The 54,773-nt window shown below is 66.2% G+C and carries 57 protein-coding genes, 1 tRNA gene, 3 pseudogenes and 1 riboswitch (2 of these 62 only partly in view); of the genes and pseudogenes, 25 read left to right on the top strand and 36 right to left on the bottom strand.

The window, feature by feature from the left end; genetic code table 11:
- The 3 genes from PXD02_RS16525 to argC form a co-directional block, all read left to right on the top strand.
- On the top strand, positions 1–442 hold the 3' end of the coding sequence (locus PXD02_RS16525) for a DNA topoisomerase IB (protein WP_275104902.1). 617 nt of this gene lie to the left of the window's left edge; 442 of the gene's 1,059 nt are visible here — the last part of the coding sequence; its start codon lies beyond the left edge, outside the window; the stop codon is at positions 440–442.
- Positions 439–768 carry a DUF779 domain-containing protein gene (locus PXD02_RS16520; protein WP_275104901.1) on the top strand — a complete coding sequence of 110 codons (330 nt, stop codon included), beginning with the start codon at positions 439–441 and terminating at the stop codon, positions 766–768. Before PXD02_RS16525 ends, PXD02_RS16520 begins: the two co-directional genes overlap by 4 nt.
- A gap of 65 nt (positions 769–833) precedes the next feature.
- Positions 834–1,745: an N-acetyl-gamma-glutamyl-phosphate reductase gene (gene argC, locus PXD02_RS16515; RefSeq protein ID WP_275104900.1), complete on the top strand. Its 912-nt coding sequence runs from the start codon at positions 834–836 to the stop codon at positions 1,743–1,745.
- 10 nt (positions 1,746–1,755) lie between these two features.
- Here argC and gcvP read toward each other — a convergent pair whose 3' ends face one another.
- The 4 genes from gcvP to PXD02_RS16495 all read right to left on the bottom strand — a co-directional run bounded on the left by gcvP (position 1,756) and on the right by PXD02_RS16495 (position 7,341).
- Positions 1,756–4,590 carry an aminomethyl-transferring glycine dehydrogenase gene (gene gcvP, locus PXD02_RS16510; protein WP_275104899.1) on the bottom strand — a complete coding sequence of 945 codons (2,835 nt, stop codon included), beginning with the start codon at positions 4,588–4,590 and terminating at the stop codon, positions 1,756–1,758.
- An 81-nt stretch (positions 4,591–4,671) separates the two neighbouring features.
- Entirely contained in the window at positions 4,672–5,031 is a 360-nt protein-coding gene (gene gcvH / locus PXD02_RS16505) for a glycine cleavage system protein GcvH (RefSeq protein ID WP_275104898.1), read from the bottom strand.
- Between the two features lie 11 nt (positions 5,032–5,042).
- Positions 5,043–6,167 (bottom strand): glycine cleavage system aminomethyltransferase GcvT, encoded by a 1,125-nt coding sequence (gene gcvT, locus PXD02_RS16500; protein ID WP_275104897.1) that lies wholly within the window; start codon positions 6,165–6,167, stop codon positions 5,043–5,045.
- 159 nt (positions 6,168–6,326) lie between these two features.
- Positions 6,327–6,415, bottom strand: a riboswitch (glycine riboswitch).
- A gap of 146 nt (positions 6,416–6,561) precedes the next feature.
- Positions 6,562–7,341: an SDR family oxidoreductase gene (locus PXD02_RS16495; protein WP_275104896.1), complete on the bottom strand. Its 780-nt coding sequence runs from the start codon at positions 7,339–7,341 to the stop codon at positions 6,562–6,564.
- Between the two features lie 68 nt (positions 7,342–7,409).
- Between PXD02_RS16495 and PXD02_RS16490 the strand changes: the two genes are divergently transcribed.
- Positions 7,410–7,955, top strand: coding sequence for a DsbA family protein (locus PXD02_RS16490; protein WP_275104895.1), 546 nt, complete (start codon positions 7,410–7,412; stop codon positions 7,953–7,955).
- Here the strand turns inward: PXD02_RS16490 and rpe are convergent.
- The 8 genes from rpe to PXD02_RS16450 all read right to left on the bottom strand — a co-directional run bounded on the left by rpe (position 7,947) and on the right by PXD02_RS16450 (position 16,591).
- Positions 7,947–8,645 carry a ribulose-phosphate 3-epimerase gene (gene rpe, locus PXD02_RS16485; protein ID WP_275104894.1) on the bottom strand — a complete coding sequence of 233 codons (699 nt, stop codon included), beginning with the start codon at positions 8,643–8,645 and terminating at the stop codon, positions 7,947–7,949. The genes PXD02_RS16490 and rpe overlap by 9 nt on opposite strands.
- 17 nt (positions 8,646–8,662) lie before the next feature.
- On the bottom strand, positions 8,663–9,631 hold the full coding sequence (gene cbbX, locus PXD02_RS16480) for a CbbX protein (RefSeq protein WP_275104893.1): 969 nt from the start codon (positions 9,629–9,631) through the stop codon (positions 8,663–8,665).
- Between the two features lie 89 nt (positions 9,632–9,720).
- Entirely contained in the window at positions 9,721–10,137 is a 417-nt protein-coding gene (locus PXD02_RS16475; RefSeq protein WP_275104892.1) for a ribulose bisphosphate carboxylase small subunit, read from the bottom strand.
- A 10-nt stretch (positions 10,138–10,147) separates the two neighbouring features.
- On the bottom strand, positions 10,148–11,611 hold the full coding sequence (locus PXD02_RS16470) for a form I ribulose bisphosphate carboxylase large subunit (RefSeq protein ID WP_275104891.1): 1,464 nt from the start codon (positions 11,609–11,611) through the stop codon (positions 10,148–10,150).
- A gap of 14 nt (positions 11,612–11,625) precedes the next feature.
- Complete coding sequence (gene fba, locus PXD02_RS16465; RefSeq protein ID WP_275104890.1) at positions 11,626–12,705, bottom strand: class II fructose-bisphosphate aldolase; 1,080 nt, start codon at positions 12,703–12,705, stop codon at positions 11,626–11,628.
- Positions 12,705–14,693 (bottom strand): transketolase, encoded by a 1,989-nt coding sequence (tkt, locus tag PXD02_RS16460; RefSeq protein ID WP_275106460.1) that lies wholly within the window; start codon positions 14,691–14,693, stop codon positions 12,705–12,707. Before tkt ends, fba begins: the two co-directional genes overlap by 1 nt.
- Positions 14,694–14,715: 22 nt before the next feature.
- Positions 14,716–15,588, bottom strand: coding sequence for a phosphoribulokinase (locus PXD02_RS16455; RefSeq protein WP_275104889.1), 873 nt, complete (start codon positions 15,586–15,588; stop codon positions 14,716–14,718).
- Between the two features lie 7 nt (positions 15,589–15,595).
- Positions 15,596–16,591, bottom strand: coding sequence for a class 1 fructose-bisphosphatase (locus tag PXD02_RS16450; RefSeq protein ID WP_275104888.1), 996 nt, complete (start codon positions 16,589–16,591; stop codon positions 15,596–15,598).
- Positions 16,592–16,686: 95 nt separating this feature from the next.
- Between PXD02_RS16450 and cbbR the strand changes: the two genes are divergently transcribed.
- Positions 16,687–17,607: a LysR family regulator CbbR gene (gene cbbR / locus PXD02_RS16445; protein WP_275104887.1), complete on the top strand. Its 921-nt coding sequence runs from the start codon at positions 16,687–16,689 to the stop codon at positions 17,605–17,607.
- On the opposite strand, the gene PXD02_RS16440 is transcribed toward cbbR, so the two are convergent.
- Together PXD02_RS16440 and fliK are read right to left on the bottom strand one after the other, a co-directional pair.
- Entirely contained in the window at positions 17,604–18,272 is a 669-nt protein-coding gene (locus PXD02_RS16440; protein WP_275104886.1) for a flagellar hook capping FlgD N-terminal domain-containing protein, read from the bottom strand. The two genes, cbbR and PXD02_RS16440, sit on opposite strands and share 4 nt — an antisense overlap.
- Positions 18,273–18,285: 13 nt before the next feature.
- On the bottom strand, positions 18,286–19,161 hold the full coding sequence (fliK, locus tag PXD02_RS16435; RefSeq protein WP_275104885.1) for a flagellar hook-length control protein FliK: 876 nt from the start codon (positions 19,159–19,161) through the stop codon (positions 18,286–18,288).
- 181 nt (positions 19,162–19,342) lie between these two features.
- Between fliK and PXD02_RS16430 the strand changes: the two genes are divergently transcribed.
- From PXD02_RS16430 to PXD02_RS16405, 6 genes are all read left to right on the top strand, one after another.
- On the top strand, positions 19,343–19,507 hold the full coding sequence (locus PXD02_RS16430) for a hypothetical protein (protein WP_275104884.1): 165 nt from the start codon (positions 19,343–19,345) through the stop codon (positions 19,505–19,507).
- The gene (locus PXD02_RS16425) at positions 19,504–19,821 is read left to right on the top strand and encodes a hypothetical protein (protein ID WP_275104883.1); all 318 of its coding nucleotides are present in this window, start codon (positions 19,504–19,506) and stop codon (positions 19,819–19,821) included. The genes PXD02_RS16430 and PXD02_RS16425 overlap by 4 nt, the downstream gene beginning before the upstream one ends.
- 173 nt (positions 19,822–19,994) lie before the next feature.
- The gene (locus PXD02_RS16420) at positions 19,995–20,837 is read left to right on the top strand and encodes a flagellin N-terminal helical domain-containing protein (protein WP_275104882.1); all 843 of its coding nucleotides are present in this window, start codon (positions 19,995–19,997) and stop codon (positions 20,835–20,837) included.
- Between the two features lie 71 nt (positions 20,838–20,908).
- Entirely contained in the window at positions 20,909–21,274 is a 366-nt protein-coding gene (flaF, locus tag PXD02_RS16415) for a flagellar biosynthesis regulator FlaF (protein ID WP_275104881.1), read from the top strand.
- Positions 21,271–21,675 carry a flagellar biosynthesis repressor FlbT gene (flbT, locus tag PXD02_RS16410; RefSeq protein WP_275104880.1) on the top strand — a complete coding sequence of 135 codons (405 nt, stop codon included), beginning with the start codon at positions 21,271–21,273 and terminating at the stop codon, positions 21,673–21,675. The genes flaF and flbT overlap by 4 nt, the downstream gene beginning before the upstream one ends.
- 7 nt (positions 21,676–21,682) lie before the next feature.
- Positions 21,683–22,456: a DUF1217 domain-containing protein gene (locus PXD02_RS16405; RefSeq protein WP_275104879.1), complete on the top strand. Its 774-nt coding sequence runs from the start codon at positions 21,683–21,685 to the stop codon at positions 22,454–22,456.
- A gap of 149 nt (positions 22,457–22,605) precedes the next feature.
- Here PXD02_RS16405 and carB read toward each other — a convergent pair whose 3' ends face one another.
- From carB to dapD, 4 genes are all read right to left on the bottom strand, one after another.
- Complete coding sequence (gene carB, locus PXD02_RS16400) at positions 22,606–25,941, bottom strand: carbamoyl-phosphate synthase large subunit (protein ID WP_275104878.1); 3,336 nt, start codon at positions 25,939–25,941, stop codon at positions 22,606–22,608.
- Positions 25,908–26,117 carry an exopolysaccharide biosynthesis protein gene (locus tag PXD02_RS16395; protein WP_275106459.1) on the bottom strand — a complete coding sequence of 70 codons (210 nt, stop codon included), beginning with the start codon at positions 26,115–26,117 and terminating at the stop codon, positions 25,908–25,910. Before PXD02_RS16395 ends, carB begins: the two co-directional genes overlap by 34 nt.
- Positions 26,118–26,249: 132 nt before the next feature.
- Positions 26,250–26,702 (bottom strand): YaiI/YqxD family protein, encoded by a 453-nt coding sequence (locus PXD02_RS16390; protein WP_275104877.1) that lies wholly within the window; start codon positions 26,700–26,702, stop codon positions 26,250–26,252.
- The gene (gene dapD / locus PXD02_RS16385; RefSeq protein ID WP_275104876.1) at positions 26,699–27,520 is read right to left on the bottom strand and encodes a 2,3,4,5-tetrahydropyridine-2,6-dicarboxylate N-succinyltransferase; all 822 of its coding nucleotides are present in this window, start codon (positions 27,518–27,520) and stop codon (positions 26,699–26,701) included. The genes PXD02_RS16390 and dapD overlap by 4 nt, the downstream gene beginning before the upstream one ends.
- An 80-nt stretch (positions 27,521–27,600) precedes the next feature.
- Between dapD and PXD02_RS16380 the strand changes: the two genes are divergently transcribed.
- Positions 27,601–28,437, top strand: coding sequence for an LOG family protein (locus tag PXD02_RS16380; RefSeq protein ID WP_275104875.1), 837 nt, complete (start codon positions 27,601–27,603; stop codon positions 28,435–28,437).
- A 10-nt stretch (positions 28,438–28,447) separates the two neighbouring features.
- On the opposite strand, the gene PXD02_RS16375 is transcribed toward PXD02_RS16380, so the two are convergent.
- The 3 genes from PXD02_RS16375 to PXD02_RS16365 all read right to left on the bottom strand — a co-directional run bounded on the left by PXD02_RS16375 (position 28,448) and on the right by PXD02_RS16365 (position 30,814).
- Complete coding sequence (locus PXD02_RS16375) at positions 28,448–28,894, bottom strand: invasion associated locus B family protein (protein WP_275104874.1); 447 nt, start codon at positions 28,892–28,894, stop codon at positions 28,448–28,450.
- Between the two features lie 100 nt (positions 28,895–28,994).
- Complete coding sequence (gene rlmN, locus PXD02_RS16370; protein ID WP_275104873.1) at positions 28,995–30,164, bottom strand: dual-specificity RNA methyltransferase RlmN; 1,170 nt, start codon at positions 30,162–30,164, stop codon at positions 28,995–28,997.
- A 125-nt stretch (positions 30,165–30,289) separates the two neighbouring features.
- Positions 30,290–30,814 carry an invasion associated locus B family protein gene (locus tag PXD02_RS16365; protein WP_275104872.1) on the bottom strand — a complete coding sequence of 175 codons (525 nt, stop codon included), beginning with the start codon at positions 30,812–30,814 and terminating at the stop codon, positions 30,290–30,292.
- 150 nt (positions 30,815–30,964) lie between these two features.
- On the opposite strand from PXD02_RS16365, the gene PXD02_RS16360 reads away from it, so the two are divergent.
- A complete protein-coding gene (locus PXD02_RS16360) occupies positions 30,965–31,951 on the top strand; it encodes an asparaginase (RefSeq protein WP_275104871.1) in 987 nt (328 codons plus the stop codon).
- Here PXD02_RS16360 and PXD02_RS16355 read toward each other — a convergent pair.
- On the bottom strand, positions 31,948–32,706 hold the full coding sequence (locus tag PXD02_RS16355; protein ID WP_275104870.1) for a TSUP family transporter: 759 nt from the start codon (positions 32,704–32,706) through the stop codon (positions 31,948–31,950). The two genes, PXD02_RS16360 and PXD02_RS16355, sit on opposite strands and share 4 nt — an antisense overlap.
- 112 nt (positions 32,707–32,818) lie before the next feature.
- Between PXD02_RS16355 and PXD02_RS16350 the strand changes: the two genes are divergently transcribed.
- Positions 32,819–33,820, top strand: coding sequence for an NAD(P)H-dependent flavin oxidoreductase (locus PXD02_RS16350; RefSeq protein ID WP_275104869.1), 1,002 nt, complete (start codon positions 32,819–32,821; stop codon positions 33,818–33,820).
- Here the strand turns inward: PXD02_RS16350 and serB are convergent.
- From serB to PXD02_RS16330, 4 genes are all read right to left on the bottom strand, one after another.
- Positions 33,810–34,688: a phosphoserine phosphatase SerB gene (gene serB / locus PXD02_RS16345; RefSeq protein ID WP_275104867.1), complete on the bottom strand. Its 879-nt coding sequence runs from the start codon at positions 34,686–34,688 to the stop codon at positions 33,810–33,812. The genes PXD02_RS16350 and serB overlap by 11 nt on opposite strands.
- 28 nt (positions 34,689–34,716) lie before the next feature.
- Positions 34,717–35,559, bottom strand: coding sequence for a C40 family peptidase (locus PXD02_RS16340; protein WP_275104866.1), 843 nt, complete (start codon positions 35,557–35,559; stop codon positions 34,717–34,719).
- Positions 35,556–36,929 carry a leucyl aminopeptidase family protein gene (locus PXD02_RS16335; RefSeq protein WP_275104865.1) on the bottom strand — a complete coding sequence of 458 codons (1,374 nt, stop codon included), beginning with the start codon at positions 36,927–36,929 and terminating at the stop codon, positions 35,556–35,558. The genes PXD02_RS16340 and PXD02_RS16335 overlap by 4 nt, the downstream gene beginning before the upstream one ends.
- Before the next feature lie 64 nt (positions 36,930–36,993).
- The gene (locus PXD02_RS16330; protein WP_275104864.1) at positions 36,994–37,371 is read right to left on the bottom strand and encodes a hypothetical protein; all 378 of its coding nucleotides are present in this window, start codon (positions 37,369–37,371) and stop codon (positions 36,994–36,996) included.
- A 140-nt stretch (positions 37,372–37,511) separates the two neighbouring features.
- Between PXD02_RS16330 and PXD02_RS16325 the strand changes: the two genes are divergently transcribed.
- On the top strand, positions 37,512–38,159 hold the full coding sequence (locus tag PXD02_RS16325) for a carbonic anhydrase (protein ID WP_275104863.1): 648 nt from the start codon (positions 37,512–37,514) through the stop codon (positions 38,157–38,159).
- Positions 38,160–38,213: 54 nt separating this feature from the next.
- Here PXD02_RS16325 and PXD02_RS16320 read toward each other — a convergent pair whose 3' ends face one another.
- From PXD02_RS16320 to PXD02_RS16300, 5 genes are all read right to left on the bottom strand, one after another.
- Complete coding sequence (locus tag PXD02_RS16320) at positions 38,214–38,813, bottom strand: DedA family protein (protein WP_275104862.1); 600 nt, start codon at positions 38,811–38,813, stop codon at positions 38,214–38,216.
- Positions 38,814–38,817: 4 nt separating this feature from the next.
- Positions 38,818–39,840 (bottom strand): aspartate-semialdehyde dehydrogenase, encoded by a 1,023-nt coding sequence (locus tag PXD02_RS16315; RefSeq protein WP_275104861.1) that lies wholly within the window; start codon positions 39,838–39,840, stop codon positions 38,818–38,820.
- Between the two features lie 84 nt (positions 39,841–39,924).
- Positions 39,925–40,539 (bottom strand): glycosyltransferase family 29 protein, encoded by a 615-nt coding sequence (locus PXD02_RS16310; RefSeq protein ID WP_275104860.1) that lies wholly within the window; start codon positions 40,537–40,539, stop codon positions 39,925–39,927.
- The gene (locus PXD02_RS16305; protein WP_275104859.1) at positions 40,536–41,585 is read right to left on the bottom strand and encodes a glycosyltransferase family 4 protein; all 1,050 of its coding nucleotides are present in this window, start codon (positions 41,583–41,585) and stop codon (positions 40,536–40,538) included. Before PXD02_RS16305 ends, PXD02_RS16310 begins: the two co-directional genes overlap by 4 nt.
- Entirely contained in the window at positions 41,578–42,768 is a 1,191-nt protein-coding gene (locus PXD02_RS16300; protein ID WP_275104858.1) for an MFS transporter, read from the bottom strand. Before PXD02_RS16300 ends, PXD02_RS16305 begins: the two co-directional genes overlap by 8 nt.
- 200 nt (positions 42,769–42,968) lie before the next feature.
- On the opposite strand from PXD02_RS16300, the gene leuB reads away from it, so the two are divergent.
- The 6 genes and pseudogenes from leuB (at position 42,969) to PXD02_RS16270 (ending at position 48,429) form a co-directional block, all read left to right on the top strand.
- The gene (gene leuB / locus PXD02_RS16295; RefSeq protein ID WP_275104857.1) at positions 42,969–44,093 is read left to right on the top strand and encodes a 3-isopropylmalate dehydrogenase; all 1,125 of its coding nucleotides are present in this window, start codon (positions 42,969–42,971) and stop codon (positions 44,091–44,093) included.
- A pseudogene (locus tag PXD02_RS16935) lies at positions 44,093–45,051 on the top strand (DMT family transporter). Before leuB ends, PXD02_RS16935 begins: the two are co-directional and overlap by 1 nt.
- A gap of 47 nt (positions 45,052–45,098) precedes the next feature.
- Positions 45,099–45,175 (top strand) — tRNA-Pro (locus PXD02_RS16285).
- Positions 45,176–45,539: 364 nt separating this feature from the next.
- Positions 45,540–46,463 (top strand): ABC-three component system protein, encoded by a 924-nt coding sequence (locus PXD02_RS16280; protein WP_275104856.1) that lies wholly within the window; start codon positions 45,540–45,542, stop codon positions 46,461–46,463.
- Complete coding sequence (locus tag PXD02_RS16275) at positions 46,460–46,702, top strand: ABC-three component system middle component 6 (RefSeq protein ID WP_275104855.1); 243 nt, start codon at positions 46,460–46,462, stop codon at positions 46,700–46,702. Before PXD02_RS16280 ends, PXD02_RS16275 begins: the two co-directional genes overlap by 4 nt.
- Before the next feature lie 41 nt (positions 46,703–46,743).
- Positions 46,744–48,429, top strand: a complete 1,686-nt coding sequence (locus tag PXD02_RS16270; protein WP_275104854.1) for a DUF2326 domain-containing protein — start codon at positions 46,744–46,746, stop codon at positions 48,427–48,429.
- Positions 48,430–48,575: 146 nt separating this feature from the next.
- Here the strand turns inward: PXD02_RS16270 and PXD02_RS16265 are convergent, their stop codons facing one another.
- Positions 48,576–49,631: a PDDEXK family nuclease gene (locus tag PXD02_RS16265; protein ID WP_275104853.1), complete on the bottom strand. Its 1,056-nt coding sequence runs from the start codon at positions 49,629–49,631 to the stop codon at positions 48,576–48,578.
- Positions 49,628–50,650, bottom strand: coding sequence for a restriction endonuclease subunit S (locus tag PXD02_RS16260; protein WP_275104852.1), 1,023 nt, complete (start codon positions 50,648–50,650; stop codon positions 49,628–49,630). The genes PXD02_RS16265 and PXD02_RS16260 overlap by 4 nt, the downstream gene beginning before the upstream one ends.
- Positions 50,651–50,785: 135 nt before the next feature.
- Between PXD02_RS16260 and PXD02_RS16255 the strand changes: the two genes are divergently transcribed.
- From PXD02_RS16255 to PXD02_RS16245, 3 genes are all read left to right on the top strand, one after another.
- Positions 50,786–51,912, top strand: a protein-coding gene (locus tag PXD02_RS16255) for an IS3 family transposase (protein ID WP_275103593.1) whose coding sequence is annotated in 2 segments (ribosomal slippage) — positions 50,786–51,050 and positions 51,050–51,912 — 1,128 coding nt in all. Because the reading frame shifts where the segments join, the coding sequence is not laid out codon by codon here.
- A gap of 46 nt (positions 51,913–51,958) precedes the next feature.
- Positions 51,959–52,327 (top strand): hypothetical protein, encoded by a 369-nt coding sequence (locus tag PXD02_RS16250; protein ID WP_275104851.1) that lies wholly within the window; start codon positions 51,959–51,961, stop codon positions 52,325–52,327.
- Position 52,328: 1 nt separating this feature from the next.
- A complete protein-coding gene (locus PXD02_RS16245; RefSeq protein ID WP_275104850.1) occupies positions 52,329–53,045 on the top strand; it encodes a hypothetical protein in 717 nt (238 codons plus the stop codon).
- Between the two features lie 102 nt (positions 53,046–53,147).
- Here the strand turns inward: PXD02_RS16245 and PXD02_RS16240 are convergent, their stop codons facing one another.
- Positions 53,148–53,600 carry a hypothetical protein gene (locus PXD02_RS16240; RefSeq protein ID WP_275104849.1) on the bottom strand — a complete coding sequence of 151 codons (453 nt, stop codon included), beginning with the start codon at positions 53,598–53,600 and terminating at the stop codon, positions 53,148–53,150.
- 38 nt (positions 53,601–53,638) lie between these two features.
- Between PXD02_RS16240 and PXD02_RS16235 the strand changes: the two are divergent.
- Positions 53,639–53,986 (top strand): annotated as a pseudogene (locus PXD02_RS16235) (IS3 family transposase); the annotation flags it as partial.
- Between the two features lie 18 nt (positions 53,987–54,004).
- Here the strand turns inward: PXD02_RS16235 and PXD02_RS16230 are convergent.
- Together PXD02_RS16230 and PXD02_RS16225 are read right to left on the bottom strand one after the other, a co-directional pair.
- A pseudogene (locus PXD02_RS16230) lies at positions 54,005–54,115 on the bottom strand (IS481 family transposase); the annotation flags it as partial.
- 38 nt (positions 54,116–54,153) lie between these two features.
- Positions 54,154–54,773, bottom strand: a protein-coding gene (locus PXD02_RS16225; RefSeq protein WP_473092036.1) for an IS3 family transposase; it runs 531 nt beyond the window's last position. Within the gene, positions 54,154–54,773 belong to an annotated coding region that runs on past the window's edge; the region does not span the whole gene.

The raw sequence follows: 54,773 nt of genomic DNA, 5'->3' as shown, positions 1-54,773 counted from the left end.
CGTGCGCGCCGCTCAGGACATTCCGGGCCAGCACCTGTTCCAGTATCTGGACGAGGACGGCCAGCGCCAGAAGATCACCTCGACCGAGGTGAACGCCTATCTGCGCGAGATTTCAGGCCAGAACGTCACTGCCAAGGACTTCCGCACCTGGACCGGCACCGTGCTGGCCGCCCTGGCCCTGGCCGAATACCAGGCGTTCGACAGCCAGGCGGCGGCCAAGCGCAATATCCGCGAGGTGATCGAACGGGTCGCGGCGCGCCTTGGCAACACGCCCACGATCTGCCGCAAATGCTATGTCCATCCCCAGGTGATCGATTCCTATCTGGCCGACGACTTGAAGCTGGAATTGCGGGACGAAATCGCCGACGATCTGCAACAGACCGGCCTGCGCCCCGAGGAACGCCAGGTGCTGGAATTCCTGAAGCAAAGGTTGAAGACATGAGCAAGGTTTCCGCGACCCCCGCCGCCCTTGACCTGATCGCCGAAATCACCGCCGACCACGGCCCGGTCCTGTTTCACCAGTCCGGCGGCTGCTGCGACGGATCCTCGCCCATGTGCTATCCGCAGGGCGATTTCCGCGTGGGCGAACGCGACGTGAAGCTGGGAGAGATCGGCGGCGCGCCCTTCTACATCTCGGCCAGCCAGGCCGAGGCCTGGGCGCATACCGACCTGATCATCGACGTGGTGCCGGGACGCGGCGGCATGTTCAGCCTGGACAACGGGCGCGAAAAGCGGTTCCTGACCCGCTCGGAAATCTGTTCGATCTGATCGCGCACTGATTGGCAGCGGGGCAGCGGTCCCCTATAACGCCCGCAGCAAACGGGGATCGAACCATGGCATACAGCGTTTTCATCGACGGCGAGGCGGGCACCACGGGCCTGCAAATCCGCGAGCGGCTGGAAACGCGCGACGACATCCGCCTGATCCAGATCGACCCGGCCCGCCGCAAGGACGCCGACGCCCGGCGCGACGCCTTTGAACGGGCCGACGTGGCGATCCTGTGCCTGCCCGACGACGCGGCGCGCGAGGCCGTGGCCTTGGCGGGCGGTCTGGACACGCGGATCATCGACGCCTCGACGGCGCATCGGGTGGCCCCGGAATGGGCCTTCGGCTTTGCCGAACTGAACGCCGCCGCGCGCGACCGCATCGGGGCCGCCCGGCTGGTCAGCAATCCCGGCTGCTATTCCACCGGGGCCATCGCCATTCTGGCGCCCCTGGTCGCGGCGGGCCTGGTCGCCCCGGACGAGGCGCTGTCGATCAATGCCGTCAGCGGCTATACCGGCGGCGGCAAGGCGCTGATCGCGGAATATGACAGCGGCGCGGCGCCCGCGCATTTCGTCTATGGCCTGACCCAGCGGCACAAGCATATCCCGGAAATCATCGCCCATGCGGGCCTGACGCGGCAGCCGGTCTTTGCGCCCTCGGTGGGCAATTTCGCCCAGGGCATGGCGGTGCAGGTGCCGCTGTTCCTGAACGACCGGCGGATGCTGGACAGCCTGACCGGCGCCTTGGCCGACCACTATGCCGGGCAGAGGTTCATCGAGGTCGCGTCCGATCCCGGTTCGCGCATCGTGCCAACGGATCTGAACAACACCAACCGCCTGCGCATCACCGTGCAGGGCGATCCCGACAGCGGCTGCGCGACGGTGGTGGCGGTGCTGGACAACCTGGGCAAGGGCGCCTCCGGCGCGGCGGTCCAGAACCTCAACATCATGCTGGGCGTGGATGAGGGGTTGGGCCTTTAGGCCCGCCCCCCTATTCCGCCGCCTCGGCATAGCTTTCCAGCGGCGGGCAGGTGCAGACCAGGTTGCGGTCGCCATAGGCATTGTCCACCCGGCCCACCGGCGGCCAGTATTTGTCCACCCGGAACGCGCCCGGCGGGAAGCAGCCCTGCTCGCGGCTGTAGGGGCGGTCCCAGTCGGCCACCAGATCCTCGACCGTATGGGGGGCGTGGCGCAGGGGGCTTTGCTGGGCCTCGATGCGGCCTTCGGCCACCTCGGTGATCTCGTCCCGGATCGCCAGCAGGGCGGTGATGAAGCGGTCGATCTCAGCCTTGGTTTCCGATTCCGTGGGTTCCACCATCAGCGTGCCCGCGACCGGCCAGCTCATCGTTGGGGCGTGGAATCCGTTGTCGATCAGCCGCTTGGCGATGTCGTCCACGGTCACGCCATGGTCGGCGAAGGGCCGCGTGTCGATAATGCATTCATGCGCCACCCGGCCCCGGTTGCCCATGAACAGGATCGGATAGGCCCCGGCCAGCCGGGACGCGATATAGTTCGCGTTCAGGATCGCCACCCGCGTGGCCTGCGTCAGCCCCGCCCCGCCCATCATCAGGGAATAGGCCCAGGAAATCAGCAGGATCGACGCGGACCCATAGGGCGCCGCGCTGACCGCGCCTTCCCCCGATTGCGGATCGCCCGGCAGGAAGGGCGCCAGATGCGCCTTGACCCCGATCGGCCCCATGCCCGGTCCGCCGCCGCCATGCGGGATGGCGAAGGTCTTGTGCAGGTTCAGGTGGCTGACATCGCCGCCGATCTCGCCCGGCTTCACCAGACCGACGAGCGCGTTCATGTTGGCCCCGTCGATATAGACCTGCCCGCCATGCCGATGCGTGATGTCGCACACGTCGCGCAAGGTATCCTCGAACACCCCGTGGGTCGAGGGATAGGTGATCATCGCCGCCGCCAGCCTGCCCCCTGCCTTGGCGGCCTTGTCGGCGAAATCCTCCAAGTCGATATCGCCGTTCGGGGCGGATTTCACGACCACGACCTTCATCCCGCACATCTGCGCGGAGGCCGGGTTGGTGCCATGCGCGCTGACCGGGATCAGGCAGATATCGCGATCCTCGCCGCGCGACCGGTGATAGGCCGCGATGGTCAGCAGCCCGGCATATTCCCCCTGCGCGCCGCTGTTCGGCTGCATCGAGAACGCGTCGTAGCCGGTGATCTGGCACAGCTTGTCGGTCAGATCGGCAATGGCCTCGGCATAGCCCGCGGCCTGGTCGGCGGGGGCGAAGGGATGGATCGCGCCGAAGGCCGGCCAGGTGATCGGCATCATCTCGGCCGCGGCGTTCAGTTTCATGGTGCAGGATCCCAGCGGGATCATCGCCCGGTCCAGCGCCAGGTCGCGGTCCGACAACCGGCGCATATAGCGCATCATCTCGGATTCCGCGCGGTTCATGTGGAACACCGGATGGGTCAGATAGTCCGTCTCACGCAGCAGCGCCTCGGGGATCGCCGGGGCCTTCGCGGGCGCGGGGGCGTCGGTGATGCCGAAGGCGTCCAGCAGGCGTGTAATCACATCGGCGTCGGTCGTCTCATCCACGCTGATCCCCACCCGGTCGCGGCCGACGCGGCGCAGGTTGATGCCGCGATGCCGGGCGGCGGCCAGGATGCCGGCTTGGCCCACGCCGACCTTGACGGTGATCGTGTCGAAGAACGCGCCCGGCGCGACCTCGGCCCCCGCCGCGCGCAGGGCCTCGGCCACCGTCACCGCGTGCAGATGCACCCGCTGGGCGATGGCGCGCAGCCCCACCGGCCCGTGGAAGACGGCATAGAAGGACGCCATCACCGCCAGCAGCGCCTGCGCCGTGCAGACGTTGCTGGTGGCCTTTTCGCGCCGGATATGCTGTTCGCGGGTTTGCAGCGCCAGGCGATAGGCCTTGTTGCCCTTGGCGTCGATGCTGACGCCGACGATCCTGCCCGGCATGGCGCGCTTCAGATCGTCGCGGCAGGACATGAAGGCCGCGTGCGGCCCGCCATAGCCCATCGGCACCCCGAAGCGCTGCGCCGATCCGACCGCGATATCGGCCCCCATCGCCCCCGGTTCCTTCAGCAGGCACAGCGCCAGCAGGTCGGTCGCCACCACCGCCAGAGCGCCCGCCGCGTGCAAGGCGTCGATTTCGGGCGTCAGGTCGCGGAGATGGCCATAGGTTCCGGGATACTGGAAGATCGCCCCGAAAACCTGATCGGGCCGAAGATCGTCGATGGACGCCTTGACGATGCGGATGCCCAGCGGCGCGGCCCGCGTCTCGATCACGGCGATGGTCTGCGGGTGCAGGTCATGGGCCACGAAGAAGGCATCCGCCCTGGACTTAGACTGCCGCCGCGCCATGGCCATCGCCTCGGCCGCCGCCGTCGCCTCGTCCAGCAGGGACGCGTTCGCCACCGGCAGCCCGGTCAGATCGGCCACCATGGTCTGGAAATTCAGCAGCGCCTCCAGCCGCCCCTGGGCGATCTCGGGCTGATAGGGGGTATAGGCGGTATACCAGGCCGGATTCTCAAGGATATTCCGCTGGATCGCGGGCGGCGTGACGGTGCCGTAATAGCCCTGACCGATCAGGCTGGTCATCACCGTGTTCTTGGCGGCCACCTGCCGCATCCGCTCCAGCAGCGCGGCCTCGGACAAGGCGGGCCAGTCAAGCGCGCTGTCCTGCCGGATCGCGGCGGGCACCGTCTGGCCGATCAGCGCGTCCAGGCTGTCCGCGCCAACCGCCTTCAGCATCTCGGCCATCTCGGCCGGGGACGGCCCGATATGGCGGCGGTTCGCGAAATCGTCGGGATTATAGTCGGTCGGGATCCAGCGGGTCATGGTCGCCTTCTTTCCAAGATGCGCTTTCATCTTGGCACAAATATCCTCGGGGGTCCGGGGGCAGACAGCCCCCGGGCGACATCAGCCGATCAGCGCCTGATAAGCGGCCTCGTCCATGAAGCCGTCCAGGCTGGTGCCCTGGGCGGGCTTGATGCGAAAGAACCAGGCCGCAAGCGCGTCGTCGTTCACGCTGCCCGGCGCATCGGCCAGGACCGTGTTCACGGCTGTGATCACACCCGCAATCGGCGCGGCGATGTCCGAGGCCGCCTTGACCGATTCGATCACCACCACCTCCTCGCCCGCCTCGACCTCGCGGCCTTCCTCGGGCAGTTCGATGAACACCACGTCGCCCAGTTGCTCGCTGGCATGGGGGGTGATGCCGACGACGATCTCATCGCCCTCGGCGCGCAGCCATTCGTGGTCTTCGGTGTATTTCAGCATCGGGTCGCTCCTCAGCGTTTGTAGGATGGCGTGACGAAGGGCAGGGGCGTGATCGCGGCGGGCAGCCGCTTGCCGCGCAACTCGGCATGGACGGTGGCGCCGTCGGGCAGCGCGGCGGGCAGGCGCGCCATGGCGATGGGACCGCCGACCGAAGGCCCGAACCCGCCCGAGGACACATGGCCTATCGGCTCGCCGCCTGCGGGTTCGGCGAAGATCGCGACCCCTTCGCGGATCGGCGCACGGCCTTCGGGACGCAAGCCGCGCCGTGTCACCGCCGGACCATCCGCCAGTTCGGCCAGCACCGCATCCGCACCCGGAAAGCCGCCCGCCCGCGCCCCGCCCGTCCGGCGGACCTTGGGGATCGACCAGCCAAGCGCCGCCTGCGCGGGGGTCACTCCGCCGTCCATGTCATGGCCGTAAAGCGGCATCCCGGCCTCCAGCCGCAGGCTGTCGCGGGCACCCAGGCCGATGGGCGCCACCTCGGGCTGGTCCAGCAGTCTTTCGGCAAAATCGCGCAGCCGCGCCTCGGGGACCAAGATCTCGAACCCGTCCTCGCCCGTATAGCCCGACCGGGACACCCACAGATCGACCCCGTTCCAGTGGAGGATCCGGCTGTCCATGAAGCGCATCCCGGCCGCCTCGGGCACCAGCCGGGCCAGCACCGCCGCCGCCTGCGGGCCTTGCAGCGCCAGCAGCCCGCGATCCGTGACGGGCGTCACCGTGACCCCCCGAAGCCCGCCCAGATGCGCGATGTCGTGTTCCGCCCGGGCGGCGTTGACCACCAGCAGGAAATGATCGCCCCGGTTGGCGAACATCAGATCGTCCAGGATCCCGCCCGTCTCGCCGGTGAACAGCCCATAACGCTGCCGTCCGGGCGCAAGGCCCAGCACATCCGCCGGAATCAGGCTTTCCAGGGCCAGGGCGGCCGCAGCCATGTCGCCGTCCCGCGATGTGATCACAACCTGCCCCATATGGCTGACATCGAACAGCCCGGCCTGCGCGCGGGTATGCAAGTGTTCGGCCAGAACCCCCGTCGGATACTGGACAGGCATGTCCCAGCCCGCAAAGGGCACCATGCGGGCGCCCAGCGACAGGTGCAGGTCGTGCAGCGGGGTCCGGCGCGGATCGTCGGTCATGCGACCTCCTTCTCAAACAGCCGGGCAGCCGGCATCGGTTGGCGGGCGGTTCGCCCGGTCGATGCCCCCTCTGTCCCTGCCCCGCCCGGTCCGACCGTATCGGGGCGCCTGAGATCGTTATCCCTTCGGCGGGCGCGGCGCGCCACTCTCCAGAGTTTTTGACGGAAAGCGGTCCTTCTGCCTGAGAGTTCGCCGGGGCGGCTGCTCCTTCGGCACTGGCGTGGGCCAGCTTCTCCCGAATTCCGATGGATGAGAGCTAGCCGGGCCGGGGGCGCAAGGCAAGCCTTTTGTCGTAGCCCGGCGGTCCCGGCGCGATTGACGGCACCCTGCCCCCGCCGCAGGGTCGCGCGGCATCGGGCCTGCGCGCCCATCGCCGGGCGACGGTCCAGCCCGGTCAGAGAGTCGCGTTCAGCGCGCCGCCGTCCAGCAGCAGGTTCTGGCCGACGATGAACTTCGCCTGCTGGCTGCACAGGAAGGCGCAGGCCGCGCCGAAATCGCCGGGATCGCCATAGGTGCCGGTCGGGATCCCCGCCTGCCGCTGCGCCCGCGCGGTTTCCATGTCGATGCCCTGCTTTTCCATCACGCCCTTGTCCAGGCTGACGGCGCGGTCGGTCGCATGGATGCCGGGCAGGAGGTTGTTCACGCAGACCCCGTGCCGCGCCACCTGCCGCGACATGCCCGCGACGAATCCGGTCAGCCCGCTGCGCGCGGTGTTCGACAGCCCCAGCACCGATATCGGCGATTTCACCGACTGCGAGGTGATGTTGACGACCCGGCCCCAGCCGCGATCCATCATGCCGGGCACCAGGGCCTGCATCAGCGCGATGGCCGACAGCATGTTGGCGTCGATGGCGCGGATGAAGTCGTCGCGGCTCCAGTCGCGCCAGTCGCCCGGCGGCGGGCCGCCCGCGTTGGTGACCAGGATGTCGGCCTGGCCCACCGCCGCCAGCACCCTGGCGCGGCCTTCGTCCGTGGTGATGTCGGCCGCGACGGGGGTGACGCCGGTGCCGTACTTCGCGGCGATCTCCTCGGCCGTGCGGGCGATGTCGGCCTCGGTCCGGCTGTTGATGACCAGATCCACCCCCGCCTCGGCCAGGGCCTCGGCGCAGCCGCGCCCCAAGCCTTTCGACGCCGCGCAGACCAGCCCGCGTTTTCCCCTGATGCCCAGATCCATTGCCATCTCCTGTTGCTGGCGGCAGGATGCGCGTGCAGGGGCGAATGTCAAACCAAAGGGACCATGCCATGACCAAACGCATCGCCGATCCGCTGGAATGGGGCCGGGGACCGCAGGCTTTCGAGATGTTCCTGGAACCGACCTGCCCGTTTTCGGTCAAGGCGTTCAACAAGCTGGACGCCTTCCTGGACGCGGCGGGACGCGACCGGGTGACGGTGAAGCTGCGGATGCAATCCCAGCCCTGGCATATGTTTTCGCCGGTGGTGACGCGCTGCGTGCTGGCGGCCTCGATGCTGGAGGGCGGGCGCGAGACCGCCCGGCGCGTGTTGCAGGCCGTGGCCGATCACCGCGAGGCCTTCGAGTTCGAGGAACACCGCAAGGGTCCGAACATGGACGCCACCCCCAACCAGATCATCGCCCGGCTGGAGGAGTGCAGCGGCGTGGCCCTGGCCGAAGCCTTCGCCTTTCCCGAGCCTGAGGCCGCGATCAAATGGCACGCGAAATATGCCCGTCAGAACGGCATCCATGTCTCGCCCACCTTCATGGTGAACGGGCTGGTGACGACGCTGGGCAGCGGCGATCCGGTCGAGGATTGGGCCGCGGCGCTAGGCTGACAGCGCCAGCCCGCCGATGGCATCGCGGATCGCGCGGATGTTCTGGCCGTAAACCTGCGGCTGGCCGACCGAGCCGCCCTTGAAGACCGCCGATCCCGCGACCAGCACATCGGCACCGGCCTTGGCGACCAGCGGCGCGGTCTTGGGATCGACGCCGCCATCCACCTGGATATGGATCGGCCGGTCGCCGATCATGCCGCGCAGCCGGGCGATCTTGTCGATCTGGCTGTGGATGAACTTCTGCCCGCCGAAGCCGGGGTTCACGGTCATCACCAGCACCATGTCTGCCAGATCCAGCAGGTATTCCACCGCCTCGACCGGAGTGCCGGGGTTCAGCGCGATGCCCGCCTTTTTCCCGGTGGCGCGGATCGCCTGAAGGGTGCGGTGCGGATGCGGGCCGGCCTCGACATGGGCGGTGATCATGTCGGCCCCCGCCTCGGCATAGGCTTCGAGATAGGGGTCCACCGGCGCGATCATCAGATGCACGTCCATGAAGGTCTTCACATGCGGGCGGAAGGCCTTCACGGCGGGCGGGCCGAAGGTCAGGTTCGGCACGAAATGCCCGTCCATCACGTCGACATGGACCCAGTCGGCGCCCTCGGCCTCGATGGCCTGGATCTCGCGCCCGAAATCGGCGAAATCGGCGGACAGGATCGAGGGCGCGATCTTCATCGAACGGTCAAAGGCCATGGCGATTCCCTTCATGTTCACTCGGCAGCGGCTTGGCCGGTTGCGCCGCCTGCGTCAAGCCGGTCCATGTCGGGCCGGTCCATGTCGGGCCGGTCCACGTCAAGCCCGCCGCGAAAGACGCGGCTGGCGCGGATGTCGGGTTCGGTGATCAGCGACAGGCGGTCGGCGTCGATCGGCCTTTTCGCCTCGGAAAACAGCCGGTTCGCCTGCCGCAGCCGGGCGCGGTCGAGCGCGTTCCTGACCGAGCGGGCGTTGGCGAAATGCGGCTGGCGGCGGCGCCCGGCGATATAGTCCTGCATCGCGGCGCGCGCGCCGTCGTCCAGGCGATAGTTCTGCGAGGCCAGCATCTTTTCCGAGATATGCAGCAGTTCCGGGTCGGTATAGTCCGGAAATTCGATGTGATGGGCGATCCGCGACCGAAAGCCGGGATTCGAGGCGAAGAAGCGGTCCATCCGGTCGGCATAGCCCGCCAGGATGACCACCAGGTCGTCGCGGTTGTTTTCCATCACCTGAAGCAGGATCTCGATCGCCTCCTGCCCGTAATCGCGTTCGTTTTCCGGTCGATAGAGGTAATAGGCCTCGTCGATGAACAGCACGCCGCCCATCGCCTTCTTCAAGACCTCCTTGGTCTTGGGGGCGGTGTGGCCGATATACTGGCCGACCAGATCGTCGCGCGTGACCGTGACCAGGTGGCCCTTGCGCACGTAACCCAGCCGGTGCAGCAGGTCGGCCATCCTCAGCGCCACGGTGGTCTTGCCGGTGCCGGGATTGCCGGTGAAGGACATGTGCAGGGTCGGCGTCTCGACAGCCAGGCCCAGCTTGCGGCGGACCTGATCGACCAGCAGCAGCGCGGCGGTTTCGCGGATGCGGGACTTGACCGGCTCCAGCCCGATCAGCGTCACGTCCAGTTCGCGCAGCACGCCCTTCACGCCGCTGTCCTCGAAGGATGCGGCCAGATCGACATGGGTGGGGCGGGGGTTGTCCATCGGGGCACCTTGCTGAATCCAGGCGGCCTTTTTGCCTTGGCCGAAATATCCTCGGGGGGTCCGGGGGGCGAAGCGCCCCCGGCCTGCGGTCAGTAGCGCGCCCCTTCGGGTTCGCGCACGGCATAGCTTTCGATGGTATAGCGGATGCTGCGGCCCTCGGCTTCCTGGCGGATCAGGCGGAAGCCCGGTTCCGTCGCGGGGCGGTTCACGATGAAGCTCATGCGGATCGATTCCCAGCCGGGGGATGCGTCGAAGGCGATGACGCGGATATATTTGCCGCCATGTTCCTTGCGGCATTCGTTCACCTCGAAGACCACGGCGGCGGCGTCCGGGTTGTCGAACATCGGATGACCCCACATCTCCCAAAAGGTGCTTCGGGGATGGGGATCGTCGGTATATTCGACCGACACCGCCCAGCCGTTGTCGATGGCGTATTGGGCCTGCACGCGGATGTCGTCATCCGACAGATCGGGCAGGAAGCTGAACTGTCCTTGGCGCAGTTTCATGGGGATCTCCTTACGCGGAAACTTCGGGGGTGGGCGCGAAATCGGGCGCGTCGGTCGAGGCATAGTTGAAGGAGACGTCCTTCCAGACATCCAGCGCCTGCTTCAGCGGCGTGCAGGTCCGGGCGGCGCCCTTCAGGATGTCCTCGCCCTCGTTCCAGATGTCGCGGCCGGCGTTGCGGGCGAAGACCATCGCCTCCAGCGCCACGCGGTTGGCGGTCGCGCCCGCCTGGATGCCGTGCGGGTGGCCGATGGTGCCGCCGCCGAATTGCAGCACCACATCCTCGCCCAGATAGGTCAGAAGCTGGTGCATCTGGCCCGCATGGATCCCGCCCGAGGCGACCGGCATCATCTTGTTCAGCGCCACCCAGTCCTGGTCGAAGAAGATGCCGTTTTCCAGCGCCATCGGGTTCCGCTCCTCGCGGAAGATGTCGTAATAGCCCTTGGTGGTGGCCGGATCGCCTTCCAGCTTGCCGACGACCGTGCCGGCGTGCAGGTGATCGACGCCCGCCAGCCGCATCCATTTGGCGATGACGCGGAAGCTGACGCCGTGGCTGCGCTGCCGGGTATAGGTGGAATGCCCCGCCCGGTGCAGGTGCAGGATCATGTCGTTGTCGCGCGCCCATTTGGCCATCGACTGGATCGCGGTATAGCCGATCACCAGGTCGATCATGACGATGACGCTGCCCAGATCCTTGGCGAAATCGGCGCGTTCATACATCTGCTCCATCGTCCCGGCGGTGACGTTCAGATAGGTGCCCTTCACCTCTCCGGTCGCCGCCGAGGCGCGGTTCACGGCCTCCATGCAATACAGGAAGCGGTCGCGCCAATGCATGAAGGGCTGGCTGTTGATGTTCTCGTCGTCCTTGGTGAAATCCAGGCCGCCCTTCAGCGCCTCATAGACGACGCGGCCATAGTTGCGGCCCGACAGGCCCAGCTTGGGCTTGACCGTGGCGCCCAGCAGCGGGCGGCCATAGACGTTCAGCCGTTCGCGTTCCACGACGATGCCGGTCGCCGGGCCCTGGAAGGTTTTGACGTAAGAGACGGGCAGGCGCATGTCCTCCAACCGCAGCGCCTTCAGCGGCTTGAAGCCGAAGACGTTGCCGATGATGGATGCCGTCAGGTTGGCGATGCTGCCCCCTTCGAACAGATCCAGGTCATAGGCGATATAGGCGAAGTATTCGCCCTGGCTGTTCGGCACCGGATCGACGCGATAGGCCTTGGCGCGGTATTTGTCGCAGGCGGTCAGCCGGTCGGTCCAGACCACCGTCCAGGTCGCGGTCGAGCTTTCGCCCGCCACCGCCGCCGCCGCCTCGATGGCGTCCACCCCGTCCTGCGGCGTGATGCGGAACAGCGCGATCACGTCGGTGTCCTTGGGGGTGTAATCGGGTTCCCAATAACCCATCTGCGCGTATTTCAGCACGCCGGCGGAATACCGTTTCTTGGCATCCAGCTTGGGGTTCGACATCTCGTTCATGGTCATTCCTCCTCTCAGGCGGCTTTCGCGCCGGTGATGGCCGGGTCCAACGCCCCCGACGCATAGCGTTTCGCCATCTCGTCCATCGGGATGACGCGGATCGTGCTGGCATGGCCCGCCGTGCCGAAGCGTTCGAACCTGTCGCGGCACAAAGCGGTCAGCTCGGCCATGGCGGGGATCATGAATTTGCGCGGGTCGAATTCGTCGGGCCGGTCGCGGGCGACCTTGCGGAAATGCCCGGTCATCGCCATGCGGCAGTCGGTGTCGATATTGACCTTGCGCACGCCCATGCGGATGCCGCGCTCGATCTCCTCGACCGGGACGCCATAGGTCTGCGGCATCTCTCCGCCCGACTGGTTGATGAGATCCTGAAGGTGCTGGGGCACGCTGCTGGATCCGTGCATCACCAGATGGGTGCCGGGCAGGCGCTGATGGATCGCCTCGATCACATGCATCGCCAGAATGTCGCCGTCGGGCTTGCGGGTGAATTTATAGGCCCCGTGCGAGGTGCCGCAGGCGATCGCCAGCGCGTCGCAGCGGGTGCGCAGCACGAAATCGACGGCCTGGTCCGGGTCGGTCAGAAGCTGGCTGTGATCCAGCTTGCCTTCCGCGCCCGACCCGTCCTCGGCCGCGGCCTCGCCGGTTTCCAGGCTGCCCAGCACGCCCAGCTCGCCCTCGACCGAGGCGCCGACGGCATGGGCGGCCTCGGCCACCTTGGCCGTCACCGCGACGTTGTAATCGTAATCGGCGGGGGTCTTCATGTCTTCCAGAAGCGATCCGTCCATCATCACGCTGGTAAAGCCGTGGCGGATCGCCGACATGCAGGTCGCCAGGTTGTTGCCGTGGTCCTGGTACAGGCAGATCGGGACGCCGGGGTTCATCTCGGCCAGGGCCTCGACCATGCGGCGCAGCATGATGTCGCCCGCATAGGACCGCGCGCCTCGGCTGGCTTGCAGGATCACCGGCGCGTCGACCTCGGCCGCCGCCTTCACGATGGCAAGGCCCTGTTCCATGTTGTTGATGTTGAAGGCGGGCACGCCATAGCCATGTTCGGCGGCGTGATCCAGAAGCTGCCGCAGGGTGATCAGCGCCATCAATTCTCTCCCTTGATAAGCTTGCGGGCCAGTTCGGCGACGGCCTCGGGCGTGATGCCGAAATGGCGGTAAAGGGCGGGGGCGGGGGCGGATGCGCCAAAGCCGGTCATGCCGACGAAGCCGTCCTCGGGGCGCAGGAACAGATCCCAGCCCTGGCGGATCGCGGCCTCGATGCCGATGCGCGGGGCGTCGCACAGCACCCCCTGGCGATAGGCGCGGTCCTGGGCCGCGAACAGTTCGAAACAGGGGGCCGACACCACCGCCGCGTCGATCCGGTCGGCGCGCAGCAGGTCGGCGGCGGCCATGGCGATCTCCACCTCGGACCCGGTGGCGATCAGGGTCACGTCGCGCGGCGCGGGCGTGGCGCGCAGCACATAGGCGCCCCGGCGAGAGCGGTTCTCATCCTCGTCGCGGGTCCGCAGGGCGGGCAGGTTCTGCCGCGACAGCGCCAGGACCGAGGGCGTTGTGGGGCTGGTCAGCGCGATTTCCCAGGCCTCGGCGGTCTCGACCGCATCGGCTGGGCGGAACACCTGAAGGTTGGGGATGGCGCGCAGGCTTGCCAGATGCTCGACCGGCTGGTGGGTCGGGCCATCCTCGCCCAGGCCGATGCTGTCATGGGTCATCACATGGATCACCCGCACCCCCATCAGCGCGCCCAGCCGGATCGCGGGCCGGGAATAGTCGGCAAAGGCCAGGAAGGTGCCGCCATAGGGGATGAACCCGCCATGCAGCGCGATGCCGTTCATCACCGCCGCCATGGCATGTTCGCGAATGCCATAGTTGACATAGCGGCCCGCATGATCGCCCGCCCGGATCCCCTGCATGTCCTTCGTCCGGGTCAGGTTCGATCCGGTCAGGTCGGCGCTTCCGCCGATGGTCTGGGGCAGGGTGGCGTTGATCACCTGCAACGCCATCTCGCTGGCCTTGCGGGTTGCGACCTTGGGACGATCCGCGACAAGCTGGTGGCAATACCCGGCGATGGCGGTCCGCAGCGCCTGGGCATCGGGCGCGGCCTGTGCGTTAAGAAAGGCGGCGCGGTTGGCGGAGGTTTCCAGCCGCGCCGCCCAGTCGGCCCGAGCCTGCGCCCCCCGCGCCGCGATGGCGGCCCAGGCAGAGGTCACGTCCTCGGGCAGGGTAAAGGCGTCGTGCGGCCAGTCCAGATGGGCGCGGGCGGCCGCGATCTCCTCCGCGCCCAGCGGCGCGCCATGGACCTCGTGGCCGCCCTGCTTGTTGGGCGCGCCAAAGCCGATGATGGTCTTGCAGGCGATCATGGACGGGCGGTCGTCGGCCCGCGCGGCCTGGATGGCGGCGGCCACCGCGTCCCGATCATGGCCGTCCACGGCCTGCACATGCCAGCCTGCGGCGGCAAAGCGGCCCTGCTGGTCGGTGCTGGTCGACAGGTCGGTGCCGCCGTCGATGGTGATGCCGTTGTCGTCCCACAGCACGATCAGCCGGCCGAGGCGCAGGTGCCCGGCAAGGTCGATGGCCTCGTGGCTGATCCCCTCCATCAGGCAGCCGTCGCCGGCGATGACATAGGTGTGGTGATCGGCCAGATCCGGCCAGCGGGCATGGGCCATGCGTTCGGCGAGCGCCATGCCGACGGCGGTGGCGATGCCCTGGCCCAGGGGGCCGGTCGTCATCTCGATCCCCTTGGCATGGCCGTATTCGGGATGGCCCGCCGTGCGCGATCCCAACTGCCGGAAGGCGCGGATCTGGTCCATGCCCATGTCGTCATAGCCCAGCAGGTGATGGATGGCATAGACCAGCATCGACCCGTGCCCCGCCGACATCACGAAGCGGTCGCGGTCCGGCCAGGCGGGATCGGCGGGATCCACGCGGATGAAGCGGTTGAACAGCACCGCCGCGACATCGGCCATGCCCATCGGCGCGCCGGGATGGCCGGATTTCGCGGCCTCGACGGCATCCATCGCCAGGGCGCGGATGGCATTGGCCATCTTCGCTTCTTGCGCGGCGTCGATGCGGATCATCTGGTTCATGGCTTGGTCCCCCTTAGGCGCGCTTGGCGTCGTCGATCAGGCGCAGGATCATCGGCGTCAGGATCAACTGCATGGCGAGGTCGGTCTTGGGACCGGGGATGACGATGGAATTGGGCCGCGTCATCCAGGATCCGTCGATCATCTGGGTCAGATAGGGAAAGTCGATGCCGCGCGGATTGCGGAACCGGATCACCACCAGGCTTTCGTCGGGCGTGGGGATCCAGCGGGCGATGAACGGGTTCGAGGTATCGACCACCGGCACCCGCTGGAAATTGATGTCGGTCTGGGTGAATTGCGGGCAGATGCAGTGAACATAGGCGTGCATCCGGCGCAGGATGGTGTCGGTCACGGCCTCGGTCGAATAGCCCCGGCTGGCCTTGTCGCGGTGGATCTTCTGGATCCATTCCAGGTTGATGACCGGCACCACGCCGATCTTCAGGTCGGCATGCCGGGCCAGGTTGACCGTATCGTTGACCACCGCGCCGTGCAGCCCTTCATAGAACAGCAGGTCGGATCCTTCCTCGAACGGCGCCCAGTCGGTGAAGGTGCCGGGCGCGCTGCCCCAGCGTTCGGCCTCGCGGTCGTCATGGACATAGTGGCGCGTCTCGCCCCGGCCGGTCTCGCCATAGATGCGGAAGATCTCCTCAAGCTTTTCCAGCTCGTTGGCGTCGAAGCTGAAATGGCTGAAGGTCTGGTCGCCCGCGGCCTGGCGGCGGGCCAGTTCGTCCTTCATCGCCTGCCGGTCGAAGCGGTGGAAGGCGTCGCCCTCGATGCTGACGGCGCGGATGCCCTCGCGGCGGAAGATCTGGTCGAAGGTCGCCTTGACGGTGGTGGTGCCCGCGCCGGAACTGCCTGTGACCGAGATGATGGGATGCTTCTTGCTCATGGTTTCCTCAGGCGCGGAACAGGCCGCGATGGCCGAACAGGGCCGAGACCTCGGCTTCGGGCAGGTCGTGATAGGCGGCGACGCGGTCGACCTTTTCGGCCGAACCGAAGACCAGCGGCGTGCGGCCGTGCAGGTCGGTGATCTGCGCATCGAGGATCGGCAGCGCGCCGTCGGTCGCCCGCCCGCCCGCCTGCTCGATGACAAAGGCGATGGGCGCGCATTCATACAGCAGCCGCAGCCGGCCCCGATCATAGCCTTTGCGGGCATCGGCTGGATACAGGAAGATGCCGCCCCGCATCAGGATCCGGTGCGCCTCGGCCACCAGCGACGCGATCCAGCGCATGTTGAAATTGCGCTCTCGCGGGCCGTCGATCCCGGCGATGCAGTCGTCGATATAGGCGCGGATCGGGCGCGGCCAGTGGCGGTAATTGGACGCGTTGATGGCGAATTCGAAGAAGCAGTCCGGCAGGGTCGCGCGCGGGCTGGTCAGGTCGAAGCTGTCGGTGTCCGGGTTCAGCGTATAGATCTGCGTGCCGTCGCCGAAACTGGCCACCAGGCAGCAGCGCGGGCCATAGATGATGTATCCCCCGGCGATCAGGTCGCGGGCGGGGCGCAGGAAGCTGGTCTCGGCCTGGTCCTGTCCGGGATAGACGGCGAAGATCGTGCCGATCGAGACATTGGTGTCGATGTTGGACGATCCGTCCAGCGGGTCGATGGCCAGGGCAAAGGCGCCGTTCGGCTGCATGGCGACGGGTTCGGCCTGTTCCTCGCTGGTGAACCAGCGGATGCCCGCGTCGCGCAGCGCGTCGCGGAACAGCGCGTCGGCCTGCACGTCCAGCCGCTTCTGGCCGTCGCCGTCGCTGTTCGTGCCGACCTCGGTCGACAGGCTGCCGTCGCCGCGACGGATCACGCCCGCCAGCGTCGCCCCGCCCCGCGCCAGGGCCAGCATCAGCGGCCGGAAATCCGGCGGAATATGCGTGGTGTCAATGCTGGGCGTCGTCATCGGCCGCTCCCGTGGCGTCTGATCAAGGGCAGATTGACAGGCAGGGGATTTAGAGGAAATTTAATAATCTGGAAAGAAGATTAGATTTTGGTGAAATGAAGCCCGAAGCCATTACCCTGCGTCAGTTGCGCTGCCTGCGCGCCGTCGCCGACAGCGGCAGCCTGACGGCGGCGGCGGGGATGCTGGGCCTGACCACGCCCGCCATCCACAGCCAGTTGCGCGGGCTGGAGGATCTGGCCGGATGCCCCCTGGTCCTGCGCGCGGACCATGGCGCCTTCCGCCCCACGCCCGAGGGCGAGGCGCTGCTGCTGGCGGAATCGCAGATCGCCACCGCCCTGTCCCGCGCGGCCCGAGAGATCGGCGCGTTGCAGCAGGGCCATGTCGGCAATGTGGTGCTGGGCGTGGTCTCGACCGGCAAGTATTTCGCCCCCGGCCTGGTCGCGTGGCTGCTGCGACTTTTGCCCGATATCGAGGTGACGCTGCGGATCGGCAACCGCGACGCGGTGCTGGCGGCGCTGGCGGGCGACGACCTGGATCTGGCGATCATGGGCCGCCCGCCGCGCGAACCGGCGGTGGTCGCCGACCCGGTCGGCCCGCATCCGCACATCATCATCGCCGCCCCCGACCACCCGCTGGCCGATGCCGACCCGGTGATGCCGGGCGATCTGCTGGCCCAGACCTTCCTGTCGCGCGAGGAAGGGTCGGGCACCCGCATCCTGATGACCCGTTTCCTGGACCGCATCGGCGAAGGCGCGACCTGGCGCGCGGTCGAGATGGGCACCAACGAGACGATCAAGCAGGCGGTGATCGCGGGCCTGGGCGTGGCGCTGATTTCCCAGCACACCGTGACCGAGGAGCTGCGGTCGGGCCGCCTGATCGCCCTGCGCGGCATCGGGCTGCCGATCCAGCGAAGCTGGTATCTGCTGCGCCGCGCCGACCGGCGGATGAGCGCCGCGACCGTCCGCATCCGCGACGAGATCCTGGCGATGCGCGGCGGCTTCCTGCCGCAGCTTTAATTCGCCTGGCGCAGCGCCTCGATCCGGCTGGCCAGGGCCGACCCGCCGCCTTCGAAGATCAGTTCGATCCCCTGGCTGCCGACCTCGGCCTCGGCCACGCGGACATAGGCGCCGACCGGATCCTCGGAAATCACCTCGCCCGCGCGGTTGCTTTCGATCACGAAGGAATAGCGGCCGTCGGCCAGCTTTTCGCCGTATTCGTCGCGCCCCAGCCAGTCGATCTGGCCTTCGCCCGGCCCGATTTCCTCTCTCAGAACCTCCTTGCCCGATTCGTTCAGCGTCACCAGGGTCACGCTGTCGGCCCGGCTGTCGGGGTTGACGTCCAGCGTCAGCGGCCTGTCCCCGAACCAGACGGGTTCGGTGGTGCGCACCTCTTTCCCGATCCATTCGGCCAGCTGGCCCAGGCTGCCGCCCGATTGGGTTAGCATCTGTTCCAGCAGCTTGTTCGTCTGCGCCTGCTGTTCGACCCCCGAAAAGGTCGCAAGCTGGACCGCGAAATCGCTGCCCTCCATCGGGTTCAGGGGATCCTGGTTCTGCAACTGCGTGGTCAGCATCCGCAGGAACGTGTCGAAATTCGCCGCCTGCGCGGTCATGGCGTCCGTGGCCTTGGACGGGGATGTCGCGCCGGTGGTTCCGGCCGCCGAGCCGTTGACTGGGGTAACCAAGCGATTCTCCTTTTCAGATGCGGATGTCCAGGCGCGCCGGAATCGCCAGGGGCGTCCAGGCGGCGGGCACGGAAGCGGTTTCGGTCACGTCAAGGCCCTGGCCTGGCGCGTCGGACAATGACTGCCCGCCGCCGGACCCGGTGCCGTCGTTGCCCTGGAATTCGAATGAGGCATCGGCCATCCCGGCATCCCCGAAGCATTCCTGCAAGAAGGCGGCGTTGCGGCGCAACTGGTCCAGAACCTCGGGGCGTTCGGCCCAGACCAGCACATGCAGGCCGTGTTCCGGCCCGGTCATGACCATGCGGATCCGGCCCAGTTCCTCGGGCGCCAGGGCGATCTCGATCCGGTCCTCGCGGGCGCTGACGACGGCCTCGGCCATCTGGCGCACCACTGACGCAACGGGAACGCGGGACGGCGGCAGCGGCTGATCGGGGGCGGCCACCGCGACATCGCGCGCCGCAGCGATGTGCGGCGAGGGCGGTTCGGCGGACAGAAAATCGGCCTGCGGCATGTCGGGCGTCATCTGCACCGCCAGGCCGGGCGCGGCGTCGGCAGCGGCGGGCAGCGCGATTCGCATCCCCGATCCGGGCAAGGCCAGCTCGGGGTCGGAAGGACCCTGCTCCTCTGCGGCCTGCCCGCCTTCCGGCGCGGCCTGGCGCAGGGCGCCGCTGATCCCGGACAAATCCTCGATCAGCATCTGCAACAGATCCTGCGGCGGCTGGCAGACGGCCGCCATGTCCGCAGGCGCCGCATCGGCCAGCAGATCATCGACCGGCGCGCCGTCGATCGCAAAGGCAAACCCGGCTTCTTCCTCGCCCTCGATCGCGGGTTCGGCGACGGCGGTGGTCTGCACCATGGTCATGACCGGTAAAACGAAATTCTCTGCCATATGCCCGATTCCCCACGTGATGCCGCCAGGAATAAGGATAAGTCCTTACGATTTATTTACCGCAACAGGCTAATCATGAAAAATATCCGCAATCAGGAAAAGGCTCATGCAGGTTAACCAAATCTCAACGGCAGTCATGCCCGCGACCGCGCCGCGACCGCCATCGGAACAGCTTGAACAGATGTTTCTTCAGGAAATGCTGAAATATTGCGGTCCGAAATCCAACACCGGCGCATTCGGCGGCGGCATCGGCGAGGATCAGTTTTCTAGCTTCCTGATCCAGGAACAGGCCGCGGCGCTGGCGGACCGCATGGATCTGGGGTTCGGCAAATGGGCGACGCAATGAAACCGAAGCATCGCGACATCCTGCGCGGCATCGAACAGGCCATCATTTCCGGCGATGCGGCCCAGGCCCTGACCCGGATCGAGGCGCTGGCCCGCCGATTCGAACGCGACGGGCTGGACGCCGAATCGAAGGCGCAGATCGAACAGACCCTGCAACACCTGCACCGCCTGGCCGAGGATTCGGCGCGCGGCACCCAGCGGGCCATCGACCAGATCCGGGACATCGTCAAGAACGCGCGCAGCCTGCAAACCTATGACCAGGCCGGTCAGCGCCACAATACGCCGACCAGCGCGGTGCTGGCCCAGCGGTTTTGATTAAAATCTTTCGCGTTTGGGATTTGAGAGGCGGGGGGAAATTCACTATCCATCAATCACCGGCTGCTAGGACTGCGGTCATGCCAAAAGCGGCACAGGGATAAACGCCCAAGGTCAGAAGGCCAATCGTCGAAACAAAGGATGCAAAGCATCCATTATATCTTGAGGATAAGATGTCCAGTATTCTGACCAACAACGGCGCCATCGTTGCACTGCAAACCCTGAAGAACGTGAACTCCAGCCTGAACAAGGCCCAGTCGGAGATTTCGACCGGCAAGTCGATCAACTCGGCCAAGGATAACTCGGCCGTCTGGGCGATTTCCAAGGTGATGGAGGCTGACCAGTCTTCGGCGAAGGCGATCCAAAGTTCGCTGAACGTCGCCGGCGCGACGGTTCAGACTGCTGTTGACGGGGCCGACCTGATCGCGAAAACCCTGACCGAGATGAAGGATCTGGCGTCCCGGGCTGGAACTGACGGTTACGAATTCGCCAAGGTCCAAGCCGATATCGCGGCAAAGACAGCAGTGATTACCGCGACGATTGCGGGCACGCAGATGAACGGCGTCAACCTGCTGAAGACAAACGGTGTGAACGCCGGCGCGACCTATACGGTCTTGTCGTCGCTCGACCGCAGCAACACGGGTGTGACTGCTGGCAACATTGCAGTTGCTTCCGTTGACTTTGAAGCAACCTTGCTTGCCGGAACGAATGCCCTGACGGCCATCACTGATCGTGCTTCCGCAGAGGCGGCAGTGCTTGCGCTTGAGGCGAACTTGCAGACCGCGCTGAATGGCTCTGCGGCTCTGGGTGCCAAGGCAAAGCAAATCGAGGAACAGTCGAACTTCATCGGCAAGCTGGCTGACTCCTTGAAGGCCGGTGTTGGTTCGCTGGTCGACGCCGACATGGAGGAAGCCTCGGCCCGCCTGCAAGCCCTGCAAACGCAGCAGCAGCTGGGCATCCAGGCGCTGTCGATCGCCAACCAGGCGCCCTCGGCGATCCTGTCGCTGTTCCGCTGACCCCAAGACCCGGCGGGGCGCCCATGGGGTGCCCCACTTCTGCTGAACCCTTAAGATCAGGATGATCAACCTTGAACGCGGTTCCGTATTTTTCCGCCAACGGATATGGCAGCAGCATCGTCCGCACCGCGCGTGACGCCGAATACGATGTCTTCTCTCGCGTGACCCGCATGTTGCGCCAGGCAGAGGACAATGGGCAGGGCCCCGATCGGATCGCCTCCGTGGACAAGAATAACCAGTTGTGGACGATCCTTGCCAGCGATCTGGCCGATCCCGGCAATGCGCTGCCGGATCATGTCCGGGCCGGGCTGCTGTCGCTGGCAGGCTTTGCCCTGCGTCACGGCCATCGGGCGTTGTCGGGCAGGGTCGGCCTTGCCCCGCTGATCGACATCAACATGGCCATGATGCGCGGCCTGCGCCAGGAGGCCCCGGCATGAGCGGCCTTGTCCTGAAACTCGCCCCCAACGAACGCGTGCTGATCAACGGCGCGGTCATCGAAAACGGCGACCGCCGGTCCAAGATCGCCATCCGCACGCCCAATGCGAATGTCCTGCGGCTGAAGGATGCGATCCATCCCGACCGGGCCAACACCCCGGTCGGCCGCGCCTGCTATATCGCCCAGCTGATCCTGTCGGGCGATGCCGAACCCGCCGAAGGAAAACGCCAGCTTCTTCTGGCCATCGCCCAGCTTGCCCTGGTGTTCGAGGACGAGGCCAGCCAGGCAGCCCTGCATGAGGCCCGCGCCAGCATCGAGGAAGGCGCGGCCTATCCCGCCCTGCGGCGGCTGCGCGATCTTCTGCCGCAGGAAGAACAGCTTATTCAAGCCCGCCGCCAATGAGGATGCCATGGCCATCGCCATCAATGTCGGACTAAGCGGCCTGGCCGGATGGCGCGTCCTGCAACGCATGGAATCGCGCCAGGTCGAGGCTACGGCCAAGGATCCCGTGGTCCAGCGCGCCACCGCCTATCTTCGGGAAAACCTGACGGCCACCACCACGGCCGAGGATCTGGTTAGCGATTACAAGATGCTGCAGGTGGCGTTGGGCGCCTTTGGCCTTGACGAGGATATGGCCAACAAGGCCTTCATCCGCAAGGTTCTGGAATCCGATCTGGGGGACAGCGCGTCCCTCGCCAATCGGCTGGGCGACAAGCGTTACCTGAAACTGGCCCAGGCCTTCGGCAAGCGCGGCGACGCCGCCGCGACGGGCGAGGCGCTGAGCCAGACCTATGTCCAGCGGCAATTCGAAAAGCGCGTGGGCGAGGGGGACCAAAGCTATCGCCTGGCCCTGAACGCCCGGAACGAGGTCAAGTCCTTCGCCTCGCGCACCTCCAGCGACAAGACGCTGTGGTATGAAGTCCTGGGCAACAAACAGCTTCGGACCGTTTTCCAAGGCGCATTCGGGATGAGCAAGTCGATCGCCAACCTGCCGGTCGACCGGCAGTTGGAGGAGTTCATGTCGGCGTCGGAACGCGTCCTGGGCAGCAGCAGTTTTTCCAAGATCGCCACCGACGAGACCATCGACAAGCTGACCACGCGCTATCTTGCCCTGTCGCAGATCCAGACGACGACGACCAGCAACCGCTATACCGCCGCGCTGTCCCTGTTGTCGGGGGCATGATCCGGGCGCGTGGCGTGCCTGTCCGCAGCGCCGGATGAACGAACCTATCCTTGGCCCGGCGGTTCAAGGACGGTTGCGAACGTCCGTGCTGTTGAAGCAGGACGGCCAGCGATCCGAGAGCGCCGACTGTCCTGTTGCCAGCGCGGGCTTCAGGCTTGCAGGCTTCTGACGCCGACCTCGCCTTCCTCGCGCGACTTGATGGCGGCGACCGCGGCGATGCTGCCCGCGGCGGTGGTGAAATAGGGGATCTTGTCGTACAGTGCGACGGCCCGGATCTCACGGGAATCGGCGATGGCCTGGGCGCCCTCGGTCGTGTTCAGGACCATGGCGATCTCGCCGTTCTTCAGGCGGTCGACGATATTGGGACGGCCTTCATAGACCTTGTTGACGCGGGCGGTTTCGACCCCGGATGCGGCCAGGAAATCGGCGGTGCCGCTGGTCGCGATCAGCTGGAAACCCATCGTTGTCAGGTCGCGGGCCGCATCGGCCAGGGCCTCGGACTTGTCGGCATCCTTGACCGACAGGAACACCCGTCCCTCGAAAGGCAGGTTCGACCCCGCGCCCATCTGCGCCTTCAGGAAGGCGCGGGCGAAGTTGCGATCCCAACCCATCACCTCTCCGGTCGAGCGCATTTCCGGCCCAAGCAGCGTGTCGACGCCGGGGAAGCGGGCGAAGGGCAGAACGGCCTCTTTCACCGAGAACCAGGGCGTGATCGGATCGGCCAGGGTCATCGGATCAGCAAAGGGCAGGTCGTCCTCGGGTCCGACGCCGGCCGGGTAGGGCGCGCGCATCGGGAAGTGGGACATCGGTTCGCCGGCCATCAGCCTTGCGGCGATCGAGGCGATGGCGCTGTCGGTGGCCTTGGCGACGAAGGGCACGGTGCGGCTGGCGCGCGGGTTCACCTCCAGCACATAGATCGTGCCGTCCTTCAGCGCGAATTGCACGTTCATCAGCCCCTTGACCCGCAGCGCGCGGGCCATGGCGACGGTCTGGCGTTTCAGTTCCTCGATGGTCGCGGCGTCCAGCGTGTGCGGCGGCAGGCAGCAGGCCGAATCGCCGGAATGGACGCCCGCTTCCTCGATATGTTCCATGATCCCGGCGACATGGACGGTTTCGCCGTCCGACAGGGCGTCCACATCGACCTCGATCGCGCCGGACAGGTAGCTGTCCAGCAGCACCGGGTTCTTGCCCGAGACGCTGACCGCCTCGGTGATGTAGCGGCGCAGATGGTCCATGTCGCGCACGATCTCCATCGCGCGGCCGCCCAGGACATAGGAGGGGCGGATGACCAGCGGAAAGCCGATGCGTTCGGCGATCCGGATGGCCTCGGCATCGGAACGGGCGATGCCGTTGACGGGCTGGCGCAGGTCCAACTCGTTCAGCAGCTTCTGGAAGCGCTCACGATCCTCGGCCAGGTCGATGGCGTCCGGCGTGGTGCCCAGGATCGGGATGCCCTCGGCCTCGAGCGCGTTGGCCAGTTTCAGCGGCGTCTGGCCGCCGAACTGCACGATCACGCCGTGCAGGGTGCCGTTTTCCTGCTCGACCCGCAGGATTTCCAGCACATGCTCCAGTGTCAGGGGTTCGAAATACAGCCGGTCCGAGGTGTCATAGTCGGTCGAGACCGTTTCCGGGTTGCAGTTGACCATGATCGTCTCATAGCCCGCATCGGTCAGGGCGAAGCAGGCGTGGCAGCAGCAGTAATCGAACTCGATCCCCTGGCCGATCCGGTTCGGGCCGCCGCCCAGGATGACGACCTTCTTCGCGCCGGTGGGGCGGGATTCGCATTCCACGTCGCCCATCGCCGGGGCTTCGTAGGTCGAGTACATATAGGGGGTCTGGGCCTCGAATTCGGCGGCGCAGGTGTCGATGCGCTTGAAGACGGGCAGGACGCCCGCGCCGCGGCGGGCGCGGCGGATCTGGTCCTCGTCCCGGCCGGTCAGGTGGGCCAGGCGGGCATCGGTGAAGCCCATCATCTTCAGCGCGCGCAATCCTTCGGCGTCCTGGGGCAGGCCCGCGTCGCGAAGGGCGTTTTCGGCATCGACGATGTCGCGCAGCCGGGCCAGGAACCAGGGGTCGAAGCTGGTCACGCGGCCGATTTCGTCGTCCGACAGGCCCAGGCGCATCGCCTGGGCGATGACGCGCAGCCGGTCGGGCGTGGCCCTGGACAGGGCGGCGATGATCGCGGCCTTGCCCTGGTCCGCGCCCTCGATGGCGATCTCGTCCAGGCCGGTCAGGCCGTTCTCCATCGAGGCAAGCGCCTTTTGCAGCGATTCGGGAAAGCTGCGGCCGATGGCCATGACCTCGCCCACGGATTTCATGGCGGTGGTCAGTTCGGGCTGGGAACCGGGGAATTTCTCGAAGGCGAAGCGCGGGATTTTCGTGACCACATAGTCGATGGACGGCTCGAAGGAGGCGGGCGTGACCTTGGTGATGTCGTTGTCCAGCTCGTCCAGCGTATAGCCGACCGCCAGTTTCGCCGCGATCTTGGCGATCGGGAAGCCCGTCGCCTTGGACGCAAGCGCCGAGGACCGTGACACGCGCGGGTTCATCTCGATCACCACCATGCGGCCATCGGCGGGGTTGATCGCCCATTGCACGTTCGACCCGCCGGTTTCCACGCCGATCTCGCGCAGCACGGCGATCGAGCCGTTGCGCATGATCTGGTATTCCCGGTCGGTCAGGGTCAGCGCCGGGGCGACGGTGATGGAATCGCCGGTATGGACGCCCATCGGGTCGACGTTCTCGATGGCGCAGACGATGATGGCGTTGTCGTTGCGATCCCGCACGACCTCCATCTCGAATTCCTTCCAGCCCAGCAGGCTTTCGTCGACCAGCACCTGCGCGACCGGGGATGCGTCCAGGCCCGACCGGACGATCCGTTCGTAATCGTCGCGGTTATAGGCGACGCCGCCGCCGGTTCCGCCCAGGGTGAAGGCGGGGCGGATGATGGCGGGCAGGCCGATCTCCTCCAGCGCGTCCATGGCCTGGGCCACGCCCGCGCTGATGTCGTATTTTCCGTTCGCGCCCTTCGGCGCGGCGACGATGGTGGCCCTGGGGTTTTCCAGCCCGATCCGGTCCATCGCCTCGCGGAACAGCTTGCGGTCCTCGGCCATTTCGATGGCGGCCCGCTGCGCGCCGATCAGTTCCACGCCATAGCGGTTCAGCACGCCCATGTCCGCCAGGGCCAGGGCGGTGTTCAGCCCGGTCTGCCCGCCCATCGTCGGCAGCAGCGCATCGGGGCGTTCCTTGGCGATGATCTTTTCGACGATTTCGGGGGTGATCGGCTCGATATAGGTGGCGTCGGCCATTTCCGGGTCGGTCATGATCGTCGCGGGGTTCGAGTTGACCAGGATCACCCGATAGCCTTCCTCGCGCAGCGCCTTGCAGGCCTGGGCGCCGGAATAGTCGAATTCGCAGGCCTGGCCGATGACGATGGGGCCTGCGCCGATGATCAGGATCGACTTGATATCGGTTCTTTTCGGCATGGCGGTCCCCTGGGGCTGGCGGCTGATAAATCGTCCGGGGTTATAGCCATGCACGGTCGGACCGCAAGGCCCAGCACCGTGAACAGCCCGTCGCGCGCCAGCATCCCGAAGGCCAGCAGCCTGACCGTTGCCCCCAGCAGCGACGAGGTGAAGGGCACCCGTTCCAGGAACGGCATCGCCCGCCCGCAGACCAGGCACGGCGCCTGGGTCAGCCTGCGCACCAGCCAGGCCAGCCGGGCCGGGTGATGCGGTCGATCCAGCGGGCCGGGCGGGGTGCGATTGGAACGCACGGCCAGCGGGAAGGTTGGTCAGCCGCGCAGCGCGGCGCCCAGTTCGCGGTCCAGCACTTGCAGGAACCGCGCCCGGTCGGCCTTGCCGAAGCTGGCCCCGCCGCCCTGCATGAAGGGGTTCGAGGCCCGCAGATCCGCCATCAGGTCGCGGGCCGCCAGGCGCGGGCCGATATTGGAAAGGCTCAGCACCTCGCCGTCATGGGTGACGACGCGCGCCCCGGCCTTGAGGCAGCGGTCGGCCAGCGGCAGGTCGCCCGTCACCACCACATCGCCCGGCCCGCATTGATCGGCGATCCATTTGTCGGCCTCGTCCGGGCCTTCGGCGACGATCTTCAGCGTGACAAGCGGATTGGCCGGGGGCCGCAGCCCGCCATTGCAGACCAGCACCATCGGCACCCGCAGCCGCGTCACCACGCGCTCGGCCTCGGGCTTGACCGGGCAGGCATCGGCGTCGATGTAAAGCTTGGTCAATCCCGCAGCAATTCGTTGATCGAGGTCTTGGACCGCGTCTGCGCGTCCACCCGCTTGACGATCACCGCGCAATACAGGTTCACGCCGTTCTTCGACGGCAGCGACCCGGCGACGACGACCGATCCGGCCGGAACCTCGCCATACATCACCTGACCCGTTTCGCGGTCGACGATCTTGGTGGACTGGCCGATGAACACCCCCATGCCCAGGACCGAGCCTTCGCGGACGATGCAGCCCTCGACCACTTCCGAACGCGCGCCGATGAAGCAATTGTCCTCGATGATGGTGGGGCCGGCTTGCAGCGGCTCCAGCACGCCGCCGATGCCGACGCCGCCGGACAGGTGGACGTTCTGGCCGATCTGCGCGCAGGATCCGACCGTGGCCCAGGTATCGACCATCGTGCCCTCGCCCACGCGGGCGCCCAGGTTGACGAAGGACGGCATCAGCACCGCGCCCGGCGCGATATAGGCGCTGCGCCGCACGATGGCCCCCGGCACGGCGCGGAACCCGGCCGCGCGCCACTGGTTGTCGCCCCAGCCCGCGAATTTCGACGGCACCTTGTCCCACCAGTTGCCGCCCTGCGGGCCGCCCGACATCTGTTCCATGTCGTTCAGGCGGAAGGACAGCAGCACGGCCTTTTTCGCCCACTGGTTCACATGCCAGTCATCGCCGCGTTTTTCGGCCACCCGCAGGGCGCCGCTGTCCAGCTGGGCCAGCGTCTCCTCGACCGCCTCGCGCACGATGCCGGTGGTGGCGCTGTCGATCTCGGCGCGGGCTTCCCACGCGGCCTCGATGGCGGTTTCAAGGGCTTGGGTCATCGGCCTCTCCTGCGGCGGGTGGAAACTGTCACCTGTGGGCTATAAGCCTGGGGCAAGGCCCGTGCAATCCGAGGATCCGAATGAACGACGCTGCCAAGACCACCGAGGACCGCGCCCACCCCTTTCCGCACAGCGACGAGGATGCGGTCCGCGCCGAACTGATCCCCGACACGCCGCAGACGCGTTCGCCCGCCTATCAGCTGGCCTTCACCGACCGCGATTTCCTGCTGCGAGAGGAGTTGCGTCCCGTCCGCCTGCAACTGGAACTGCTGAAACCGCAGATGCTGCTGGACGAGGCCGGGGTGGAATCGACCGTGGTGATGTTCGGCGGCGCCCGGATCCCCTCGCCCGAAAACGCGGCCCTGGCGCGCACGCCGACGCTGGCAAGGCTGTCGGCCTATTACGAGGAGGCGCGGCTTTTCGCCCAGGAAATGACCCGCCGCAGCCTGGAGACCGGCGGGCGCGACTTCGTCATCGCCACCGGCGGCGGCCCCGGCGTGATGGAGGCGGGCAATCTGGGCGCGTATCAGGCGGGCGGCAAGTCCATCGGCCTGGGCATCGTGCTGCCCCATGAACAGGCCCCAAACATCTATGTGACGCCGGAACTGTGCTTCAACTTCCACTATTTCGCGATCCGCAAGATGCATTTCCTGATGCGCGCGCGGGCGATCACCATCTTCCCCGGCGGCTTCGGCACCCTGGACGAAACCTTCGAGGCCCTGACCCTGATCCAGACCGGCCGCATGGCCCGCGTCCCCTTCCTGATGTTCGGACGGGAGTTCTGGGAGGGGATCATCAACTGGAAGGGCCTGGCCGAGGCTGGGACGATCTCGGACGAGGATCTGGGGCTGATCCATTATGTCGAGACGGCCGAGGAGGCGGTGGCGGTGATTGATGGGTGGGGGAAGCCAGCTTGACCCCTGTTGATCAAAGTCCGTCGCAGATCGGGTTCTGTTCTTTCAGGCGGCCCAGTGCCGCGGAGGAGCCAGCCAGGCTGAACCGCGTCATCGGTTGCGCCCCCAAGGTGATCTCCAGCGAGGAACCGGACCGCAAGGCAGTGACAATGGCCTCTATCTCGGCCACGGTGAATGGCTTGCCAAGATGGAGCGCCGCCTGATCGCAGCCATGATCCTGGCAAGTCACGGGCAGAAACAGAGGCGGACGCTGATCGACACGCAGTTGCAGAATCGCATGTTCGATGCCGCTGACATTGGCGGGCCGCAAGTCGGGTCTCAGGGAAAGCCCCACAAAGCCGCCGTTCCCGCATCCGAGCTCCAGCCGGTGACCCTGCATATTTCGTACATAGACGCCGCCCGTGTCGTCCGATGCTTCGGGGGCGCGATACACCCAATCAGCAAGGGCAGGGGTCGCCACAAGCACTCCGACGGCGAAAAGTAAGGATCTCAACATGATTACCTCGCACAAGACACGCTTAGGAAAGCTTATCAGAAAGACCGGATGAAATCGACCGGCCTCACCCCACCTCAGCCGCAATCTCCGCCCGCGACTTCCGCCCCCGCTCGGTCGCCGACTTCAACTGACCACAGGCCGCCATGATGTCCTCGCCCCTCGGCGTGCGGATCGGGCTGGCGTAACCGGCCTTGTAGATGATGTCGGCAAAAGCGTGGATGCGGTTGTTGCTCGACCGTTTATAGGGCGCGCCGGGCCATTCGTTGAAGGGGATCAGGTTGATCTTGGCCGGGATCCCCCGGATCAATTCCACCAGCCGATGCGCATCCGCATCGCTGTCGTTCACCCCGGCCAGCATCACGTATTCAAAGGTGATCCGCTCGCTGTTGGACAGGCGCGGATAATCGCGCAGCGCGTCGAGCAGCGTGGCGATGTTCCAGCGCTTGTTGATCGGCACCAGGACGTTGCGCACCTCGTCGGTGGTGGCGTGGAAGCTGACGGCCAACTGGCAGCCGATCTCGGCGGCGGTGCGGGCGATCTCGGGGACCACGCCGCTGGTGGACAGGGTGATGCGGCGGCGCGACAGGGACAGCCCCTCGTTGTCCATGCAGACCTTCATCGCGTCGCGCACGGCGTCGAAATTATACAGCGGCTCGCCCATCCCCATCAGCACGATATTGCTGACCAGCCGCGTCTCATCCTTGGGGGCGCCGGGAACGGGCCATTCGCCCAGATCGTCGCGCGCCAGCATCAACTGGCCGACGATTTCCCCGGCGGTCAGGTTGCGCACCAGCTTCTGCGTGCCGGTATGGCAGAAGGAACAGGTCAGCGTGCAGCCGACCTGACTGGACACGCACAGCGTGCCGCGCCCTTCCTCGGGGATATAGACGGTCTCGACCTCATGGCCCCCGGCGATGCGGACCAGATACTTGCGGGTGCCGTCCTCGCTGATCTGGCGGGTGACGATCTCGGGCAGGGCGATCTCGAACTTTTCGGCCAGTAGGGCGCGGTAATCCTTGGCCAGGTTCGACATCTGCGCGAAATCGCGCACGCCCCAGTGATAGATCCACTGCCAGACCTGGCCCACGCGCATTCTGGCCTGTTTCTCGGGCGTGCCCGCCGCAATCAGCGCATCGCGCAACTGGGTCCGCGTCAGCCCGACGATATTCACCCGGCCACTGTCCGGCAGCTTGCGGGGAAGGGTCAGGACATCCTGCGTGATGGGCGCGTTCATGGGGACTACCGGTGCTTGCGAAGACCCGCAGATAAGCGAATCGAGGCCGAAAATCAACCGGCCCCGCCCTTTCACTTTGGCTTAAATATCCCACAGGGGGTCCGGGGGACGTGAAGTCCCCCGGCTTACTGACAGCGCGACCGCGCCGTATTGGTCGCCGCCGTGATCCCGGCCAGGCTGAACGTGTCCTTGGTCACCGTGCCGCGCGAAGACCGCCCGGTGATGACCGCGTTCGTGCCGCCGCGCAGGGCGCCGATCAGCTTTTCATCCTCGGACGCGCTGCCGGTCCAGGCGCTTTCGCCCTCGGTGAACAGGTTGAACTTGGCGCCGCCGACATCGACCTCGACCGTGCTGTCGGGGGCGAAGGGATAGCCGCCGCTGAAGCTGACCTCGCCGTTCTGGCCGGGGCGATAGGCCACATACAGCCGGATATCGCCGCGCGTCACCTCGCGCGGGGCGCCGTTCGCGTCGGTGTTCTGGGTTGCCTTGGGCGGCGAGACCGCCCAGCATTCCTTGGGATTTTCCGCCGCGAAGACGGTCCAGTCGCCTTCGGTCGCGACGACATTGGTGGATTCCTGCGCCCCTGCGGTCCCCAGGCCCGCGATCAGGGCAAGGGCTGCGGTCATGCCGCGCAGCGTGGTCTTGGTCATGCTCTGGCCTCCTGCCATAGTTTTCGCCGCATCAGGGGGGTTTTTCCCGATTGCCGTGGTCTTTTCAACCATCTGCGGTCACGATAGCCAAAATCACCGCGCGAGAAAGAGCGCAAGGCAGGAAATCGCGCAATTGTCAGGGGAGAAGCCATGCGACCCGCGGAACTGATCCAGTTGTGGCGCGGCGGCCAGCGCGAAAGCCTGCATTGCGGCCATGCCGTCATCTGCGACGGCAAGGGCGTGGTCGAGGTCTGGGGCTGTCCCGGCGAAATCGTCTTTCCCCGGTCGTCCTGCAAGATGATCCAGGCGCTGCCCCTGATCGAGAGCGGCGCGGCGGATGCGGCGGGGCTGACCGACCGGCACCTGGCGCTGGCCTGCGCCAGCCACAGCGGCGCGCGGCTGCATGTGGACGCGGTGGGCCAATGGCTGGATGGCCTGGGCCTGGCCGAATCCGACCTGCGCTGCGGCTGCCACATGCCGCGCGACGCCGAGGAAAACCGCCGCCTGACCTGCGGCGGCGAATCCCCCTGCCAGCTGCACAACAACTGTTCGGGCAAGCACGCGGGTTTCCTGACGCTGAACCGGCATCTGGGCGGCGGGCCTGATTATGTGGACCCCGGCCATCCCGTCCAGCAGGCCGTGAAGGCCGCCTTCGAGGAGGTGACCAAAGAGGTCAGCCCCGGCCATGGCATCGACGGCTGTTCGGCCCCGAACTGGTCCTGTTCGCTGGCGGGGCTGGGCCGGGCGATGGCGGCTTTCGCCGATCCGGCCGACGATCGGCGGGGCCGGGCGATGCGGCGGCTGGTGGATGCGATGCGCACCCATCCCGAACTGGTCCCGGGCGAGGGGCGCGCCTGCACGATCCTGATGCGCGCGATGGGCGGCCGCGTCGCCGCCAAGACCGGGGCCGAGGCGGTGTTCGTGGCGATCCTGCCCGATCAGGGCCTGGGCGTGGCCTTGAAGATCAGCGATGGCGGCACCCGCGCGGCCGAGGCCGCGATCACCGCCCTGCTGGTCCATCTGGGTGTGCTGGACAAAGCCGATCCCGCGGTCGGCCGCTTCCTGACCGACCCGATCCGCAACTGGCGCGGCATCCCCACCGGAGAGATGCGGACGGCGCCGGGCTTTCCCGCCTAGATCATCTGCCAGATCAGCCGCAGCGCCAGCGCGGTCGAGGTGGCGACCAGCAACGGCTTGATCAGCCGCGCGCCGATCCGGCTGGCCAGCCGCGACCCCAGCATCGCGCCCGCGATCTGCGCCACGCCCATCACGATCCCCACCAGCCACAGCGGTTGGCCCACCAGGGCGAAGGCCGCAAGCCCGCCCAGGTTCGACGCGAAGTTCAGCAGCTTGGTATGCGCGGTGGCCTTCAGCACACCATAGCCCGCCAGGGTGACGAAGGCGATCATGTAGAACGATCCCGCCCCCGGTCCCAGAACGCCGTCATAGAACCCGACCAGCGGCACCGCCGTCAGCGCAAAGGCCGCGGGCGCGACCCGCTGTGCCCGGTCCAGGTCGTTCAGCCCCGGCTTCAGCGCGAAGAACAAGGCGATGGCGATCAGGATCACCGGAAGCACCAGCCTCAGCTTGTCGGTGGGCAGAAAGCTGACCAGCGCCGCGCCGAGCGCCCCCGCCAGCCCCGCGATCAGCGCCGATCTCCACTGGCCGCGCAAATCGACCAGCCCCCGCGCGGCATAGCTGACCGCCGCCGTCGCCGCGCCGAAGACCCCCTGCACCTTGTTGGTGGCCAGCGCCTGCGCGGGCGGGATCCCCGCCAGCATCAGCACCGGCAGGGTGATCAGCCCGCCGCCCCCGGCGATCGAATCGATGAAGCCCGCCGCGAACCCGGCGGCGGCAAGGATCAGCAGAAGGTCCAGCGACAAATCCAGCATGGCGCGCGCCATGCGCCTTTGGCCGGGTTTTGTAAAGCGGCGAAGGCCGGGGGTTTCACACCCCCGGACCCCCGTGGGATACTTGCGCCAAGGCAAAACACAGGAGCGGCCGATGTTCGATGACATGATACACCCGGTGGTGCAGGCGCCCATGGCGGGAACCTCGACGCCGGAACTGGCGGTGGCGGTCTGCAATGCCGGGGGCCTGGGGTTTCTGGCCTTCGGCGCCCTGGACGCGGCGGCGGCGGGCAAGGCGATCCGGGCGGCGCGGCAGGGGACCGACCGGATCTTCGGCGTGAACCTGTTCTGCCACGCCCCGACTGTCCGCGACGCGGCCCGAGAGGCGGGCTGGATCGACGCGCTTCGCCCGGTCTTTGCCCGCTTCGGGGCAGAGCCGCCCGCCTCGCTGTCCGAGATCTATCCCAGTTTCCGCGGCAATGACGCGATGCTGGCGGCGCTGCTGGCCGAACGGCCCGCCATCGTCGGCTGCCATTTCGGGCTGCCCGCGCCCGACCAGATCGCGGCGCTGAAAGGGGCGGGGTGCAGGCTGTGGGCCACCGCGACCTCGGTCGACGAGGGGCGGGCGATCCGTGATGCGGGCTTCGACGTGATGGTGGCCCAGGGCTGGGAGGCGGGCGGCCATCGCGGCATCTTCCAGCCCGACGGGCCGGACGCCCGGCTGGATCATCCGGCGCTTGTGCGGGCCTTGGTTCCGCTGGGCCTGCCGGTGGTCGCGGCGGGGGCGATCATGGACCGGGCGGCGGCGCGCGCGGCGATGGCGGCGGGGGCGGTCGCGGTGCAATGCGGCACCGCCTTCCTGCGCGCGCCCGAGGCCGCGACCCCGCCCGCCCATCGCGCCGCCCTGTCGGGCGGGCAGACGGCGATGACGCGGGCGATCTCGGGCCGTCCGGCGCGCTGCCTGGTCAATGATTTCACCGCCATCGACGACCGGGCCGTGGCGGGCTATCCGATGGCCTATGACATCGGCAAGGCGCTGAACGCCGCCGCCAAGGCGCGGGGGAACGACGGCTATGGCGCGTTCTGGGCGGGGACGGGCGCCGCCGCCAGCGTCGCGCGTCCGGCGGCGGAGACGGTGCTGGCGATCAGCCCGTGACGACATCGCGCGCGGAATAGCCCTGCAAATACAGCAGCGCCGTCAGGTCGCCGTGGTCGATGCGGATCTGCGCCTGGGCCGCGACCGATGGCTTGGCGTGCAGCGCGACCCCGGTTCCGGCAAGCTGGATCATCCCCAGGTCGTTCGCGCCGTCGCCCACCGCGATCACATCCGCCGGTGTCAGGCCGCGCGCCGCGGCGATCGATTGCAGCGCCTCGACCTTGGCCTCGCGGCCCAGGATCGGCATCCCGACCCGGCCGGTCAGCAGCCCGCCCTCGGCCAGCAGGGTGTTGGCGCGGTGTTCGTCAAAGCCCAGCCGGTCGGCAATCGCCTGCGTGAAGGCCGTGAAGCCGCCCGATACCAGCGCCGCATAGCCGCCGTTCGCGCGCATCGTCGCCACCAGTTCCGCCCCCCCCGAGGCCAGCGTGATGCGAGAGGCCAGCACATCCGCGATCACGCTGTCCTTCAGCCCGGTCAGCAGCGACACCCGTTCGGTCAGGGCGCCGTTGAAATCCAGTTCCCCGTTCATGGCGCGGGCGGTGATTTCGGCCACGCGCGGGCCGACGCCCGCGACATGGGCCAGTTCGTCGATGCATTCCTGGCCGATCATGGTGGAATCCATGTCGGCCAGCAGGATCTGCTTGCGCCGCCCCTGCGCCGGCTGGATCGCCAGATCCAGCGTCTGGGCGTGCAGGTCGGCCCAGGCGTCCTGGAAATCGGCGGGCCTGCCGGCCAGGTCGAATTCCGCCGCGATCGCGGGGTTCAGCCAGCGGACCGGCCCGCCTCCCCAGCGGTCGGCCAGGGCCTGCGCCGTCTGATGCGTCAGGTTGGCGCGCAGGGGCGATGCGATCAGCGAAACGGTGAACATGGCCGCGTCTCCTTTGTTCCGGCGCGGTCTAGGCCATGGCAGCGGGCTGCGCCAGAGGCGGACGGCGGATCCCCAGGAACGGCCCGTCCCCCTGCGCGTCGATCCGCGCGATGGCCTGGGCGATCGGCTCGACGATCACCGCCATGGCCCAGGCGGTCGCGTGGATCATCAGGTCGGGCGACATGGCCAGGGCGACATGGCCGGGCCAGAACAGCAGGTCGCCCCGCCGGATCTCCTCGGCCGCCGGAAAGGCGTCGCGTTGCAGGTCGCTGTCGCCGGGGCAGGGGATGTCGCAGGCCGTCAGCGCCGCCTGCGCCAGCCCCGAACAGTCGATCCCCCAGCGGCTGTTGCCGCCCCACAGATAGGGCGTGCCCAGCAGGCTTTCCGCGACCGGCACCGGGTCGGTCGCGGGCTGGTCGCCGATATGCTGGACCGGAACGAAGCCGCCGTCGGCCAGCCGGGCGAAGCGCCCCTCGGTCCCCGTCACCGACAGGCGCGCGCCGAGTGACAGGCTGGCCCGTTCCGGCCGCTTCATGTCCGGGGCGGGATAGACATGGGTCGCGGGGGCCGTCACCCGATGCGTGACGGGCGCCAGGTCGCGGGTCAGCGCGGCGGCGGGCAGCCAGCCGCAATAGCCGTCCAGCGCGGCCTGGACGAAGCACCAGCCGCCCCGCGTGTCGATCACCGTGACATCGGCGCCGAAATTGACCTGCCGGTCGCGGCGGCCATCGGGCGCCATCGTAAGGTCGGCCAGCGGCACGATCAGCCGCGCGGCCTGGCCGGGGGTATAGGCGGGCCGTTCGATCACCCCGCACAGGCTTTCCAGGGCGACGCGTTCCGTGGCGGGGGTCAGGCGGCGGTCCAGCGTCATGGCAGGAATGGCAGGATCTGCGGCAGCGCCGCCAGGATTGCCCGCGCCCCCTGGCCGAGGCCGCCCTTGGGACGGCCCGGCGCCAGCACCGGCTGCCAGCCATAGATATCCAGATGGACATAGCGCCCGGCCCCCTGGGCGAAGCGGCGCAGGAACAGCGCGGCGGTGATCGACCCCGCCATGCCGCCCGAGGGCGCGTTGTCCAGATCGGCGATCGGCGGCTCGATCTGCGATTCGTAGCCGTCCCAGAAGGGCATCCGCCACAGGGGATCGGCTGTTGCCATCGCGGCGCGGGTCAGCGCCTCGGCTGTGGCGTCGTCGTCGCAATAAAACGGCGGTAGGTCGGGACCAAGCGCCACCCGCGCCGCCCCGGTCAAGGTGGCCAGCGAGATCATCAGGTCGGGCGATTCCTCGGCCCCCAGCGTCAGCGCATCGGCCAGGATCAGGCGGCCTTCGGCATCGGTGTTGTTCACCTCGACCGTCAGGCCCTTGCGGCTTTTCAGCACGTCTCCCGGCCGGAAGGATGTGGCCGAGACGCTGTTTTCGACCACCGGCAGCAGCACCCGGATCCGCATCCGGTCCGCCGCGCCGGTCAGCGCCAGCATCCTCAGCAGGCCCAGCGCGGTGGCCGCCCCGCCCATGTCCTTTTTCATCAGCAGCATCGACGCCGAGGGCTTGATGTCCAGCCCGCCCGTGTCGAAGCAGACCCCTTTGCCGACCACCGTCAGGCGCGGGCCGCTGTCGCCCAGGCGGATGTCGATCAGGCGGGGGGCCTGTTCGGCGGCGCGGCCGACCGCGTGGATCATCGGCAGGTTGGCGTCCAGAAGGCCGGTGCCGGTGGTGACCGCGACGCTGGCCCCGATCTCGTCCGCCAGGGCGCGGGCGGCGGCTTCCAGGTCGTTTGGCCCCATGTCGTTGGCCGGGGTGTTGATCAGGTCGCGGGTCAGGAACTCTCCGGCCGCCTGGGCGCGGATCCGGGCGGGATCGGCGCCTTCGGGGCAGATGAACTGCGGCCCGGCATAGGGCGCGCCCTTGTAGCGGGAAAAGCGATACTGGCCCAGCAGCAGCGCCAGGGCCGCCTCATTCGGGTCGGCCCCCTGGGGCAGGGCGACGCGCCAGGTTCCCGGCGGCAGCGCCGTGGCATGGGCCAGGGCGAAGCGGTGGCGGCTGGCCTGCGCGCGGTCCCCCAGGCCCAGGAAGGCCCCGGCCAGCCCGCCCGAGGCGTTGGGCAGCAGGCAAATCTCGGCCATCTTTCCCGAAAAGCCGCTGGCGGCAGGCCAGGGTCCGGCCTGGTCGGCCAGGGGGTCGCCCTTCCAGACCGCCCAAAGCGGCAGGGCATCGGCGGAATCGGGGGCGAAATCGGGGATCATGGGGCCTGTCCTTGGATCGGTCGGGGGAGAGATTACAGGCTGGATGCGCCCCCGCAACCCCGTCTCAGTCCAGGTGGCCCCGATCCCAGATGGCCGTCAGCGACCGGTTGCCCACCCGCATCAGCCGGGCATGGACCGCGCCGATGGCCACGGCCTCGCGCCGGTCGGCGCAAAAGCCCAGATCCATCGCCACCCCCGCCAGCGACAGCAGCCCGATCTGCCAGGCCAGCCGGGCCAGCAGATCGCATTGGCGCGCGGCCTCGGCCAGGTCGTCCGCCCTCACGGCCTTGTCGGCGCCGGTCAGGGCGCCCGCCAGCTGTTCCAGGGCCAGGCCGATGACGTTCTGCGCCGCTGTTTCGCCCAGTTCGGTCACGATGTCGCCCAGGCGGCGGGAATCGACCCGGACCGGTTCCGATACGGCCAACGCCATGATTTGTGCCATCTGCCTTGCCTTCTGTCTTGCATGTCGATCCGGCGACCATGCCTGCACGCCATGAAGAAAGGCTTGCCGCCGACAGAAGAAATCTCTCGAATTTGCCTTAATCACGACCTATCAAGCGGCGGGACAAGACAAGGTGAGCCATGCATAATATCCGTCCGCTGCCGCAATATCTGGCGGGCCGCTTTCACGGCTGGAAGGCCACGTCCTATGCCGAGAACAGCGCCTGGTATCGCCGCCTTGCCATCGACGGTCAGCGCCCGCGCGCGATGGTGATTTCCTGCTGCGACTCGCGCGTCCACGTCACCAGCATCTTCGGGGCGGATTCGGGCGAATTCTTCATCCACCGCAACATCGCCAACCTGGTGCCGCCCTATGCGCCCGACGGGTTGCAGCACGGCACCTCGGCCGCCGTCGAATACGCGGTGCAGGCGCTGAAGGTGGCGCATCTGATCGTCGTCGGCCATACCCATTGCGGCGGCGTCGCGGGCTGCCATGCGATGTGTTCCGGCCAGGCGCCCGAGCTTGAGGAAAAGACCAGTTTCGTGGGCCGCTGGATGGACATCCTGCGCCCCGGCTATGACCGCGTGAAGGATCTGCCCGAGGCCGAGCAGGTCGCCGCCCTGGAACGGGAAGCGGTGCTGGTCTCGATCGAGAACCTGATGACCTTCCCCTTTGTCCGGGCGGCGGTCGAAGGGGGGCAGATGTCGCTGCACGGCCTGGTCCACGACATCAGCGAAGGGACGCTGTTCCAAGCGATCGACGGCGGCAAAAGCTGGACGGCCGTCTGATCGGAATGCAAGCCCCGCGGTCCGGGGTGGTGGACCGCACGAGGCGATGCACAGTCAGGCGTCGGGCTTCCAGCGGATCACGCGCCAGACATACAGCGCGACGATGCCCAGCACCACCGCCGTGGACAGCGGGTCGATCCAGGATTCGACGCGTTCATAGCGGTCTTCCAGCAGATAGCCGGCAAGCGCCAGCCCGCCCGACCAGATGAAGCTGCCAAGCGCGGTGAACAGCAGGAACTGCCCCCGCGGCATCCGCTCGATCCCGGCGGGGATCGAGATCAGGGTGCGCACGGTCGGGATGAACCGGCCGAAGAACACCACGGCCCGGCCATGGCGGCGGAACCATCCCTCGGCCGCGGCGAATTCGGACAGGGTCAGGGTCAGCCAGCGGCCATGGCGCGCGATCAGCAGCCGCATCCGCTGCGCGCCGAAGGCCCGCCCGGCCAGATACCAGAACCAGGCCCCCGCCAGCGATCCCAGGCCCCCGGCCAGGATCGCCAGCCACAGGGGCGTGCCGCCGCGCGCCGCGTTGAAGCCCGCCAGCGGCATGATCAGTTCCGACGGAATCGGCGGAAAGAGGTTTTCCAGAAACATCAGGGCGGCGATGGCCAACGCCCCGCCGCCGTTCAGGAATCCGGTGATCCAGTCGAACACCCGGTCAGCCTTTTTTCAGCACGCGGTTGCCCAGCAGCTCGGCGATCTGCACGGCGTTCAGCGCCGCGCCCTTGCGCAGGTTGTCGCTGACGCACCACAGGTTCAACCCGTTTTCCACCGTCACGTCCTGGCGGATGCGGCTGATGAAGGTGGCGAAATCGCCCACGCATTCGACCGGAGTCGTATATCCGCCCGGTTCGCGCTTATCCACGACCAGGATGCCCGGCGCCTCGCGCAGGATGTCGCGGGCCTCGTCCTCGTCCAGGAAATCCTCGAACTCGATATTGATGGATTCCGAATGGCCGACGAAGACCGGGACGCGCACGCAGGTCGCCGTGACCTTGATCGACGGATCGAGGATCTTCTTGGTCTCGGCGACCATCTTCCATTCTTCCTTGGTATCGCCGCTGTCCAGGAAGACGTCGATCTGCGGGATCACGTTGAAGGCGATCTGCTTCTGGAACTTCTTGGCCGCGACCTCCTGGCCCGGCACATACATGCCCTTGGTCTGGTCCCACAGCTCGTCCATGCCCTCCTTGCCCGCGCCGGAGACGGACTGATAGGTGCTGACCACCACCCGCCTGATCCGCGCGCGGTCGTGCAGCGGCTTCAGCGCCACGACCATCTGCGCGGTCGAGCAGTTGGGGTTCGCGATGATCATCTTGTTGCGGTAATCCTGGATCGCGTCCGGGTTCACCTCGGGCACGATCAGCGGGATTTCGGGGTCATAGCGATAGAGCGACGAGTTGTCGATCACCACGCAGCCCGCCGCGGCGGCCCTGGGCGCATGGATTTTCGTGGCGTCCGAGCCGATGGCGAACAGCGCGATGTCCCAGCCGGTCCAGTCGAACTGCTCGATGTCCTTCACCTTGAGGGTCTTGTCGCCAAAGCTGACTTCGGTGCCCTGCGACCGGCGCGAAGCCAGCGCGGCAATCTCATCCACGGGGAACATGCGTTCCGACAGGATGTTCAGCATTTCGCGGCCCACATTCCCCGTGGCGCCCGCGACGACGACTTTGTAACCCATCTCCTTGGGACTCCTTTTCTGGCGGTCGCGTGGCTTTAGCGCAAGCAGGCCAGCAAGGGAAGGGGAAAGGGTCCGGCGGGCCGGTCACGCCAGGATCAGCCGCCCGTCCCGGCGCTGCATGTCCGCGACCCAGGCGGCCTCGGCGCCGAAGTCATGGGGCACCTGGTCGGCGGTGCGGCTGCCCGACAGGCTTTGGCTGGCGAAGAAATCGAAACCATAGAGCGTCAGGCTGGCCAGGCCGGACCGCAGCGCCAGGTCGATCATCATCGCCCCCGTGGTCGGCGGGGCGGCCAGGCGGTCCTTCAGCGCGTGGTAATCGGCCAGCGGATGCAGATAGAAGCCCTCGCCATGCGCGATGCGCCAGCCCAGCCGCTTGCGCTTGGGCGACATCCACAGGACGCGGCGCGGCGCGAGGCGGGCCAGATCGGCATCGGCCAGCCGCACCGCCAGGGCCAGCCAGTCGGTGCGGGTGCCGTGGCTGTAGGCCGAGGGCATGGGCGCGCGGTTGATGCGGATCACCAGGTCGGCGGCGTCGATGGCCGCGCCGTGCCGGGTTTCGGCCAGCGACCGGGCATTGCCGATCAGCGCGACGGTCTTGCCCGCCAGCTCGGCCAGCAGATCGGCCTGCGGGACCGAAAGGCTGGCGATGGCCGCGTCGTCCCGCAGGGTCCGGGCGGCATAGAAGCGCAGCTTGTTCATGGCCGGCCTAGAAGATCGTGATAGATGGCGACCAGGGCGCGGGCCTCGGTCTCGATGGCGTGGTTCGCGGTGACATGGGCAAGCGCGGCGCGGCCCGCCGCCTGGCGCGCGGGATCGTCGTCCAGCCAGCGGCGCAGGGCGTCGGTCAGGGCGTCGGGATCGTCCGGCGGCACCAGGCTGCCGGTCACGCCGTCGCGGATCAGCGTCTCATAGGCGCCGACGCGGGCGGCGACGGTCGGCACGCCGCAGGCCATCGCCTCCAGCGGCGTCAGGCCGAAGCCCTCCCACCGGGCGGGGGCGGCGAACAGATCCAGCGCCTGGTAGTGGCGCACCACCTGGTCCCAGGGCAGCTCGCCCAGGAAGCGGATCCGGTCCGACAGGCCCGCCGCCGCGATCCGGGCCAGCAGGTCGTCGGCGAAGGCGCGGTTGTCGGGGGTGATGCGGCCGGTGAAGATGATCTGCGCGCGCGGGCGGTCGGGCAGCAGCCGCAGCCCGGCGCGGACCAGCAGGTCGACCCCCTTTTGGGCGCGCACCCGGCCGAAGCAGCCGATCAGCACCGCGTCGGGATCAAGCCCCAGGTCGCGGCGCAGCGCCGCCCGGTCGGGCGCGGGGCGGAAGACATGGGTATCCACCCCGTGCATCACCACCGTCGCGGGCCGGTCCAGATAGCGGGCGGCCTTGTCCGAGGTGGCGACAAGCGCGTCCTGTCGGCGGATCAGCCATTTGGTAAAGCCGGTATGGCGGCGCTGCGCGGCCGATGTGAACAACAGCCGGTATTTCCGCCGCAGGATCCGCCGCAGGATCAGGCCCAAGGCCATTTCGGTGTTGCGCCGGGCGTGCCAGACCCGCCAGCGGTCGCGCGGCATCGTCGCGGCCCGGATCAGCGGGATATGCGGCACCTCGGGCGGCAGGCCGGGGCCGGTGGCGCGGATGGCGATCATCCGCGCCTGCACCGGTATCAGGCGAACCACGGTCGCGGTGACGCCCGACAGGCGGCGTTTCAGGTTCGGGGCGACGACCAGCGGATCGACCATGGGTTCAGCCATGCCGGGCCTCGGGCGTCAGGAAATACAGGGCGAAACCGATGGCAAGCGGGATCAGGAAGAACAGGAACAGCAGGGCGAAGGCCTGCGGCGGCGCAAAGGCCCCGGACGCTGCCTGGAACACCGGGCGCGAGGCGAACTGCATCACGCCGACCCCTCCGATCGAGATCATGTTCAGGAACGTCACCCCCCGCCCGACCAGGTGATCGGGCAGGAACGACCGGCCATGCGCCATCAGCAGCACATAGCCCGCCCCGGACAGCCCGATCATCGCCAGCAGGACCACCGCCACCCCCAGGCCGGGATGCGGGTTCAGGCACAGAAATCCCATCACCGCCAGCGTCGCGCCGGTGAAGATCAGCACCGTCCGGCGCAGGCTGCCCACCACCCGCACGGCGGGGGCGACCAGGAAATTCCCCAGGATCATCGCCAGCCCCATCGCCAGCGTGGCCCGCCCGATCAGCCCGGCGTCCGCGCCGAACACCCGTTCCAGATAGGGCGCGGCCCACAGGCCCCGGATCGCGCCGGATGCGGCATAGTTCACGAAGAACAAGGGCAGGATGAACCACAGGGCGCGGATCCGCAGCACCTCGGCCAGCGAACCCTGGGGATGGTCCGCGCCCAGCCGGGCCGGGTCGCGCACCGTCAGCGCGATCAGCAGGGCCACCGCCACCGTCAAGGCGCCCAAGGCCCCCATGGTCGCGCGCCAGCCGAAGGCCTGGATGGCCCAGACCAGCGGCGTCGCGCCCAGGATGTTGCCCAGCGACCCGAAGCCCACGATCATCCCCGCCATGGCGCCGAAGGCGGCCACCGGATATTCGCGGGCAACGATGTAATAGGATCCCATCAGCGCGGGCGCGCAGCCCACCCCCAGCAGCGCCATCGCCAGATGCAGATGCCAGGGCGCCTGGGCCAGGGCAAAGACCGCCGCCCCCGCGCCCCCGGCGCCGCCCAGCAGAAGGGCCACGGTCAGGCGCGGCCCGATCCGGTCCAGCATCCGCCCCACCGGGATCTGCATCGCCGCGAAGGTCGCGAACCACAGCCCCGAAGACAGCGCCAGATCGCCGGGCGTGGCGCCAAGCGTGGTCCCCAGCACCGGCGTCAGCACCGCCAGGAAGGCGCGATAGAACTGGCTGAGGACATAGGCCAGAACCAGGCTGACGATCCCGACTGAGATTTTGGGCATAAGCGGCTTCCTTCCCTTGCCGCGCAAGCTGCGACAGGGCGCGCAAAGGTGCAAGACGTGCAATTCGCCAGCCGGTCGGACCATGCCCGCGCGGGGCCTCGGGCGGGGCCGGCCCGGCGCGGATCGCGCCCTGCCCGAACTTGACCCCGCAGCGGCGCTTGGCTAGTGCCGCAGGGGCATCGCGCCCGTAAGGAGGAACCATGTCCGACAGCTATTCCCTGCTTATCCTGCCCGGCGACGGGATCGGCCCCGAGGTCATGGCCGAGGTGGTCAAGGTCATCGGCTGGTTCGAGGCCAATCGCGGCATGTCCTTCGACATCAGCCACGGGCTGGTCGGCGGGTCGTCCTATGACGCGCACGGAGTGCCGCTGACGGACGAGACGATGGCCCGCGCGCAATCGGTCGACGCGGTGCTGCTGGGCGCGGTCGGCGGGCCGAAATACGACACGCTGGATTTCAGCCTCAAGCCCGAGCGCGGGTTGCTGCGCCTGCGCAAGGAGATGGACCTTTACGCGAACCTGCGCCCGGCGCAATGCTTCGACGCGCTGGCCGATTTTTCGTCGCTGAAGCGGGACGTCGTGGCGGGCCTGGATATCCTGATCGTGCGCGAGCTGACCTCGGGCGTCTATTTCGGCGAGCCGCGCGGCATCCATGCCGACGACAACAACCCCGAAAACGAAGGCGGCCGCGTCGGCATCAACACCCAGCGTTATACCAGCGGGGAAATCCGCCGCGTCGCCCGATCGGCCTTCGAACTGGCCCGGCGGCGGTCGAACCGGGTCTGTTCGATGGAAAAGGCCAATGTGATGGAATCCGGCATCCTCTGGCGCGAAGAGGTGCAATGGGTCCATGACAACGAATACCCTGACGTGGAGTTGTCGCATATGTATGCCGACAACGGCGCCATGCAGCTGGTCCGCAACCCGCGCCAATTTGATGTGATCGTCACCGACAACCTGTTCGGCGATCTGCTGTCGGATGCCGCCGCGATGCTGACCGGCAGCCTGGGGATGCTGCCCTCGGCCAGCCTGGGGGCGCCGATGGCGAACGGCCGGCCCAAGGCGATGTACGAACCCGTCCACGGATCCGCCCCCGACATCGCGGGGAAGGCGCTGGCCAACCCGATCGCCTGCATCCTGTCCTTCGCGATGGCGCTGCGCTATTCCTTCGACGAAGGCCAGGCGGCGTCCGATCTGGAACGCGCGGTGGAACGGGTGCTGGCCTGCGGCGTGCGCACCGCCGACCTGATGGGACCAGAGGGCGGCACGCCGGTTTCGACCTCGCAGATGGGCGACCGCATCGTCGCGGCCCTGTCCCAGAGCTGATGGAGGGCGCGTCAAACGTTCGCGGCGCGGCCTTGGCCTTGCTGGCCATGGGCCTCTATGCGACGCATGACGTGGTGATCAAGACGCTGGGCACGCAGTATCCCGCGCTGCAAGTGCTGTTCTTTTCGTCGCTTCTGTCCTTTCCGCTGGTGATGGTCATCATCATGCGCGACCCCACCCCCGGCACGCTGCGCCCGGCCCATCCCGGCTGGGTCGCGGCCCGGACGGTGGTGGGGGTGATCGCCGGGATGGGCAGCTTCTTCGCGTTCTCGCAACTGCCGCTGGCGCAGGTCTATGCGATCCTGTTCGCCGCGCCGCTGCTGGTGACGGTCCTGTCGATCCCGATCTTGGGAGAACGGGTCGGGATGCACCGGTGGCTGGCGGTCGTGGCGGGCCTGGCCGGCGTCCTGATCGTGCTGCGCCCCGGCGCGCAGCCCCTGGGGCCGGGTCATGCGGCCGCGCTGGCGGCGGCCATGGGTCGGCCATGACCGCCGTCATCCTGCGCAAACTGGGCCGGTCGGAACGCCCGCTGGTCCTGCTGATGTGGCCGATGCTGGGCAACTTCCTGGCCACCGGCGCATCGCTGGCCATCGGATACCGGCCAATGGAACTGCCGCATCTGGCCCTTGCCGGGGTGATCGCCTGCCTTGGCCTGATCGCCGGGTTTCTGCTGATCCTCGCCTATCGCGCCGGAGAGGCCGCGATCGTCGCCCCGATGCAGTATTCGCAGATCCTCTGGGCCACGGCCTATGGCTGGATCTTCTTCGACGAGGTTCTGGACCTGCCCACCGTCCTGGGCGCCACGGTGATCATCGGGTCGGGCATCTATATCGTCTGGCGCGAAGGCAGGGGCGGCAATTCCACCAACCGCCCCGTGATCGCCTCGCGCATCCGCGCGGAAACGGTGACGGCGCCCCGCACCACGCTTTTGCAAAGAATATGGCCGCCGCGCCCCTGACGGGGCTTGCATTCGCCCGCCGCCCGCGCTACCTGCCCCACCACGGTCGGAGCGTAGCGCAGCCTGGTAGCGCACCTGCTTCGGGAGCAGGGGGTCGGAGGTTCGAATCCTCTCGCTCCGACCAGTTTTCGATTGATAAGAGGCAGATAGTTCTGCCTTTTTGATTAAGGGAATTGCCTCGTGACGAGGCCACAATTTCACTAAAATACTGAAACATATTGTGTTTGCGCTTATCGAGATCATAAAGCACGCAGCGGGATTGCGTGCTGCTATCGATGTTTACGGCGACAGGGATGCCTTGAGGTGCGGCAGGACAATTAAGTCCTCATAATGAGGCGAACTGGTTCGCCCACCGAGCGGCGCCTTAAGTCTCTTGCGACCCATCCACTATGGCCGCAAAATCGCTATAGCTGGCGTTGGCCAAACTGAGAGGTTCGACATTTGTTTGTGGGATCGATGGGCAGTTGGCAGCGGAGAATGAGGGGCGAATGGACGAATTTGATTGGGAATGGCAGCGCCTCCGCGCCGAATCGGATTTAAAAGATCTCGAAGGTGACGCATTCGAAACGCGATTTCAGTTGGTTGCAAAGTCGCTCTGGAAAGATGACTTCACGCCTACAATTCCCATGGGGCGACGTGGCGACCTGAAGTGCGATGGGTTCCGGCTTTCAACCGGCACCGTATATCAGTGCTATGGTCCCCGCTACGGACAGGCAAACGTCGACGACGCTCTAGCGAAGATTGAAGAAGATTTCCGTGGAGCGAAGGAGCATTGGGGTGCTCAGCTTCAAGAGTGGAAATTCGTAGTCAATCTTTATCGCGACAAGCTACCTTCAGAACTGGTGCGCAAGATAGGTCAGCTTGCCGACGAACTGAAGGTTCCGGCGGGACCGCTTACTCGGTCCGACATTCTAGGCCTGCTCCGGAGCTTGCCGGCAGAGGAGCGTGCGCGGCTCTATGGCCGTGCGCCCCGGGCGACGGATATGGCAAGGATCACCTACGCGAATCTGGGGCGAGCCCTCACCTTGATCCGCCGCGCCATCGCCATCGATCCGAACGAGCCCGTGCCACTCTCCGCCGACCTCGCGACCAAGGTGAGCTTCAACACATTATCCGATGCGACGCGCCACTTTCTTTCGATCGGCCAGACCGGCGTCATGAAGGTCGAAGACTACTTGCACGACCAACCCGATCCGGAGGAACCGGAACGTATGGCACAAGGGTTCAAGGCCCGGTACGCAGAATGCCGCACGTCGGGTCTTGAACCCGATCACATATTCAGGGAGATGGTAGTCTTCGCAGGCGGCGGCACGGGCGACGCAGAGCGCGACACCGCAGCTCTAGCGATCGTGACACGCTTTTTCGAAACTTGTCAGATATTTGAGATTCCAGTGGTGGAATTTGCGCCGTGATCCTTCCAACAAAGAATATCAGTCCAGATCGTGCACTGCTCACGCTGGCTGGCAAGGTTTTTGACGGTCTCGGCTCCCCGCGTACGGTCTCCGGCATCTGGGATGAATTTCGAATGCAGCAGGAGGCTCATCCGGTTTCATATGCCTTCTTCATCCTCGCTATTGACTTACTCTTTATGATGAAATTGGTCTCGATCACCGACGACGGACTCATTCGTCGTCGCGTCGGAGGCCAGTGATGCTGCACCGCTTATCATCTGACCGGTCAGGATTCAGGACGTTGAACTTCCGACCAGGTCTCAACATAATTTTAGCGACGCGCACCGATAGTGGCGACGACGGCGAGAGGCGTAGCCGCAACGGAGCCGGTAAATCGAGCGCCATCGACTTGATTCACTTTCTTCTCGGCGGAAAGCCCGAGGGCGCCCTAGCTGCACCCGAGTTGGCCGAATGGAATTTCACGCTCGAGCTCGATGTGGGCCCTGAGCGTATAGAGGTCACGCGCAGCGTCGCCAATTCCAAGCAGGTCTCTATTAGCTCGCCAACTTCTGGCGTAGATCGCATTCAAAACGCCCAGTGGTGCAAGCGGCTCGGCCAGGAATGGTTCGGGCTCGGGGAGAAGCGCGGCAACGGCGATGTCTCTTACCGACAGCTCGTGACCTATTTCGCCCGCCGCAAGAGGGATGGCGGCCTTGATAGCCCTACACGAACCTTCCGGAGCCAGTCCGCCGCTGTGACTGAAACCTCACTCGCCCACCTGTTCGGCCTCGACGCCGAACTGGTGCGTCACCTGCACCAAGCAAAGGCCGCGCTAAAGCAAACCAAGAATGCACAGAAAGCTCTGGCTGCCCTTGATAGTGCTGCGGCGGAGGGGGCCAAGCGCGCTGACCTAGAGGCTCAGCTTGAAGCACAGATCGCTTCTGTAAAGCTCGGTCGCGATCGTCTCGCAGAGCGGATCGAAGCATTCAATGTCCTGCCCGCATTTCGCGAACTGGAGCGCGAGCTCGCGAAATTGAATCATGACTTTCGCGATTTATCCGATAGCGATGTGATCGATCAGGAGGCGATCGACGTCAACGCGCGGACTTTGGAGGCGGAGGTCTTCACTGATGCACCGGACATCGCCCGATTGTTTGATGAAGCGAGGATAATCTTCCCCGACCTCGTGACCGATCGCTATGAAGAGGTCCGTCGCTTCCACGAGAAGCTGCTCGAAAACCGGCAATCCCATCTCAGGAACGAGATCGCCGCGGCGCAGGAGCGTATCACGAATCGCCAACCGCTTCGCGAGCGGATTGAAGAACGCCGCCGTAATATCACCCGATCATTGCGCGCAAGCGGCCCAGCAGACGAATTGCTTCGGCTGCGCGATGAGCTTGCCGGACGCGAATCCGAACTTAAGCAGCTTGAGGGACGTCTGCAGGAAGCCCGAAAGCTAGAAGACCGCGTCGAGTCGCTTGAGCGTGAGGTGGAGGAAGCTGTTCGCGCGCTGCGTCAGGACCGTCGCGAGCGGTCCATGATTATAGATACAGCAAGCCGAACCTTCTCGGAAATCTCGGAGCGTCTATACGAGAAGCCCGGCCAACTGGCTATTTCAGCCACTGATACGGGTCTGCGCTTCCTGCCACAGACCCCCGCTGATGGCAGCGCCGGTGTGATGAGCATGGAAGTCTTCTGTTTCGACCTCACCCTCGCTGCATTGGCAAAAGGGCGCGGCGAAGGCCCAGGCTTCATCATCCATGATAGCCACCTTTTCGAGCCAGTAGACGGTCGTCAGTTCGCTCGCGCCCTTCAGATCGCCGCCGACTTCTCGGAAACCACGGGCATACAATATGTGACGCTTCTCAACTCAGATGAAATCGACCGGGCCGAACGTGAGAGCGGCGTCAGCTTTGAAGACTATGTCCTTGAAACGACGCTTTCAGATACCTCTGACGGTGGTCTATTCGGCATCCGCTTCGACTAGGCTGCCACGTGGTGCGGATTTTTCCGTAGGAGAGGGGATAGCGGCTAAGGGAATGGTTCGCCGCGCATTGGATGAGTGAACGCTTTCTGGATGCGCCGCGACTGCAACGCCGCACTATTAACAGTCGGTTCTCACCCATCAAGCCATCAGGTTATGCTCGGTCGAGTGACCCCAAACTGTTCGGTCAGGAAATCTACTGTCGCTTCATCCCGTAACTTGCAGACTATGTTCTGGTTTGCAAACGCCCCTTTGAAGCGCTTGGCTTGGGCAGGATCAACCGTTTTGCGCCATTCGATGCCGACGGCGTGCTCTGCGTTTTCTTGCGGCTCGCCAAGGCGCTTCATTCGGGGTTCGGACAGCGGTTGGTCGAAGAGTGTACCATCAGGCGTCGTGAACTCGGCCGCAGGCCGGGCCTCGGCTGTCACAACACCGTAGCCGATGTAGCCGTTGCCTTTGTCATAGACAAAAACCTCGTCACCGATGCTGAGCTGATATAGCCGTTTCGAGTAGAACTCGCCGCCCCCAGCTGAGATGAACCCATATCGCTTCATGTCCGCCCAGGAACGATGTTCGCCCAAGCCGGCATTGACGAAGTAATAGCCCGACCATGGAGCGCGGACCTTGCGTTCCGAACGCTCCTCCACTGCCTCCTGGTCCAGCAGGAAGTCGGTCGTCAGCCATTCCTGGCCATCGACCTCGAAGACGTTGAAGAAAACGGTATTGATGGCGACGCCATGTTCTTCCGACAGGTATTCCACGATCCGGCGCGAGGCAGGGTCGAGTTCGCTGGCAACGATCAGCATGGAATGGCTGGCGTTGAGCCGTTCCGGGACCCCTTCGCCAAAGCGGTCACGGAACGCGGTGACAAGCCGTGTTCCCAGATATTTCTCGGCACGGTCATAGATTTCCGGGGTCGTCAGGGTTCTTACCCAGGAGGCATAATCCAGCACCTGAGCGACGATTTCGCGAGGGGTGCGGTCTTTCTTCAATTCGATGATGACCAGCCCGCCGATGGCGTCCATGGCCAGAAGGTCGATGAACTTGCCGTGGTCTGTCGGCACCTGTCGTCCGATGATCAGGGCGTCGATGCCGACCAGACCGGGATTCGAGGCGACCCAACCTTCGATCATCTCTTCCTTTGACAGGGCGCGGCGGGTGGCGGGGCGCAGGTGGCCGTCCCGGATCTGATACAACGAAGTCATGCGCGGGCTTTTCTGCCGCGCCTGGCCTTGGGTGCAGCAGCGTGGGCTTCGCGGATCCGGGCGAGGAGGGTTTCGGCGGGTTCGTCGCTCGGATCTTGCGGAACAAGCTCGCCTGCAAAGGCTTTGGCCAGAATGCGTTGATCAAGGCGGCCTAGCAGTTTCAGGGCCTTTGCGGCCTCGGCGGCGAGGCGGTCGATCTTGGCGAAGGCGGTTTCGATGCGGCGGAGGACTTTGCGTTGTTCGTCGGGATCAGGCACCCAGAATGGGGCGGCCATGAGCGAACGCTGATAAATCGCGGCAACGCTTGTGGTGGCGCTTATGAAGCCTTCAATGTAGCGCCGGAAGGGCGGTGAGGACATCTGCCAAAAGGCAAAGGCGGGCACGACATCTTCCGAGAAGCGCATGCGCAGCAGGTTGTTGTTGAACAGGTAGCCGTCCTTGCCCTCTGGCCAGATCGCCACTTTGCCAACCAGTTCGGCGCTGTTCCGCGTGTTGAACAGCAGGTCGTCCGCCCTCAGTTGATACCGATCAAACTCGGCTGATGTGGCCGCGACATAGGTGAGGTCACGGTCGTTCCACCTGCCAGCCAGATCGTAGTGGTTCATTCGGATGTAGGGGTGGCCCTCGCCTGCGGTTTGTTCTGCCTTGCTTCTGACGAGGCCGGTTTCGGCATGCTCCAAACAGCTCGCGATGGTTGTATCGCACCCCGCATCCCATTCCGCCCGAAAAGCAGCCTCCAGAACCGCCGTCCGATACCGCTCCACCAGCTTTTCGATGGCATGGAGGTGGGTGCGGGCGGTGGTGCTGCGGGCGCTGAGGGTGTCGAGCTTGCGCACAATCCGCCGCTGCTCGGGGAGTGGCGGAAGGGGGATTTCGACACCACTCATTCCGGCTTGCGTAAGCTTCAGGCGGGTCGATCCGGAAACGTACTGCATCCAATCGACGCTGTTTAGCCACGATCTCAGAAAACTTGTTTCAATATCCCCACGCCCAGAAAGAATATGGGCGTGGTTGTTCACCCAGAACTGACCTTTTGCCTCATACGCTACGCCGCGTGCTGGGTTGTCAAAGAAGCCGCCATCCTCGGCTGGAGTGCCCCCACTGAAGTGGTCCGCCAACTGGGATACAAATATCCTGTTCAGGAGGACCATCAGATGGCAGGCAAGCGAGACAAACCGGAAGACATCGTTCTGAAGCTTCGACAGATCGAAGTGCTTCATGGACAGGGAATGGCGATTTCCGACGCGGTGCGGCAGATCGGCGTGACCGAGCCGACGTATTATCGCTGGCGCAAGCAGTATGGCGGCATGAACCGGGATCAGCTGAAGCGTCTCAAGGAGCTTGAGGCGGAGAACCAGCGGTTGCGGCGCGCGGTGTCAGATCTGACCTTGGACAAGATGATCCTGAGCGAGGCTGCACGGGGAAACTTCTAAGCCCTTCGCGCCGTCGCAAGTGCATCGATCATGTGCGGCAGGCGCTTGGCATATCCGAGCGCCGCGCCTGCCGCACCCTCGGGCAGCACCGCTCAACGCAACGCAAGGTTCCTTGCGGCGCCCCGGACGAAGAACGGCTGACGGAGGACATCATCGCGCTCGCTCGCACCTACGGGCGATATGGCTATCGGATGATCACCGGACTGCTGAACAACGCCGGTTGGCATGTAAATCATAAACGCGTGGAACGGATATGGCGGCGTGAAGGGCTGAAGATCCCACAAAAGCAGGCAAAGAAGGGTCGGCTCTGGTTGAACGACGGGTCCTGCGTCCGTCTCCGACCGGAGCACCCGAACCACGTCTGGTCCTATGATTTCGTTCAGGACCGGACACATGACGGACGGCTGTTTCGGACGCTCAATATCATCGACGAATTCACGAAGGAGGCGCTGGTGATCCGTGCAAACCGCAAGCTCAATTCCACCGACGTAATCGACGCCCTGACGGAGCTGTTCATCTTGCGTGGCCCGCCTGCGTTCATAAGGTCCGACAATGGCGCGGAATTCATTGCCAAGAAGGTGCAGGGCTGGATCGGCGCAGTTGGTGCCAAGACCGCGTTCATCGAGCCGGGTTCACCCTGGGAGAACGGGTATTGCGAGAGCTTCAACGCTCGATTCCGCGACGAACTCCTGGACGCAGAAGTCTTCTATTCGCTTAGGGAGGCCCAGATCCTCATCGAGCGATGGCGCCGCCACTACAACACTGTCAGGCCGCACAGCTCCCTGGGATACCGCCCGCCCGCACCGGAAGCCCTCATCCCAATAGACCAGCGGCCGACGATGCACTAACAATCAACCCGGACCACTCCGTGGGGGCAGTCCAACCGCGCCGGTCATGCGAGCAGCGCCAGACGATGCTCTTGCTGACTTCGATGCCGTGTTCGTCCGTCAGCTCAACGCCGTCTACACGCGCAATCCGATACGCCCGCTCGAATCGCAACGGTGGTCGGGCGCGATCTGCAGGGCTTATGCGTTCGGCGATGGCGCGGTGGACTGGTCGGGAGCAGATGAGCTACGCGGCAGGTTCGATGCGCTCCTCCACGGGCGCCGCGGCTCGGGTCTGACGGTCACCCGGATCACCCGCCTTTACGACAAGGGCTTCGTCTTCCTGCTGAAGCCCGACCGGCACCGGTTCTGGACTCGATCGATCGCGCTGCGCGATGCCGATGACGTGTTCGCCGACTTGCGCGAGCAGGGCTTCTAGGATGCTGGCCGACGAGGGGGAGCGCCGGGCGCAGGTCGGAACGCTGGACAGCGAGGTTCATCTTCCCGGCGAGTGGATGAATGCTCTTATCGGCTTCATTGGAAGCGTCCTGCCCGGTTGGCGCGATGATCCCCGCCGGCCCGCGCAGACCAGCGAGGACGCCTTGACCGCGCAGCTCTGCGCGAAGCTCGCCAGCGCCAGCCGTCACACGCCAGGCTGGGATTTTCTGCAGTTCAGGCGCGAAGAGCCAGACGCCGCCGATGGTCGGCGCGCGATCGACCTCGCCGTCGCGCCGAGCGGCTCGGTCATCTGGATCGAAGGCCGCGAATATACCGAGTACCAAACGCTCCTGCCGATCGAATGCAAGAGGCTCCCAACTCCCACGGGCCACAAGCGGGACGAGCGCGAATATCTATACAGCCGCTTCAGTACGACCGGCGGCGTGCAACGCTTCAAGGCGGGACATCACGGTTCGTCACACGATCGGGCGGCGATGATCGCCTACGTGCAGGAGAGAGACATCCCATCGTGGGCGGTCCAGCTCGACGACTGGATCGACGGTCTCGAAAGCGACGCCGTCGAGGGCTGGTCTGCCGCCGACAAGCTGTCGCTCCTAGAGTATGATCCGCCATCGCGCGTGGCGGGCCTCTCTTCTGCTCACGCTCGCAGTTCGGGGCTCGGGGGTATTCGGCTCGTTCACCTCTGGATCGAAATGTAGTGCGGTCGCATCGCCGGCTTGAAGCTCACGGGGACGAACGGGAGCTTTCGGCGTGGCATCACCGATTGCTCAGGCAGCACGGCGTCTATTTCTAAGCAGGGCTCAGAAAACCATCTCATTCTGCCGGTCATCGCCGGGCCGGCTTGTCGCGGTGCTGGCATCGTCAAACACGCCCTGGGTGCGCAGTGTTTTTGCGCTAATCAGCGGGCCCGAGCATACCCGATCCAGGAGCTCGGCCTGATCCGGCTCCAATTGGGTCAGCAGCGTCAGGACATGGAGTAGGTTCAGCAAGTCCTCTGTATACGACGACGGCCAGCTATCCGGTTGGACCTTGTCGAGTGGCGATGGCGGTCGACGGTCGCCGATCATTGGGCGGGTGCGATCTAGGCGGCGGTAGCTGAACCATTGATCCAAGATATTCTTCCCGGACACCTCGTAGGCATGCACCTCGGGCGACACGTTATCCACGAACCCGTCGATGTCATCAACGAGTTGCGTGAGGTGGTTCGGCGCCTGGTGATCTGGCGCAGGGCCTTTTGCGATGCGTTCCGTCATCTGGAATCGCTCGGCCTCATCAACCGCACGCACGAAGGATAGCCGTCTGGCGGCGCAAGCCGAAGACCAAGGTGCTGGTTCATTCAGATCAGGGCAGCCAGTTCACCAGCATGGACTGGGCAGCATTCCTGCGCGCCCACAATCTTGAGCATTCCATGAGCCGCCGTGGCAACTGTCACGACAACGCTGTTGCCGAGAGCTTCTTCAACCTGCTCAAGCGCGAACGGATCAGGCGCAGGACCTACCGGACCCGCGAAGACGCAAGGCAGGACGTGTTCGATTATATCGAGATGTTCTATAACCCGAAGCGCAAACATGCGAGAAACGGAATGCTGTCGCCCGCAGAGTTCGAGCGACGGCAGATGATGAGACGGGAAGGCGTCTAAGAAACTCGGGGCTATTCATATTGCTTCTTCCTCCTCATTCAGCACCGTTGAACGAGGCTCCTTGGGCCCGGTCTTCAGATCCTCCACTGTGGCCCGCTTACGCCATTTTGACACGGTCTTGGGGTTGATGAGCTACTCCCCGATCCTTGGACAGCTTTCCGGCTGATTTAAGCTACTGCCTGTGCCTGCTGATCGGTTTCGCTGCTGTTGAAGTAGACCACGGCGGGCGGCTGCCCGCCATGGGCAGTGTGGGGTCGTCGATGGTTGTAGAAGTTGATCCAGTGCCCAATACCAACCTTGGCCTGCGATCCCGTTTCCCAGGCGTGCAGGTAGACGCATTCATACTTCAGGGATCGCCACAGACGCTCGATGAAGACGTTGTCGATGCAGCGCCCCTTGCCGTCCATCGAGATCCGAGTGCCAATGCGCTTCAGCCGATCAGTCCAGGCGAAGGACGTGAACTGTGAGCCCTGATCCGTGTTCATGATCCCGGGCGCGCCGAAGCGATGGATGGCCTCGTTCAGCGCCTCGACGCAGAAGTCGGCCTCCAGCGTGTTCGATATCCGCCAGGCCAGCACCTTGCGGGTGAACCAGTCCATGATCGCCACCAGATACAGAAAGCCCCGCCGCATCGGCAAATAGGTGATATCTGCGCACCAGACCTGACCGGGCCGATCCACCCGCAGCCCGCCCAACAGATAGGGATAGGTCTTGTGGCCTTTTCTCGGCTTGCTGGTGTTGGGCCTCTGGTAGATCGGCATCAGGCGCATGAGCCGCATCAGCCGCC

Origin of the sequence: Paracoccus sp. S3-43 (genome assembly GCF_029027965.1) — a bacterium.
In the GTDB taxonomy this organism is placed as follows: domain Bacteria; phylum Pseudomonadota; class Alphaproteobacteria; order Rhodobacterales; family Rhodobacteraceae; genus Paracoccus.
Note: the sequence above shows the minus strand (reverse complement) of the source record. Positions and strands in the feature narration are given on the sequence as shown.

What these genes read in the sequence shown, in the direction of transcription:
- PXD02_RS16520 (WP_275104901.1), top strand. Translation starts at nt 439, where the DNA reads ATGAGCAAGGTTTCCGCGACCCCCGCCGCCCTTGACCTGATCGCCGAA.
- argC (WP_275104900.1), top strand. Translation starts at nt 834, where the DNA reads ATGGCATACAGCGTTTTCATCGACGGCGAGGCGGGCACCACGGGCCTG.
- gcvP (WP_275104899.1), bottom strand. Translation starts at nt 4,590, where the DNA reads ATGACCCGCTGGATCCCGACCGACTATAATCCCGACGATTTCGCGAAC.
- gcvH (WP_275104898.1), bottom strand. Translation starts at nt 5,031, where the DNA reads ATGCTGAAATACACCGAAGACCACGAATGGCTGCGCGCCGAGGGCGAT.
- gcvT (WP_275104897.1), bottom strand. Translation starts at nt 6,167, where the DNA reads ATGACCGACGATCCGCGCCGGACCCCGCTGCACGACCTGCACCTGTCG.
- PXD02_RS16495 (WP_275104896.1), bottom strand. Translation starts at nt 7,341, where the DNA reads ATGGATCTGGGCATCAGGGGAAAACGCGGGCTGGTCTGCGCGGCGTCG.
- PXD02_RS16490 (WP_275104895.1), top strand. Translation starts at nt 7,410, where the DNA reads ATGACCAAACGCATCGCCGATCCGCTGGAATGGGGCCGGGGACCGCAG.
- rpe (WP_275104894.1), bottom strand. Translation starts at nt 8,645, where the DNA reads ATGGCCTTTGACCGTTCGATGAAGATCGCGCCCTCGATCCTGTCCGCC.
- cbbX (WP_275104893.1), bottom strand. Translation starts at nt 9,631, where the DNA reads ATGGACAACCCCCGCCCCACCCATGTCGATCTGGCCGCATCCTTCGAG.
- PXD02_RS16475 (WP_275104892.1), bottom strand. Translation starts at nt 10,137, where the DNA reads ATGAAACTGCGCCAAGGACAGTTCAGCTTCCTGCCCGATCTGTCGGAT.
- PXD02_RS16470 (WP_275104891.1), bottom strand. Translation starts at nt 11,611, where the DNA reads ATGAACGAGATGTCGAACCCCAAGCTGGATGCCAAGAAACGGTATTCC.
- fba (WP_275104890.1), bottom strand. Translation starts at nt 12,705, where the DNA reads ATGGCGCTGATCACCCTGCGGCAGCTTCTGGATCACGCCGCCGAACAT.
- tkt (WP_275106460.1), bottom strand. Translation starts at nt 14,693, where the DNA reads ATGATCCGCATCGACGCCGCGCAAGAAGCGAAGATGGCCAATGCCATC.
- PXD02_RS16455 (WP_275104889.1), bottom strand. Translation starts at nt 15,588, where the DNA reads ATGAGCAAGAAGCATCCCATCATCTCGGTCACAGGCAGTTCCGGCGCG.
- PXD02_RS16450 (WP_275104888.1), bottom strand. Translation starts at nt 16,591, where the DNA reads ATGACGACGCCCAGCATTGACACCACGCATATTCCGCCGGATTTCCGG.
- cbbR (WP_275104887.1), top strand. Translation starts at nt 16,687, where the DNA reads ATGAAGCCCGAAGCCATTACCCTGCGTCAGTTGCGCTGCCTGCGCGCC.
- fliK (WP_275104885.1), bottom strand. Translation starts at nt 19,161, where the DNA reads ATGGCAGAGAATTTCGTTTTACCGGTCATGACCATGGTGCAGACCACC.
- PXD02_RS16430 (WP_275104884.1), top strand. Translation starts at nt 19,343, where the DNA reads ATGTTTCTTCAGGAAATGCTGAAATATTGCGGTCCGAAATCCAACACC.
- PXD02_RS16425 (WP_275104883.1), top strand. Translation starts at nt 19,504, where the DNA reads ATGAAACCGAAGCATCGCGACATCCTGCGCGGCATCGAACAGGCCATC.
- PXD02_RS16420 (WP_275104882.1), top strand. Translation starts at nt 19,995, where the DNA reads ATGTCCAGTATTCTGACCAACAACGGCGCCATCGTTGCACTGCAAACC.
- flbT (WP_275104880.1), top strand. Translation starts at nt 21,271, where the DNA reads ATGAGCGGCCTTGTCCTGAAACTCGCCCCCAACGAACGCGTGCTGATC.
- PXD02_RS16405 (WP_275104879.1), top strand. Translation starts at nt 21,683, where the DNA reads ATGGCCATCGCCATCAATGTCGGACTAAGCGGCCTGGCCGGATGGCGC.
- carB (WP_275104878.1), bottom strand. Translation starts at nt 25,941, where the DNA reads ATGCCGAAAAGAACCGATATCAAGTCGATCCTGATCATCGGCGCAGGC.
- PXD02_RS16395 (WP_275106459.1), bottom strand. Translation starts at nt 26,117, where the DNA reads ATGCCGTTCCTGGAACGGGTGCCCTTCACCTCGTCGCTGCTGGGGGCA.
- dapD (WP_275104876.1), bottom strand. Translation starts at nt 27,520, where the DNA reads ATGACCCAAGCCCTTGAAACCGCCATCGAGGCCGCGTGGGAAGCCCGC.
- PXD02_RS16380 (WP_275104875.1), top strand. Translation starts at nt 27,601, where the DNA reads ATGAACGACGCTGCCAAGACCACCGAGGACCGCGCCCACCCCTTTCCG.
- rlmN (WP_275104873.1), bottom strand. Translation starts at nt 30,164, where the DNA reads ATGAACGCGCCCATCACGCAGGATGTCCTGACCCTTCCCCGCAAGCTG.
- PXD02_RS16365 (WP_275104872.1), bottom strand. Translation starts at nt 30,814, where the DNA reads ATGACCAAGACCACGCTGCGCGGCATGACCGCAGCCCTTGCCCTGATC.
- PXD02_RS16360 (WP_275104871.1), top strand. Translation starts at nt 30,965, where the DNA reads ATGCGACCCGCGGAACTGATCCAGTTGTGGCGCGGCGGCCAGCGCGAA.
- PXD02_RS16355 (WP_275104870.1), bottom strand. Translation starts at nt 32,706, where the DNA reads ATGCTGGATTTGTCGCTGGACCTTCTGCTGATCCTTGCCGCCGCCGGG.
- PXD02_RS16350 (WP_275104869.1), top strand. Translation starts at nt 32,819, where the DNA reads ATGTTCGATGACATGATACACCCGGTGGTGCAGGCGCCCATGGCGGGA.
- serB (WP_275104867.1), bottom strand. Translation starts at nt 34,688, where the DNA reads ATGTTCACCGTTTCGCTGATCGCATCGCCCCTGCGCGCCAACCTGACG.
- PXD02_RS16340 (WP_275104866.1), bottom strand. Translation starts at nt 35,559, where the DNA reads ATGACGCTGGACCGCCGCCTGACCCCCGCCACGGAACGCGTCGCCCTG.
- PXD02_RS16335 (WP_275104865.1), bottom strand. Translation starts at nt 36,929, where the DNA reads ATGATCCCCGATTTCGCCCCCGATTCCGCCGATGCCCTGCCGCTTTGG.
- PXD02_RS16330 (WP_275104864.1), bottom strand. Translation starts at nt 37,371, where the DNA reads ATGGCACAAATCATGGCGTTGGCCGTATCGGAACCGGTCCGGGTCGAT.
- PXD02_RS16325 (WP_275104863.1), top strand. Translation starts at nt 37,512, where the DNA reads ATGCATAATATCCGTCCGCTGCCGCAATATCTGGCGGGCCGCTTTCAC.
- PXD02_RS16315 (WP_275104861.1), bottom strand. Translation starts at nt 39,840, where the DNA reads ATGGGTTACAAAGTCGTCGTCGCGGGCGCCACGGGGAATGTGGGCCGC.
- PXD02_RS16310 (WP_275104860.1), bottom strand. Translation starts at nt 40,539, where the DNA reads ATGAACAAGCTGCGCTTCTATGCCGCCCGGACCCTGCGGGACGACGCG.
- PXD02_RS16305 (WP_275104859.1), bottom strand. Translation starts at nt 41,585, where the DNA reads ATGGCTGAACCCATGGTCGATCCGCTGGTCGTCGCCCCGAACCTGAAA.
- PXD02_RS16300 (WP_275104858.1), bottom strand. Translation starts at nt 42,768, where the DNA reads ATGCCCAAAATCTCAGTCGGGATCGTCAGCCTGGTTCTGGCCTATGTC.
- leuB (WP_275104857.1), top strand. Translation starts at nt 42,969, where the DNA reads ATGTCCGACAGCTATTCCCTGCTTATCCTGCCCGGCGACGGGATCGGC.
- PXD02_RS16280 (WP_275104856.1), top strand. Translation starts at nt 45,540, where the DNA reads ATGGACGAATTTGATTGGGAATGGCAGCGCCTCCGCGCCGAATCGGAT.
- PXD02_RS16265 (WP_275104853.1), bottom strand. Translation starts at nt 49,631, where the DNA reads ATGACTTCGTTGTATCAGATCCGGGACGGCCACCTGCGCCCCGCCACC.
- PXD02_RS16250 (WP_275104851.1), top strand. Translation starts at nt 51,959, where the DNA reads ATGCGAGCAGCGCCAGACGATGCTCTTGCTGACTTCGATGCCGTGTTC.
- PXD02_RS16245 (WP_275104850.1), top strand. Translation starts at nt 52,329, where the DNA reads ATGCTGGCCGACGAGGGGGAGCGCCGGGCGCAGGTCGGAACGCTGGAC.
- PXD02_RS16240 (WP_275104849.1), bottom strand. Translation starts at nt 53,600, where the DNA reads ATGACGGAACGCATCGCAAAAGGCCCTGCGCCAGATCACCAGGCGCCG.